Source organism: Flavobacterium agri (assembly GCF_013401995.1).
In the GTDB taxonomy this organism is placed as follows: domain Bacteria; phylum Bacteroidota; class Bacteroidia; order Flavobacteriales; family Flavobacteriaceae; genus Flavobacterium; species Flavobacterium agri.
The window spans coordinates 843-58513 of the sequence record NZ_JACBJI010000005.1 but is presented as its reverse complement, the minus strand read 5'-3'; the positions used below and the strand labels follow the sequence as shown (position 1 = coordinate 58513).

54 protein-coding genes and 2 tRNA genes (1 of these 56 only partly in view) are annotated in these 57671 nt (G+C 46.5%); 32 read left to right on the top strand and 24 right to left on the bottom strand.

Features of this window, described 5'->3' with window-relative positions; all coding sequences use genetic code 11:
• The 4 genes from HZF10_RS12300 to HZF10_RS12285 form a co-directional block, all read left to right on the top strand.
• Nucleotides 1–1033: the 3' portion of a type IX secretion system plug protein gene (locus HZF10_RS12300; protein WP_176006519.1), read on the top strand. The gene continues 218 nt to the left of window position 1, outside the view; the window shows 1033 of its 1251 coding nt (coding positions 219–1251); the start codon falls outside the window, past its left edge; it ends in the stop codon at nucleotides 1031–1033.
• Nucleotides 1034–1105: 72 nt separating this feature from the next.
• On the top strand, nucleotides 1106–1492 hold the full coding sequence (apaG, locus tag HZF10_RS12295; protein WP_176006518.1) for a Co2+/Mg2+ efflux facilitator ApaG/CorD: 387 nt from the start codon (nucleotides 1106–1108) through the stop codon (nucleotides 1490–1492).
• Between the two features lie 236 nt (nucleotides 1493–1728).
• A complete protein-coding gene (gene pruA, locus HZF10_RS12290; protein WP_176006517.1) occupies nucleotides 1729–3357 on the top strand; it encodes an L-glutamate gamma-semialdehyde dehydrogenase in 1629 nt (542 codons plus the stop codon).
• Between the two features lie 77 nt (nucleotides 3358–3434).
• Nucleotides 3435–4415, top strand: a complete 981-nt coding sequence (locus tag HZF10_RS12285) for a T9SS type A sorting domain-containing protein (protein ID WP_176006516.1) — start codon at nucleotides 3435–3437, stop codon at nucleotides 4413–4415.
• Nucleotides 4416–4447: 32 nt separating this feature from the next.
• Here the strand turns inward: HZF10_RS12285 and rsmG are convergent, their stop codons facing one another.
• Entirely contained in the window at nucleotides 4448–5077 is a 630-nt protein-coding gene (gene rsmG / locus HZF10_RS12280; RefSeq protein ID WP_176006515.1) for a 16S rRNA (guanine(527)-N(7))-methyltransferase RsmG, read from the bottom strand.
• A gap of 99 nt (nucleotides 5078–5176) precedes the next feature.
• Between rsmG and HZF10_RS12275 the strand changes: the two genes are divergently transcribed.
• The 8 genes from HZF10_RS12275 to fabD all read left to right on the top strand — a co-directional run bounded on the left by HZF10_RS12275 (nucleotide 5177) and on the right by fabD (nucleotide 13862).
• On the top strand, nucleotides 5177–6271 hold the full coding sequence (locus tag HZF10_RS12275) for a fatty acid desaturase family protein (RefSeq protein ID WP_176006514.1): 1095 nt from the start codon (nucleotides 5177–5179) through the stop codon (nucleotides 6269–6271).
• A gap of 29 nt (nucleotides 6272–6300) precedes the next feature.
• On the top strand, nucleotides 6301–7488 hold the full coding sequence (locus HZF10_RS12270) for a pyridoxal phosphate-dependent aminotransferase (RefSeq protein ID WP_176006513.1): 1188 nt from the start codon (nucleotides 6301–6303) through the stop codon (nucleotides 7486–7488).
• 120 nt (nucleotides 7489–7608) lie between these two features.
• The gene (purT, locus tag HZF10_RS12265; RefSeq protein WP_176006512.1) at nucleotides 7609–8775 is read left to right on the top strand and encodes a formate-dependent phosphoribosylglycinamide formyltransferase; all 1167 of its coding nucleotides are present in this window, start codon (nucleotides 7609–7611) and stop codon (nucleotides 8773–8775) included.
• A 166-nt stretch (nucleotides 8776–8941) separates the two neighbouring features.
• Nucleotides 8942–9616: a response regulator transcription factor gene (locus tag HZF10_RS12260; protein WP_176006511.1), complete on the top strand. Its 675-nt coding sequence runs from the start codon at nucleotides 8942–8944 to the stop codon at nucleotides 9614–9616.
• A gap of 1 nt (nucleotide 9617) precedes the next feature.
• Nucleotides 9618–10994: a HAMP domain-containing sensor histidine kinase gene (locus tag HZF10_RS12255; protein ID WP_176006510.1), complete on the top strand. Its 1377-nt coding sequence runs from the start codon at nucleotides 9618–9620 to the stop codon at nucleotides 10992–10994.
• Nucleotides 10995–11171: 177 nt separating this feature from the next.
• Nucleotides 11172–11888: a hypothetical protein gene (locus HZF10_RS12250; protein ID WP_176006509.1), complete on the top strand. Its 717-nt coding sequence runs from the start codon at nucleotides 11172–11174 to the stop codon at nucleotides 11886–11888.
• A gap of 42 nt (nucleotides 11889–11930) precedes the next feature.
• The gene (locus tag HZF10_RS12245) at nucleotides 11931–12857 is read left to right on the top strand and encodes a bestrophin family protein (RefSeq protein WP_246282589.1); all 927 of its coding nucleotides are present in this window, start codon (nucleotides 11931–11933) and stop codon (nucleotides 12855–12857) included.
• A gap of 129 nt (nucleotides 12858–12986) precedes the next feature.
• On the top strand, nucleotides 12987–13862 hold the full coding sequence (gene fabD, locus HZF10_RS12240) for an ACP S-malonyltransferase (protein WP_176006507.1): 876 nt from the start codon (nucleotides 12987–12989) through the stop codon (nucleotides 13860–13862).
• A gap of 114 nt (nucleotides 13863–13976) precedes the next feature.
• On the opposite strand, the gene galE is transcribed toward fabD, so the two are convergent.
• The 3 genes from galE to HZF10_RS12225 are packed head-to-tail and all read right to left on the bottom strand — an operon-like array spanning nucleotide 13977 to nucleotide 16281.
• Nucleotides 13977–14990, bottom strand: coding sequence for a UDP-glucose 4-epimerase GalE (gene galE / locus HZF10_RS12235; protein WP_176006506.1), 1014 nt, complete (start codon nucleotides 14988–14990; stop codon nucleotides 13977–13979).
• 11 nt (nucleotides 14991–15001) lie between these two features.
• Entirely contained in the window at nucleotides 15002–15151 is a 150-nt protein-coding gene (locus HZF10_RS12230; protein ID WP_176006505.1) for a hypothetical protein, read from the bottom strand.
• A complete protein-coding gene (locus HZF10_RS12225; RefSeq protein ID WP_176006504.1) occupies nucleotides 15151–16281 on the bottom strand; it encodes a DegT/DnrJ/EryC1/StrS family aminotransferase in 1131 nt (376 codons plus the stop codon). Before HZF10_RS12225 ends, HZF10_RS12230 begins: the two co-directional genes overlap by 1 nt.
• An 81-nt stretch (nucleotides 16282–16362) precedes the next feature.
• On the opposite strand from HZF10_RS12225, the gene HZF10_RS12220 reads away from it, so the two are divergent.
• From HZF10_RS12220 to HZF10_RS12205, 4 genes are all read left to right on the top strand, one after another.
• Entirely contained in the window at nucleotides 16363–17607 is a 1245-nt protein-coding gene (locus HZF10_RS12220) for a 3-deoxy-D-manno-octulosonic acid transferase (protein WP_176006503.1), read from the top strand.
• Nucleotides 17594–18055: a GNAT family N-acetyltransferase gene (locus HZF10_RS12215; RefSeq protein WP_246282588.1), complete on the top strand. Its 462-nt coding sequence runs from the start codon at nucleotides 17594–17596 to the stop codon at nucleotides 18053–18055. The genes HZF10_RS12220 and HZF10_RS12215 overlap by 14 nt, the downstream gene beginning before the upstream one ends.
• A 3-nt stretch (nucleotides 18056–18058) precedes the next feature.
• Complete coding sequence (locus HZF10_RS12210; RefSeq protein WP_176006502.1) at nucleotides 18059–20203, top strand: S46 family peptidase; 2145 nt, start codon at nucleotides 18059–18061, stop codon at nucleotides 20201–20203.
• A gap of 207 nt (nucleotides 20204–20410) precedes the next feature.
• Nucleotides 20411–20623, top strand: coding sequence for a hypothetical protein (locus HZF10_RS12205; RefSeq protein WP_176006501.1), 213 nt, complete (start codon nucleotides 20411–20413; stop codon nucleotides 20621–20623).
• Between the two features lie 216 nt (nucleotides 20624–20839).
• On the opposite strand, the gene HZF10_RS12200 is transcribed toward HZF10_RS12205, so the two are convergent.
• From HZF10_RS12200 to HZF10_RS12175, 6 genes are all read right to left on the bottom strand, one after another.
• Nucleotides 20840–21559: an SDR family NAD(P)-dependent oxidoreductase gene (locus tag HZF10_RS12200; protein WP_176006500.1), complete on the bottom strand. Its 720-nt coding sequence runs from the start codon at nucleotides 21557–21559 to the stop codon at nucleotides 20840–20842.
• Between the two features lie 135 nt (nucleotides 21560–21694).
• On the bottom strand, nucleotides 21695–22504 hold the full coding sequence (locus HZF10_RS12195; protein WP_176006499.1) for a DJ-1/PfpI/YhbO family deglycase/protease: 810 nt from the start codon (nucleotides 22502–22504) through the stop codon (nucleotides 21695–21697).
• Nucleotides 22505–22536: 32 nt separating this feature from the next.
• On the bottom strand, nucleotides 22537–23946 hold the full coding sequence (locus HZF10_RS12190) for an antibiotic biosynthesis monooxygenase (protein ID WP_176006498.1): 1410 nt from the start codon (nucleotides 23944–23946) through the stop codon (nucleotides 22537–22539).
• 249 nt (nucleotides 23947–24195) lie between these two features.
• Complete coding sequence (locus HZF10_RS12185; protein WP_176006497.1) at nucleotides 24196–24774, bottom strand: Crp/Fnr family transcriptional regulator; 579 nt, start codon at nucleotides 24772–24774, stop codon at nucleotides 24196–24198.
• Nucleotides 24775–24922: 148 nt separating this feature from the next.
• Nucleotides 24923–25489 carry a cupin domain-containing protein gene (locus HZF10_RS12180; protein WP_176006496.1) on the bottom strand — a complete coding sequence of 189 codons (567 nt, stop codon included), beginning with the start codon at nucleotides 25487–25489 and terminating at the stop codon, nucleotides 24923–24925.
• The gene (locus HZF10_RS12175) at nucleotides 25476–25718 is read right to left on the bottom strand and encodes a 2TM domain-containing protein (protein WP_176006495.1); all 243 of its coding nucleotides are present in this window, start codon (nucleotides 25716–25718) and stop codon (nucleotides 25476–25478) included. The genes HZF10_RS12180 and HZF10_RS12175 overlap by 14 nt, the downstream gene beginning before the upstream one ends.
• A 163-nt stretch (nucleotides 25719–25881) precedes the next feature.
• Between HZF10_RS12175 and HZF10_RS12170 the strand changes: the two genes are divergently transcribed.
• Nucleotides 25882–26457, top strand: coding sequence for a Crp/Fnr family transcriptional regulator (locus HZF10_RS12170; protein WP_176006494.1), 576 nt, complete (start codon nucleotides 25882–25884; stop codon nucleotides 26455–26457).
• 65 nt (nucleotides 26458–26522) lie between these two features.
• Here the strand turns inward: HZF10_RS12170 and HZF10_RS12165 are convergent.
• From HZF10_RS12165 to mutS, 3 genes are all read right to left on the bottom strand, one after another.
• Nucleotides 26523–26608 (bottom strand) — tRNA-Leu (locus tag HZF10_RS12165).
• 11 nt (nucleotides 26609–26619) lie between these two features.
• A tRNA-Gly gene (locus HZF10_RS12160) sits at nucleotides 26620–26695 on the bottom strand.
• Nucleotides 26696–26834: 139 nt separating this feature from the next.
• Nucleotides 26835–29441, bottom strand: coding sequence for a DNA mismatch repair protein MutS (gene mutS, locus HZF10_RS12155; RefSeq protein ID WP_176006493.1), 2607 nt, complete (start codon nucleotides 29439–29441; stop codon nucleotides 26835–26837).
• A gap of 156 nt (nucleotides 29442–29597) precedes the next feature.
• On the opposite strand from mutS, the gene HZF10_RS12150 reads away from it, so the two are divergent.
• Nucleotides 29598–30047: a DUF1573 domain-containing protein gene (locus HZF10_RS12150; RefSeq protein ID WP_176006492.1), complete on the top strand. Its 450-nt coding sequence runs from the start codon at nucleotides 29598–29600 to the stop codon at nucleotides 30045–30047.
• 256 nt (nucleotides 30048–30303) lie between these two features.
• Nucleotides 30304–30840: an RNA methyltransferase gene (locus HZF10_RS12145; protein WP_176006491.1), complete on the top strand. Its 537-nt coding sequence runs from the start codon at nucleotides 30304–30306 to the stop codon at nucleotides 30838–30840.
• 5 nt (nucleotides 30841–30845) lie between these two features.
• On the opposite strand, the gene folK is transcribed toward HZF10_RS12145, so the two are convergent.
• Complete coding sequence (gene folK, locus HZF10_RS12140) at nucleotides 30846–31982, bottom strand: 2-amino-4-hydroxy-6-hydroxymethyldihydropteridine diphosphokinase (protein WP_176006490.1); 1137 nt, start codon at nucleotides 31980–31982, stop codon at nucleotides 30846–30848.
• Between the two features lie 135 nt (nucleotides 31983–32117).
• Here folK and sppA point away from each other — a divergent pair, with 135 nt between their 5' ends.
• Together sppA and HZF10_RS12130 are read left to right on the top strand one after the other, a co-directional pair.
• Nucleotides 32118–33875 carry a signal peptide peptidase SppA gene (sppA, locus tag HZF10_RS12135; protein ID WP_176006489.1) on the top strand — a complete coding sequence of 586 codons (1758 nt, stop codon included), beginning with the start codon at nucleotides 32118–32120 and terminating at the stop codon, nucleotides 33873–33875.
• A 109-nt stretch (nucleotides 33876–33984) separates the two neighbouring features.
• Nucleotides 33985–36606 (top strand): AsmA-like C-terminal region-containing protein, encoded by a 2622-nt coding sequence (locus tag HZF10_RS12130; protein WP_176006488.1) that lies wholly within the window; start codon nucleotides 33985–33987, stop codon nucleotides 36604–36606.
• Nucleotides 36607–36764: 158 nt separating this feature from the next.
• Here the strand turns inward: HZF10_RS12130 and HZF10_RS12125 are convergent, their stop codons facing one another.
• The gene (locus HZF10_RS12125; RefSeq protein ID WP_176006487.1) at nucleotides 36765–37559 is read right to left on the bottom strand and encodes a DUF2797 domain-containing protein; all 795 of its coding nucleotides are present in this window, start codon (nucleotides 37557–37559) and stop codon (nucleotides 36765–36767) included.
• A 36-nt stretch (nucleotides 37560–37595) separates the two neighbouring features.
• Between HZF10_RS12125 and HZF10_RS12120 the strand changes: the two genes are divergently transcribed.
• Nucleotides 37596–39122, top strand: a complete 1527-nt coding sequence (locus HZF10_RS12120; protein ID WP_176006486.1) for a GH3 auxin-responsive promoter family protein — start codon at nucleotides 37596–37598, stop codon at nucleotides 39120–39122.
• 186 nt (nucleotides 39123–39308) lie between these two features.
• Here the strand turns inward: HZF10_RS12120 and clpX are convergent, their stop codons facing one another.
• The 5 genes from clpX to HZF10_RS12095 all read right to left on the bottom strand — a co-directional run bounded on the left by clpX (nucleotide 39309) and on the right by HZF10_RS12095 (nucleotide 43515).
• The gene (clpX, locus tag HZF10_RS12115; RefSeq protein WP_176006485.1) at nucleotides 39309–40541 is read right to left on the bottom strand and encodes an ATP-dependent Clp protease ATP-binding subunit ClpX; all 1233 of its coding nucleotides are present in this window, start codon (nucleotides 40539–40541) and stop codon (nucleotides 39309–39311) included.
• A gap of 68 nt (nucleotides 40542–40609) precedes the next feature.
• On the bottom strand, nucleotides 40610–41281 hold the full coding sequence (gene clpP, locus HZF10_RS12110; RefSeq protein ID WP_176006484.1) for an ATP-dependent Clp endopeptidase proteolytic subunit ClpP: 672 nt from the start codon (nucleotides 41279–41281) through the stop codon (nucleotides 40610–40612).
• 90 nt (nucleotides 41282–41371) lie between these two features.
• Complete coding sequence (gene tig, locus HZF10_RS12105) at nucleotides 41372–42697, bottom strand: trigger factor (RefSeq protein ID WP_176006483.1); 1326 nt, start codon at nucleotides 42695–42697, stop codon at nucleotides 41372–41374.
• Nucleotides 42698–42769: 72 nt separating this feature from the next.
• Nucleotides 42770–43114 carry a phage holin family protein gene (locus tag HZF10_RS12100; RefSeq protein ID WP_176006482.1) on the bottom strand — a complete coding sequence of 115 codons (345 nt, stop codon included), beginning with the start codon at nucleotides 43112–43114 and terminating at the stop codon, nucleotides 42770–42772.
• Nucleotides 43115–43329: 215 nt separating this feature from the next.
• Nucleotides 43330–43515 carry a hypothetical protein gene (locus HZF10_RS12095; protein WP_176006481.1) on the bottom strand — a complete coding sequence of 62 codons (186 nt, stop codon included), beginning with the start codon at nucleotides 43513–43515 and terminating at the stop codon, nucleotides 43330–43332.
• A 235-nt stretch (nucleotides 43516–43750) separates the two neighbouring features.
• Between HZF10_RS12095 and HZF10_RS12090 the strand changes: the two genes are divergently transcribed.
• Together HZF10_RS12090 and HZF10_RS12085 are read left to right on the top strand one after the other, a co-directional pair.
• Nucleotides 43751–44704, top strand: coding sequence for a T9SS-dependent choice-of-anchor J family protein (locus HZF10_RS12090; RefSeq protein ID WP_176006480.1), 954 nt, complete (start codon nucleotides 43751–43753; stop codon nucleotides 44702–44704).
• A gap of 103 nt (nucleotides 44705–44807) precedes the next feature.
• Nucleotides 44808–46112 (top strand): T9SS type A sorting domain-containing protein, encoded by a 1305-nt coding sequence (locus HZF10_RS12085; protein WP_176006479.1) that lies wholly within the window; start codon nucleotides 44808–44810, stop codon nucleotides 46110–46112.
• 46 nt (nucleotides 46113–46158) lie between these two features.
• On the opposite strand, the gene HZF10_RS12080 is transcribed toward HZF10_RS12085, so the two are convergent.
• Both HZF10_RS12080 and HZF10_RS12075 read right to left on the bottom strand, forming a co-directional pair.
• Nucleotides 46159–46926 carry an alpha/beta fold hydrolase gene (locus HZF10_RS12080; protein WP_176006710.1) on the bottom strand — a complete coding sequence of 256 codons (768 nt, stop codon included), beginning with the start codon at nucleotides 46924–46926 and terminating at the stop codon, nucleotides 46159–46161.
• A 105-nt stretch (nucleotides 46927–47031) separates the two neighbouring features.
• On the bottom strand, nucleotides 47032–47745 hold the full coding sequence (locus HZF10_RS12075; RefSeq protein ID WP_176006478.1) for a pyridoxine 5'-phosphate synthase: 714 nt from the start codon (nucleotides 47743–47745) through the stop codon (nucleotides 47032–47034).
• 99 nt (nucleotides 47746–47844) lie between these two features.
• Between HZF10_RS12075 and HZF10_RS12070 the strand changes: the two genes are divergently transcribed.
• From HZF10_RS12070 to murI, 8 genes are all read left to right on the top strand, one after another.
• Nucleotides 47845–48504, top strand: a complete 660-nt coding sequence (locus HZF10_RS12070) for a CBS domain-containing protein (RefSeq protein ID WP_176006477.1) — start codon at nucleotides 47845–47847, stop codon at nucleotides 48502–48504.
• Entirely contained in the window at nucleotides 48504–49388 is an 885-nt protein-coding gene (locus HZF10_RS12065; protein WP_176006476.1) for an NAD kinase, read from the top strand. The genes HZF10_RS12070 and HZF10_RS12065 overlap by 1 nt, the downstream gene beginning before the upstream one ends.
• A gap of 164 nt (nucleotides 49389–49552) precedes the next feature.
• Nucleotides 49553–50233 (top strand): type IX secretion system protein PorG, encoded by a 681-nt coding sequence (porG, locus tag HZF10_RS12060; protein ID WP_176006475.1) that lies wholly within the window; start codon nucleotides 49553–49555, stop codon nucleotides 50231–50233.
• On the top strand, nucleotides 50234–50974 hold the full coding sequence (uppS, locus tag HZF10_RS12055) for an undecaprenyl pyrophosphate synthase (RefSeq protein WP_176006474.1): 741 nt from the start codon (nucleotides 50234–50236) through the stop codon (nucleotides 50972–50974).
• 7 nt (nucleotides 50975–50981) lie between these two features.
• Nucleotides 50982–53618 carry a BamA/OMP85 family outer membrane protein gene (locus HZF10_RS12050; protein ID WP_317171624.1) on the top strand — a complete coding sequence of 879 codons (2637 nt, stop codon included), beginning with the start codon at nucleotides 50982–50984 and terminating at the stop codon, nucleotides 53616–53618.
• Nucleotides 53619–53653: 35 nt separating this feature from the next.
• Complete coding sequence (locus HZF10_RS12045; protein WP_176006472.1) at nucleotides 53654–54721, top strand: OmpH/Skp family outer membrane protein; 1068 nt, start codon at nucleotides 53654–53656, stop codon at nucleotides 54719–54721.
• Nucleotides 54722–54749: 28 nt separating this feature from the next.
• Nucleotides 54750–55253, top strand: a complete 504-nt coding sequence (locus HZF10_RS12040) for an OmpH/Skp family outer membrane protein (protein WP_176006471.1) — start codon at nucleotides 54750–54752, stop codon at nucleotides 55251–55253.
• 61 nt (nucleotides 55254–55314) lie between these two features.
• Nucleotides 55315–56091, top strand: coding sequence for a glutamate racemase (murI, locus tag HZF10_RS12035; RefSeq protein ID WP_176006470.1), 777 nt, complete (start codon nucleotides 55315–55317; stop codon nucleotides 56089–56091).
• Here murI and HZF10_RS12030 read toward each other — a convergent pair.
• Together HZF10_RS12030 and HZF10_RS12025 are read right to left on the bottom strand one after the other, a co-directional pair.
• Nucleotides 56088–56606, bottom strand: a complete 519-nt coding sequence (locus HZF10_RS12030) for a gamma carbonic anhydrase family protein (RefSeq protein ID WP_176006469.1) — start codon at nucleotides 56604–56606, stop codon at nucleotides 56088–56090. The genes murI and HZF10_RS12030 overlap by 4 nt on opposite strands.
• A gap of 37 nt (nucleotides 56607–56643) precedes the next feature.
• Nucleotides 56644–57642 carry a PorP/SprF family type IX secretion system membrane protein gene (locus tag HZF10_RS12025; protein WP_176006468.1) on the bottom strand — a complete coding sequence of 333 codons (999 nt, stop codon included), beginning with the start codon at nucleotides 57640–57642 and terminating at the stop codon, nucleotides 56644–56646.
• Between the last annotated feature and the right edge of the window lie 29 nt (nucleotides 57643–57671).

Here is a 57671-nt window from a genome sequence, read left to right as displayed (position 1 = left end):
TTGCGATTACGATTGGCAACCGTCGAACCTTGTGAAGAGCGAGTATTTGTCTGGGTTTGACGATTTGAGGATTCAGACGTATACGAACTCGTTCAACACGCTCCAGATTTATTCGCACTACATGGTTTCTTTCCCTAATCGGCAGACGCAATTGCGACTCAGCGGTAATTACATGCTCAAAATCCTTAACGAAGATCGCGATGTCGTCTTTTCGAGAAAATTCATCCTATACGAAGACTTGGTTTCGGTGCCTTTGCAAGTAAAGCGCGCGCGTACTATCGATATGATGCCTCACATGCACAACATGGATTTTTCGATAAAGTCGCAGGCGATCGTTTTCCAGAATCCGCTAAAGAACGTCAAGGTCATGCTGATGCAGAACGGGCGTTTCGACAACGCGATCATCAACGTAAAGCCGCAATATACCATCGGCAACGATTTGATTTACAAATACGACAAGGAAACGCAATTTTACGGCGGCAACGAGTTTCTGTATTTCGAGAACAAGGATGTGCGTGCGGCGGCGTATAACGTAGCGAAAATCGACTCGAACGGTTCGCTTTACAATGCGTATCTGTTTCCGAGTGAAGCGCGTACCGATAAAGCCTACACGTATTATCCGGACCAGAACGGGAACTTCATCCCGATGGTCGTCAATCGCGACAATCCGGCCGTCGAAGCCGATTACGTTTGGGTGTATTTCAGTTTGTCAGCGCCTTCTTATTTCGGTAAAAACGACATTTACGTGAACGGGATGTTCAACAATTTCCAGCATACGCCAGAGTTTAAGCTCGAGTACGACGAGGCATCGAAATTGTATAAAAAAGCGATCTTGATCAAACAAGGTTTTACGAATTTCCAATACGAGATCGCCGACAAGAACGGCAAGATCGACAGCGCAAATGCCATCGATGGGAATTTCTGGCAAACCGAATCGAATTATTTCGTGATGGTATATTATCGAGAGAACAATTCGCGTTATGATCGTGTAATCGGCAAAGGCGCTGCTAGCTCAACCGACATCACCAACTAAAAATTAACCTTGAGTATCACGCATCTACGCATATTTTTGTAAATTTGCGCTACACTTTTCCCAAGTACATTAATGGTTTCACAAATTACAAGAGGCATAAAAATTTCGGTCGGGACGACTTTTGAAGGCACGTACTTCAAGAATCACCGCATCCATTATGCATTCAGTTACCACGTGACCATAGAAAACCACGGTAAGGATTCCGTTCAACTCACATCGCGCCATTGGGACATACTCGACTCGTTGAACGATCCCGAAACCGTCGACGGTGAAGGTGTGATCGGGAAAAAACCGGTGTTGAAACCAGGCGAAACCCATACGTATAGCTCGGGCTGCCTTCTCGCGTCTCCTTTCGGTGCGATGCGTGGGTACTTCAATATGATCAACTTCACCTCTACACGCAGTTTTCGTGTGATCGTGCCTACTTTTAAATTGAGCGCGCCATTTGCGTTGAATTGAGTTTTCCAAGATTTTCAGATTATCAGATTTTTGGATTATCAGATATTGACCCAATGAAAATCTAACGTTATTCTTGTGAATTCTTCCTGATCTGACTTTTTCCGATTCTGACAATCCGAAAATCTGTGAATCTGACAATCTAAAACCCAAATCACATCGATTCGTTACGGAATTCACAATTCGGATATTTTTAAAATCCCGATTCGTTATCTTTGTGCCACCAAAAAAGAAACGATATGCCAAAAGGTTTTTTTAACGTACCGAAAGCCGTCAACGAGCCGGTAAAATCATACGCTCCCAATTCGCCCGAAAAGGCCGCAGTTCTTGCCGCTTACCGCGAATTGTGGAACGCGAACATCGAAGTGCCGCTTTACATCGGAAGCGAGCAGATCAAAACGGGCAACACCCGTAACATGACGCCGCCTCACGATCACAAACACATCGTAGGAAAATATCACCTGGCCGAAAAATCTCATGTAGAGAAAGCCATCTCGACTGCGCTCGATGCCCGCAAAAACTGGGCTTCCTTACCATGGGAACAACGCGCCGCGATTTTCCTGAAAGCAGCCGAACTTATCGCTGGACCGTATCGTGCGAAAATCAACGCCGCAACGATGATCGCCCAATCCAAAACGATTTTCCAGGCCGAGATCGACGCCGCTTGCGAACTCATCGACTTTTTGCGTTTCAACGTAGAATTCATGACGCAGATTTACGCCGACCAGCCAAAATCGACTTCGGATATGTGGAACCGCGTCGAATATCGTCCACTTGAAGGTTTCATTTATGCCGTGACGCCGTTCAACTTTACCGCGATTGCAGCCAATTTGCCTGCAAGTGCCGCTTTGATGGGCAACGTCGTGGTTTGGAAACCGAGCGATTCGCAGGTTTTCTCGGCAAAAATCATCATCGACGTATTCCGCGAAGCTGGTGTTCCCGATGGCGTAATCAACGTCGTTTTTGGAGACGCCCAAATGATTTCGGAAACCGTTTATGCAAGCCCTGACTTCGCCGGAATCCACTTTACGGGCTCGACGCATGTGTTCAAGGACATTTTCAAGCACATCGGAAACAACATCGAAATCTATAAAACCTACCCGAGAATTGTCGGAGAAACAGGCGGAAAAGACTTCATCGTCGCACATCCGAGCGCCAACGTACGTCAGGTCGTGACCGGAATCGTGCGCGGCGCATTCGAGTTCCAGGGACAGAAATGTTCGGCGGCTTCACGCGCTTACATTCCGCAAAGTTTGTGGCCGGCCGTGAAATCGGAGCTCGAAAAAGACATGAAATCGATGAAAATGGGTACGCCCGAAGATTTCTCGAACTTCATCACAGCCGTGATCCACGAAGGTTCTTTCGACAAATTGGCCAAATATATCGATGGCGCCAAAGCGGATACGGATGCCGAAATCCTCGTCGGCGGAAACTACGACAAATCTGTCGGATATTTTATCGAACCGACCGTTATCGTAACCACGAATCCGAAATACGTGACCATGGAAACCGAATTGTTCGGACCTGTGATCACGATTTATGTGTATGAAGACGCCAAATGGGCCGAAACATTGAAACTCGTAGACGAAACTTCGCCTTATGCGTTGACCGGAGCGATTTTCAGCAAGGACCGTTACGCGATCAACGAAGCCACGAAAGCGTTGGAAAATTGCGCAGGAAACTTCTACATCAATGACAAACCGACGGGAGCCGTCGTGGGCATGCAGCCATTCGGCGGTGCGCGCGCTTCGGGAACGAACGACAAAGCGGGTTCTGCACAGAACTTGTTGCGTTGGGTTTCGCCTCGCACGATAAAGGAAACTTTCGTGACACCGGTCGATTACCGTTACCCGTTCCTAGGCGAATAATTAACTCGCAAATAACTGAAGCCCCGATATTTGTCGGGGCTTTTTTGTTACTTTTGATACAAATCAAAGCACTACCTATGAAAAAAACAATACTCTCTTTATTTATGTTGACCTGTGTTGCGGCATCGGCCCAAGTTGCCGTCAACCGCATTTTTCCCGACGATGATACGGTTTGGACGGTCGTGACTTCGGGAACGGCTCTTAACGAAACCGCAGGCGCGAACCAAACCTGGGTTTTCGACCAACTCGTCTCCCTTGGCGATACGTCCTACCAACAGGAAACCCCTACACCTGCCGACATCTCGACCTATCCGAATACGACAGGAGTTTTACAGTCCGCCGATACGGGAAGTATTTATTATGCGCTGAATCTTGCCGGAAATTTGACGGTTACGGGTATCGCATCGACCGAATTCAACATCAACTATTCGACGAACAATGCCAATGTGGGCCAATTTCCGATGTCATTCGGATATACGAATTCCGATACGACGGCCGGAACCTATTCGGGAATGGGTTATTCGGGAACTTTTAGCGGAACGGTCGCGACTTCGGTCGACGCTTACGGATCGTTGACCCGAAATATCGGTTTCGGCCTTCCGACATACGATGTGACACGCGTAAAAGTCGTACAGACCTTGTCGTTGAACTATCTTATCTTCAATAATATCGGAACGGCGACACAAACCACTTATACGTATTTCAACGAAAACGTCGGCCCGATTTTCAGGACGACGACGCTTACGATCAACGTTCCACAACTCAACCTCGACGAAACGTCGACAACGATAGAAACGCTTATCGCGGGATTGTTGTCTACGCCTGCGAATGAGGCCAATAACGTCGTGTTGTATCCGAATCCCACAAAAAATACGCTGAACATCGAATCGGAAAATCAGGTAAAAGCGATATCTATTGCGGATATGACGGGCAAAACCGTGTTGCATCTCGAAAATCCTGCGTCACAAATCGATATTTCGGGCTTGGCTACGGGAATTTATTCGGTGACCGTTTCATCCGATACGGGAACGAAGACGCAAAAGCTCATCAAAAACTAAATAAAAATCCCGGCCGTGAAGACCGGGATTTTTTATCCTTTGTATTTGACGGGAAGATAGACGACTTTCTTGGTTTCGAAAAATTCATTGTCGAAGAAATCGGGTATCTCGAACAATTGGATTTTTTGGTAATCCTTGAGTTCTTCGGAAAGATCGCCACCTTTGAGATATAAAATCCCATTCGCCAAATCGTGTTTTTGCGGTTTGGCGATTTTGTTTTTGACCCAGGAAACGAAATCGGGCATGTTCGTAACGGCACGGCTTACGATGAAATCGAACTGTTTGTCTACGGTTTCGGCTCGTTTTTGTTCGGCTTTCACGTTTTTGAGTCCGAGCGCATCGGCCACGGCCTGCACCACTTTAATTTTCTTTCCTATGACATCTATCAGGTAAAAATCTGTTTCTGGGAACAAAATTGCAAGCGGAATTCCGGGGAAGCCGCCGCCTGTACCTACGTCCATGACCGAAGAACCCGGCTCGAACGGCTGTACTTTGGCGATCGCGAGCGAATGCAACACGTGACGCGTGTAGAGCTCGTCTATGTCTTTTCGCGAAATGACGTTGATCTTGGCGTTCCAATCCTCGTAAAGCCCGCGCAATTGGGCGAATTGTTCCTTTTGTATATCAGTGAGATGCGGAAAATAACGCAGGATTTCTTCCATCGTGAATTTTTTGCAAAAGTAACCAATCGCGACGGAAATTTTTTGTTTTTGTAAACGTTTGAACCTGTTTTAATAACTACCTTTGGCATCATTTTTATCATGAATTACACCCTACCTACATTTTCGACCCAAGATTCCATGAAATTCTTCAGGACAATCAATTCGCGGGTCAACGCCTACTTCAAGGAAAACAACATCAAAAAGACCGGAAACTGGCAGATTTATCTCAAAACCGCGATACTTTTCGCCGTTTTCCTCACACCCTATTTCCTGATTCTCGCGATCGATCTGCCGTTTTGGGCGCACCTGCTCTTGAGCGTAGCCATGGGCGTCGGAATGGCCGGAATCGGCATGAACGTGATGCACGACGGCAACCACGGCTCGTATTCGTCTAAAGGTTGGCTCAACAAATTTATGGGCGGCACGATTTACGTGTTGGCCGGAAACGTGTACAACTGGCAAGTTCAGCACAATGTTTTGCATCATACGTATACCAATATCCACGGGCACGATGAAGATCTCGAAGCCGGAAAAATCATCCGTTTTACACAGGAGGCCAAGTGGAGACGCTTCCACAAATTCCAACATTACTATTCGATTTTCCTTTACGGATTATTGACGTTCAACTGGGCGCTCACGACCGATTTCAAACAGATGCACCGTTATCTCAAACGCAAATTGTCTTACGGGAAATTCAAAAGCCCTGCAATTCAATGGACGACTTTGGTCATCACCAAAGCGATTTATTTCTCGATTTGGATCGTAATCCCGATGATCGCCGGAATCGTTTGGTGGAAAGTACTCATCGGATTTTTCGTGATGCACTACGTCGCCGGACTTATCCTGAGCGTGGTTTTCCAGCTTGCACATGTCGTGGAAGCCACCGACAACCCGATTCCGGATGAAAACGGCACGATGGAAAACACCTGGGCGATCCATCAGTTGTATACGACAGCTAATTTCGCACCGAAGAACAAGATCGTGAATTGGTTTACGGGCGGTTTGAACCATCAGATCGAACACCACATTTTCCCGAACATCAGCCATGTGCATTACGGAAAAATATCCGAAATCATCAAACAGACGGCAGCCGAATGCAATTTGCCGTATCACGAATTCAAGACGATGCGATCGGCCGTTGCCGCGCATTTCAGGCATTTGAAACAACTTGGAACCAAACCCGAGATCGCTTAAAAACCTCTATCAAACATACACAACAAGACATGAACCATTTACTTTCCGACAGGGTCAACCAAATGGCCACTTCCCAAACGCTGGCTATGGCCGCTTTGGCTCGTGAACTTAAGGCTCAGGGCAAAGACGTGATCAGCCTTTCTTTGGGCGAACCCGATTTCAACACTCCCGATTTCATCAAGGAAGCCGCGAAGAAAGCGATAGACGAGAATTACAGCACGTATTCGCCCGTCGACGGTTACGTAGAACTCAAGGAAGCGATTTGCCGCAAATTCAAACGCGACAACGATCTTGATTACAAACCGGCGAACATCGTCGTTTCTACGGGAGCGAAACAGTCGCTGTACAATATCGCCCAAGTGATGCTCAACGAAGGTGACGAAGTGATTTTGCCTGCACCGTATTGGGTTTCTTATTTCGAAATCGTGAAAATGGCTGGCGGAATTCCTGTCGAAGTGCCGACTTCGGTAGAATCCGATTTCAAGATCACGCCCGAACAACTCGAGAAAGCCATCACGCCGAAAACCAAGATGGTGTGGTATTCGTCTCCTTGTAACCCAAGCGGTTCGGTGTATACGCGTGAGGAATTGACCGCACTTTCTAAAGTATTGGAAAAACACCCGAACATATTCGTGGTTTCGGACGAAATCTACGAACACATCAATTTCGCCGGGAATTTCTGCTCGATCGCATCGATTCCGGGCATGTTCGAAAGAACGATTACCGTAAACGGAGTCGCCAAAGCGTTCGCAATGACGGGTTGGAGAATCGGATATATAGGTGCGCCGGAATTCATCGCCAAAGCGTGTACAAAAATGCAAGGGCAGGTGACTTCGGGAGCGAATTCGATCGCACAACGCGCTACGATTACGGCTGTAGATGCCGATCCGTCGGTATTGAACGACATGGTCAACGCGTTCAAGAACCGCCGCGATTTGGTGATCGGATTGATCAAGGAAATCCCGGGCTTGAAAGTCAACGTGCCAGATGGTGCTTTCTACGCTTTCCCCGACGTTTCTTCTTTCTTCGGAAAAACCCTTCGCGGAAAACTCATCAACAATGCCGACGACCTCGCTATGTATCTTTTGGCCGAAGCCAACGTTGCTGCGGTAACCGGTGACGCTTTCGGAAACCCGAACTGCATCCGACTTTCGTACGCGACCAGCGAAGACCAGCTCAAGAAAGCATTTGCACAAATCAAAGAGGCACTGGCCTAAAACATAAGCCTCGGAAATTCTGGGGCTTTTTTAATTTTGGGCTGTCAGCACTACCAAACCTCAAAGGTTTTGAAAACCTTTGAGGTTTCTACAAAGCCCTCCAACATCAACACATCCACCATGCAAAAGAAAATACTACTTCTCGGATCAGGCGAACTCGGAAAGGAATTCGTCATCGCGGCCCAAAGAATCGGCCAAAAAGTGATTGCCGTCGACAGTTACGAAAACGCTCCGGCCATGCAGGTCGCGCACGGTTTTGAAGTCATCAACATGCTCGACGGAGCCGAACTCGACCGCATCGTAGCCAAACACAATCCCGATTTCATCGTTCCCGAAATCGAAGCGATCCGCACCGAGCGTTTTTACGATTACGAAAAGCAAGGCATTACGGTCGTTCCTTCAGCAAAAGCGGCGAACTTCACGATGAACAGGAAGGCGATACGCGATTTGGCCGCAAAAGAACTCGGCCTCAAAACCGCAAATTATCGTTATGCGACCTCAGCCGACGAATTGAAATCGGCGGTAGAAGAAGTCGGCATTCCGTGTGTCGTGAAACCGTTGATGTCGTCTTCGGGCAAAGGCCAATCGACGATCAAATCGCACGACGATATCGCAAAGGCGTGGAAATATGCGGTCGAAGGTTCTCGCGGCGATGTCGTAGAAGTCATCGTCGAAGCGTTCGTGAAATTCAATTCCGAAATCACATTGCTTACCGTCACCCAAAACATGGGCCCGACGTTGTTCTGCTCACCGATCGGTCACAGACAGGAAAGAGGCGATTACCAGGAAAGCTGGCAACCGGCACAGGTTTCGGAGAAAGACCTTTACGAAGCTCAGGATATGGCCGAAAAAATCACCGAAGCGCTTGGTGGAGCCGGCATTTTTGGCGTGGAATTCTTTTTGGCCGACGACGGTGTATATTTTTCGGAACTTTCGCCTCGTCCGCACGATACGGGCATGGTCACATTGGCCGGAACACAAAACTTCAACGAATTCGAATTGCATTTGCGCGCCATTTTGAGCCTTCCGATTTTCGAAATCCGACTCGAAAAAGCCGGAGCGAGCGCGGTCATACTGGCTTCCGAAAACTCAGAGCACCCGACTTTTACGGGAATCGAGGAAATCTCGGGTCTTGCGAAAACCGACTTCCGTCTTTTCGGAAAACCGACATCGCGTCCGTACCGCAGAATGGGTGTGGCTTTGGTTAGCGATGCGGTAGAAACACCGATCGAAGAAATCGTCGACAAAGCGAAAGCCGCGGCCGCGTTGGTAAACGTACGCGCCTAAAAACCGATTTCACAGCAATACATCCGCTTTTTTTCGAATGATTCGGAAAGAAGCGGATTCTTTTTTGGGATTCCCAATAATGCCCGCAAAGCTTGACTTTTAGCGTTTATTTCACACTTCAATACTTATTTTTGGCAAATCTGAAATCCGAAGTAAAACGCCAAAGATGAAATTGCTGATTGTCGAAGACGAACCGAATTTGCTTTCCGTGATCCGAAAAGGATTCGCCGAAAAAGGCCACGACTTAAGTGCAGCCCTCGACGGCAATACGGCGATGCTCATGCTCGAGGAACACACGTTCGACGCGGTAATTTTAGATGTGATGCTTCCCGACGTGAACGGCATCGAAATCTGCAGACGATTGAGAGCCGCCGGGAATTTCGTACCGATTTTGTTTTTGACCGCGCTCGGAAGTACCGAAAACATCATCACCGGATTACAGGCCGGAGCCGACGATTACGTGAGCAAACCGTTCAAATTCTCGGAACTCGAAGCCCGTATCCACGCGCTTGTTCGGCGCTCGACTCAAGAACACAAACCTTTGGAGACGATCGTGATCGGCGATCTGCAACTCGACAACCGCACCAAGACCGTGAAACGCGGAGAAGACGAAATCTCGTTGACCGCAAAGGAATACCGACTGTTGCATTACCTGGCCAAGAATTCCGAAACCATCTTGACACGCGAACAGATTCTCGACAACGTGTGGGACATCAATTTCGAGATGAACACCAACGTGGTCGATGTGTACATCAATTACCTGCGCAAGAAAATCGATAAGCCGTACAAAGAAAAACTGATCCAAACCATGAAAGGTGTGGGTTACACTTTAAAAGCCTAAAATGCAGATACGCAAAAAAGTCGCCGTCACTTATGTCGCGCTCTCGGGTTTGAGCACGTTGTTGTTGTGCGCGGTGATGGTTTTTTTATTCAAGAACAACAACCAATACTACTTTTTGAAGCGGTTGCAGGATCGCGCGAAAATCGTCTCATCGATACATTACCAGAACGATCCCGAAAAAGCCGAATATTACCGTCAGCTCAAGAGCAACGGGCTCGAGGAACTCATAGATGAGAATGACTTCGTACTTCCCGTGAACGGAAAAAACTCGTTCGAATACAATACCGAACTCAACCTTTCGCCCGAATTCTTCAAGGAAGCCCTGGCAAATGGTTCATCTTGGGTAGAAGACGACAGCCGTTACCATTATGCCCAATTGTTCGAGGAGAACGGCAAAAAGTACATCGTAGTGATCACAGCCCGCGACAGACGCGGCAATACAAGTACGATGTACATCATCCGGATCATGGCCATAGGCGGCATCGCGTTTTTGGTGCTCGCTTATTTCCTGGGACGTTTTCTGGCCAATACCGTATTGAATCCGATTTCGAGAATCAATGGCGAAGTGAAACGCATCAGTGCTTCCAATCTTCACAAACGCCTCGAACAGCCCGAAAACACAGACGAAATCGCCGTGTTGACCGATACGTTCAACGACATGCTCGACCGTTTGGAAACCTCTTTCGAGATTCAGGCGAACTTCATCAACAACGCTTCTCACGAACTCAAGACGCCGATCACGACGATCATGGCCGAGACCGAAATCATCCTGCAAAGCAAGCGTTCGCCCGAAGAATACCAGGAAGCCCTTTCGCATATCAACGCCCAGGCGACCAAACTCGGCAACCTTACCGAAAGCCTTCTGAAACTTACGCGCACGGGTTACGACGGCAACAAACAGGTGCTCGATGTGGCGCGTATGGACGAGCTGCTCATGGACGTCAAATCGGATCTCGATAAATTGTTTCCCGATAACAACATCAGCCTGCGTCTCGACGAAATGCCCGACAACGACGAGTATCTTTTATTGCCGTGCAACAGGCCGTTGCTCGAATTGGCCTTGTCCAACGTGATTTCGAATGCCGTCAAATATTCTGACAACAGCGTGGTTTTCGTCGCGCTGATGGCCGACAGCAAACAGCTTTCGATCCGCATCACCGATATCGGAATCGGCATTCCCAAAGAAGACCTTCCGTTCCTATACGAACCGTTTTTCAGAGGCAAAAAGGCTTCGAGGTATACGGGTTACGGACTCGGGCTTCCGCTCGCGTTCAAAATCATCCGCATGCACAACGGCACACTCGACATCCAATCGGAACAGGAAAAAGGCACGATGGCGACAATTACCTTTAAAAGGAGCGGTTCGGATTCTTTGTAGTTTTTTGGGGATTCCGACGAAGGAGGAATCTCATCCGAAGCCAATTGGTCGAGATTCCTCCTTCGTCGGAATCCCAACATTAAAATCTCTAATGCGAAATCTTAGGAAATTCTAAGATAGGATTAAGGCCATGCTAATCTCGTGGTCGTTGTTTTGTATCCAGAAAAAACAACGACCATGAAAAATATCCTTATCCCGACCGTTTTAGAAAAAGACACTTTAGCTTCTGTCGAAAGCGCGATCTCTTATGCCAACGGCCAAAATTTCGACCTTGTACTGCTACTTTTGAATGAAACCGACAACGCTTATTCCGCGTCGGCCTACTTACGGAATTCGAAACCCGCTTTTTCGGCTTCCCAACAAAAGACACTTGAAGATTGCCAGCGGCTTGCTTTGAAATTCGACAACATCAAGCTTCATGTGCAACGCCAATCCTCGATTTCGGCTCCGTTACTTCGTAATTTATTGTCGGTGTTGGAAATCGGATTCGTGATCGTTCCGAAATCGTTCCGCGAATCCTCGAAAAAAATCAACCGTCATTGCCTCGGATTGCTCGCCAACAGCCATTGTCCGATCCTCAATTTGTGTGATGCGCCGACTTCGGAAATGCAAAAAGCGCTGTATCTGGAATATGCCGAAAGCAAACTCCAGGTTTCGGACCTGCAGCAACGTCTCGACGGGAAATTCGCGTTCCGAATCGTGAGCCAGGCACGCATCAACAAACAAGAAGAGCGGTCGCTTGACCAATTGCTGCTCGAAACCATCACGCGAAACGACATCGACTTGCTAGTGGAAACCCGCAAACCGACAAAAGTGAAACTCGGCAAAAAATTTCCCTCATTCCACGACGATCTGAAACTGCCCGTGCTTTCTGTTTTTGAAGAAATCCGTTAAACGTCAAAATCCGATTTTATGCTTTTAAAAAAGAAAATTCCAATGAAATACGTGCTCGGCAAAATTAAGATCGAGCTCTCGCTTGTGTTGATTTACTCGGTCTCGTTCTGGCTGATCCATTATTTTTACGAAGCCGTCCCGTTGACGATCCCGGTCGCGATTCCGGCCATCATCGGCACGATCATTTCGCTTTTGCTCGCGTTCAAATCGAACCAAGCGTACGACCGTTGGTGGGAAGCGCGTATCGTTTGGGGCGCCATCGTCAACGATTCGCGATCGCTTTTGCGTCAGGTGGTCGCGTTTTACAAAGATCCCGATTTCTCGGACGAAGCCAACCGTTTCAAGGAACAATTCGCCAAAAGACAGGCCGCCTGGTGTTTCAGCCTTGCGAACCGATTAAGGGGAAAAGATTCGCTCAAACCCGTAAAGGAATTTTTGGACGAAGACGAATTCCACATCGTAAAACGCCACAAGCACATTCCGAACGCTTTGCTTTTGATGCATTCCAAAGAACTTACGAAAGCCACCGAAAAAGGACGTTTGAACACATTCCAACAAGTGGAAATCGACAACACGTTGACGCGATTGTGCGATTCCATGGGAAAAGCCGAACGCATCAAAAACACGATTTTCCCGACCACTTACAGCATGTACATCCGGTTCACGCTTTGTCTTTTCGTGATGCTGTTGCCGTTCGGGATGGTCGAGGATTTGGGCTGGCTCATGATTCCCGTCGTGACGACGATGGGCGCGGCTTTTTTCCTTATCGAAAAAATGGCGATCCATTTGCAGGATCCGTTCGAGAACCGTCCGACCGATACGCCGATGACCGTCATTTCGAACAACATCCACAAAGATTTGCTTGAGATGGTCAACGAATTCCGCGAAGAATACGAGCACGAACTGCAACGCAAAATGCCGCATCCGACGCCCGCGATGAAGGTCAAGCAGCCTTATTTCGTGTTGTAAAACAATCGTACGTTCTTTATTCTATATATTACATTTGTGGAAAAAGCCTGGATCCGTCCGGGCTTTTTTATTGCGGTTGAGGCGTGAAAAAGTAGTATTTTTGTTTTCCTAAATATCGAAAACAGTTATATGAAAGCATACGTTTTTCCGGGCCAAGGCGCCCAATTCACGGGAATGGGAAAGGAATTGTACGAACAATCCGATTTGGCGAAAGAACTTTTTGAACGCGCCAACGAAATCCTGGGCTTCCGAATCACGGACATCATGTTTGAAGGCACGGCCGAAGAACTCAAGGAAACGAAAGTCACGCAACCCGCGGTTTTCCTGCATTCTGTGATTTTGGCCAAGACGATGAACGAATCGTTCAAACCCGAAATGGTCGCCGGACACTCGTTGGGCGAATTTTCGGCTTTGGTCGCCAACGGCACTCTTTCTTTCGAAGACGGACTCAAATTGGTTTCCCAACGCGCTATGGCGATGCAGAAAGCCTGCGAAATCACGCCTTCTACGATGGCCGCGGTTCTCGGTCTCGAAGATGAAAAAGTAGAAGAAGTTTGTGCCTCGATCGACGGTGTCGTCGTACCCGCGAATTACAACTGTCCGGGACAACTCGTGATTTCGGGGGAGACATCGGCTGTAGAAAGAGCGTGTGAAGCCATGAAAGCCGCCGGAGCGAAACGCGCTTTGATTTTGCCTGTCGGCGGAGCATTCCACTCGCCAATGATGGAACCGGCTCGTGAGGAATTGGCCGCCGCTATCGAAGCGACTTCGTTCTCGACCCCGATTTGTCCGGTTTACCAAAACGTGACGGCAAATGCCGTTTCCGATCCTGCGGAAATCAAGAAAAACCTGATCATCCAATTGACGGCACCGGTAAAATGGACGCAATCGGTTCGCCAGATGATCGCCGACGGAGCGACTTTGTTCACCGAAGTCGGACCTGGAAACGTGCTTCAGGGATTGATTAAGAAAATCGATAAGGATGCTGAAGTTGCGGGAGCGTGATTCTTATTTTCATTTTTTATTGTTTATTCTCCGACCTTAATAAAGCAGAAAGCCCGATTTACAAATCGGGCTTTCTTATTGGACTAAAAAATAAATAATAGTAATAGGAAATAATCAGGAACGAATCTTCAACTCCCACTTCCAGGCGCTCTCCAAACTGTCTTCCAAACTCGATTCGGCTTTCCAGCCCAAAACGTTGTTGGCCTTGTCTGTGTTGGCGTAAGCTTCGGTGATGTCGCCTTCACGCCTTCCGACGATCTGGTACGCCAATTTCTTTCCGCTGATTTTCTCGAACGCATTGATGACCTCGAGTACCGAACTTCCGGTTCCTGTCCCGACGTTGAACGTTTCGACCTTCTCTACATTCTTCTTGTTTATCAAACGTTGCAATGCGACCACGTGCGCTTTTGCCAAATCGACGACGTGGATGTAATCGCGTATGCAAGTGCCGTCCGGAGTCGGGTAATCGTCACCGAAAACCGAGAGCTTTTCACGCAATCCGATTCCCGTTTGGGTGATGAACGGCATCAGGTTCTGTGGCACGCCGATAGGCAATTCCCCGATTTCGGCCGACGGATGCGCGCCTACCGGATTGAAGTAACGCAGCAAAATCGCGTTGATGTTCGTGACTTTGGTCGTATCGGTAATGATTTCCTCACCTATTTGCTTGGTGTTCCCGTAAGGCGACATGGCCGGTTGAACCGATGCGTCTTCGGTAATCGGCATCTTTTCGGCTTGACCGTAAACCGTGCAAGATGAACTGAAAATAAAGTTCGCCTCGGGTTTTTTGGCCAATTCCTGCAACAGGTAAACCAACGTATTGATGTTGTTCTCGTAGTACAACAACGGATTCTCGACGCTTTCGCCAACCGCTTTCGAAGCCGCGAAATGGATCACACCCGAAACATCCTGATGACGTGCGAAGAAATCCTGCACCGCCGACTTTTCGCGCAAGTCCAATTTCTCGAAAATCGGTGTTTTGCCTGTTATGGCCACGATTCCGTCCATCACTTTTTCGGTCGTGTTCGAAAGGTTGTCGATGATGACCACGTCGAACCCTACGTTCTGCAATTCGACTACGGTGTGCGAGCCTATGAATCCGAGACCGCCTGTAACGAGAATTTTCATGTCTTTGTGTTTTATTCGGCGCTTTCTACGGCAGCCGGATGAGTATAGATTGGTTTCACGAATTTTTTCATGACGAAACGCGTCCCGAAAAATGCAGCCGCAAAAATCAACACGAACAAGATGATTTGTTTGGTCAATTTCGATTTGGGTTGATTTTCCATCACTTGAGGAATTCCAAAACGCTAGACGTGATGAAATCGATCTGCTCGTCGTCGAGTTCGGTATGCATCGGCAACGAAAGCACTTCTTTGCACAATTGGTTCGTCACCGTGAAATCTTCTTCTCTATAACGGGTATCGAGATATGCTTTTTGCGCATGAAGCGGAATCGGATAATAAATTGCGCACGGAATGCCTTTGTCGAGCAAATGTTGCATCAATCCGTCGCGGTCGCCATCGATAATCCGAAGCGTATACTGATGGAAGACATGACTGTCTTTTTCACCTGTAATCACCGGAGTCACGATTTTCGGATTGTTCGCGAAAGCCGCAGAATATTTGGCGGCTGCCGACTGACGTGCGTGATTATACGTATCGAGGTTCGGCAATTTCGCATTCAGGACCGCAGCCTGAACCGAATCCAAACGCGAATTCACACCTACCACATCGTGATGGTAACGCACGTACATGCCGTGGTTGACGATGCCGCGAAGAATGTGGGCCAAATTGTCGTCGTTCGTAAAAATCGCACCGCCGTCTCCGTAACAGCCGAGGTTTTTCGACGGAAAGAACGAAGTCGAGGACACATGTCCGATCGTTCCGACTTTCTTTTTCGACCCATCCGAGTATTTGTAATCCGCGCCGATCGCCTGGGCGTTGTCTTCGATCACATACAAATTGTGCTCGGCCGCGATTTTCATGATTTCTTCCATGTTGGCGGCCTGTCCGAACAAATGCACGGGAACGATGGCTTTGGTTTTCGGGGTGATCGCTTTTTTGATCGCATCGATCGAAATGTTGAACGTATCGGGCTCGACATCGACCAAAACCGGCGTCAGTTTCAAAAGCGCGATGACTTCTACGGTAGCGGCAAACGTGAAATCTGCGGTGATGACTTCGTCTCCTTGTTGCAACCCGAGTCCCATCATCGCGATTTGCAGCGCATCGGTTCCGTTGGCGCACGGAATCACGTGCCTGACATCCAGATAATCCTCAAGATTCTTCTGGAAAGCGTGCACGGCAGGTCCGTTTATATAAGAAGTCGTGTCTAAAACCTCTTGAATCGAGGCATCTACGGTAGCTTTTATTTTTTCGTACTGACCTTTGAGGTCAACCATTTGTATTTTTTTCATGCCTGAAATTTAGCGACACAAAACTACTAAATAACTGACTGTCGGCAATGAAATTTCTGTAAAGTCCGTATTTTAGCGGCCATGTTTGCAATCTACGGCTTACTGGTTTCGATCGCCGGGTTTTTTCTTCGGATAGTCGCTCTTTTCAATCCGAAAATGAAGTTGTTCGTCGACGGAAGGAAAACGGTTTTCAACACGTTATCGTCAAAGATTTCGCCATCGGAAAAAACCATCTGGTTTCATGCCGCGTCTTTGGGCGAATACGAGCAAGGTTTGCCCGTGATGGAAGCGATGCGTTCAAAATTTCCGAACCATAAAATCGTACTCACGTTTTTTTCGCCTTCGGGTTACGAAATCCGAAAGAACAATGCGATTGCCGATGTGACGGTTTATCTTCCGATGGACACCACGCCCAACGTAAAGCGATTCCTCAATTACGTCCATCCCGATTTGGTTTTCATGATCAAATACGAATATTGGCCCAATTATTTGAACGAACTCAAAAAACGCAACATCCGCACGTTTTTGATTTCGGGGATTTTTCGCGAAAACCAGGTTTTTTTCAAATGGTATGGCGGATTTTACAGAAAAGCGCTGGACACGTTCGAACATTTTTTCGTCCAGAATTCACGCTCGAAAGATTTATTGGCGAAACTCGGAAAACACAATGCGACGGTTTCTGGCGATACGCGATTCGACCGAGTCGCGGCGATTCTCGAAAAAGACAATACGCTCGATTTCATTTCGGAATTCAAAAACGATACGATTACGATCGTCGTCGGAAGTTCTTGGCCAAAAGACGAAACCTTGCTCGTCGATTTCATCAACAAAACGACCCAAAACGTCAAGTTCATCATCGCGCCCCATAATATCAAGGAAGCGCAGATATCGGAACTCAGGAATTCGATTTCGAAAAAAGTCGTTTTGTTTTCGGAAAAAGAACGCAAAAATTTATCGGAATTCGATGTTTTTGTGATCGACACGATCGGAATCCTGACCAAAATCTACAGTTATGCCGATATCGCGTACGTTGGTGGCGGTTTCGGAAATCCGGGCGTGCACAATATTTTGGAACCCGCGACTTTTGGAGTCCCGATCGTCATCGGCTCGAATTATTCGCATTTTGCCGAAGCGACGGCTTTGGTCGATATGGGCGGATGCGTTTCGATCGACAACCAATCCGAGCTCGATGAAACATTCGATCTTTTGATTTCGAACGAAGACGAACGATACGAAAAAGGCCATATCTGTTCGACTTTCGTGCAGATGAACAAAAATGCGACGTCTACCATCATGAAACATTTTGCATCCGATGACGACGTATAGGCCGATATCCGAAAGAGACATTGAAATCCTCGTTGCGATGATGCGGGATTTTTATGCGATCGACGGCTATCCGATCGATGTCGAAGTTTCGAAAGTATTGTTCTCCCAATTCATTTCAGACGAAAAGCTAGGCCGTGCTTGGCTTATCGAACAAGACGGAAACGTTCTCGGATACATCATCCTCACGTTCATTTTCAGTTTCGAATTCGCAGGGAAAATCGCTTTCGTCGACGAACTTTACATCAAACAAGAAGCGCGTGGCAAAGGCCTTGGCAAGTCCAGCATCGATTTCATCAAGCTCGAAGCCGAGAAATTAGGGTTGAAATTGTTGTATCTTGAAGTGGAACATCACAATTCGAACGCGAAAAAACTGTATTTGGGCAAAGGCTTTTCCGAACACAAACGCCAACTGCTGATACACAAAATAAACAATAACAATAATCAATAAATAATGACCAGATTACTCAAAATCCTGATTCTTTTCGTCTGTGTCCAAATGTCGGCCCAACAAGGCGGCATGTGGATTCCGTCGCTTCTCGAAGGCATGAACGAAAAGGAAATGAAAAGCCTCGGCATGAAAATGACGGCCAAGGACATTTACGACGTGAACAATTCGAGCCTTAAGGACGCCGTACCTCAATTCAACGGCGGTTGTACAGCCGAAGTGATTTCCCCGAAAGGGCTTCTATTGACGAATCACCATTGTGGTTTCGACGCGATCCAAAATCATTCGACGGTCGAACACGATTACCTCCAGGACGGTTTTTGGGCATACAACATGCAGGATGAACTGCCGAATCCGGACATGGTCGTGATGTTCATCGTGCGCATCGAAGACGTGACGACGAAAGTGCTCGAAGGCACGCAGGCGTTGACTTCGGAAGCCGACAAACAGAAAAAAATCCAGGAAAACATTACATCTTTGTCGAATTCTTTGCCTAAAGAAAGCTGGCAGGAAAACAAGATCCGCACGTTTTACGAAGGCAACCAATATATGTTGTTCGTGACCGAAACGTATAAGGACATCCGTTTGGTGGGTGCGCCTCCGTCGTCTATCGGAAAATTCGGATCGGATACCGACAACTGGGTTTGGCCGCGTCATACGGGCGATTTTTCGCTTTTCAGGATTTATGCCGACAAGAACAACAAACCGGCCGCGTACTCGAAAGACAACGTTCCGTATACGCCGAAACACTTCCTCCCTATTTCTTTGGATGGAATTAAAGAAGATGATTTCACGTTGGTTTTCGGGTATCCGGGAAGAACGACCGAATATTTGCCAGCGGTTGCGGTCGAGCAGATCGTGAACGAACTCAATCCGGCGAAAATCGAAGTGCGCGATGCGGCTTTGAAAGTCGAGGATGGATTCATGAGAAAAGACCAGTCGATCAAAATCCAATACGCTTCTAAATATGCGGGCATCGCCAATTATTGGAAAAAGTGGATCGGTGAAACGCAAGGCCTCAAAAAATCGAATGCGGTCGCGCTCAAGAAAAAAGACGAAGCCGAATTTACCAAACGCGTCGAAAAAGCCGCAAAGAAAGCCGAATACGGAAACCTCTTGACCGAATTCGAAACCAATTACAAAGAAATCGCGCCTTATGGTTTGGCCCGCGATTACTTTCAGGAAATCGCGCTCCGCAACACCGAATTGACGAGTGTGGCCTTCCGCATGTACCAACTCGAGCAGGTTTACACCACCAAAGGCGAACAGGCGTTCAACGCGCGCAAGCAGAATATGATCGACCAACTTGTGGATTTCTACAAAGATTTCAACAAAACTGTAGACGAGAAAGTGTTCGAACAATTGATCGCGATTTATTCGAAGAAGTATCCGGCGCAATTTTTACCTGCGAGTTTAAAGAACGTGAATGCAACGGCTTTGGCTTCGGAAGTCTATTCGCAAACCAAGCTCACTTCTCTTGACGGATTGAAATCGCTTTTGAACGGCGATGCGAAAACCGTTATCACGAACCTCAACAACGACAAGGCTTTCAAGGTTACGAAAGAAATGGCCGAGTCGTATTTCAATTCGGTAGCTCCTAAATACGATGAGATCAATTTGAAGATTTCGGCTTTACAACGTACCTACGTGAAAGCACAATTGGAGCTTTTCAAAGACAAACGCCTTTTCCCGGATGCGAACAGCACGCTGCGCGTGACCTACGGAAAAGTCAAGGGATACGACCCGAAAGATGCTACGATCTATACGCCAGTTACGTATTTGGACGGCGTCATGGAAAAATACGTGCCTGGCGATTATGAGTTCGACGTGCCTCAAAAGCTGATCGACCTTTACAATGAGAAAGATTATGGCCAATACGGGGAAAACGGAAAAATGCCCGTGTGCTTTATCGGTACGAACCACACGACCGGCGGAAACTCGGGAAGCCCGGCTATTGACGCGAAAGGCAACCTGATCGGCTTGAACTTCGACCGTGTTTGGGAAGGAACGATGAGCGACATCCATTATGATCCATCGATTTGCCGAAACATTATGGTAGATGCTCGTTATGTTCTTTTCATCATCGATAAGTTCGCGAATGCCCAAAATTTGATGGGAGAATTGAAACTCGTGCACCCGAAAAGGAAGTAATATCCTAATTTTCAAAATGTTACATTTATTTTGAAAATTTTATAACTTTTTTGCTGTTGCGCTGTTTTTTGGCACGGCAATTGCTAAAAAACGACCAAGGCAAATGTTAAGGTTTTTTCAGAAAAAAGATTTGAAAAAATTTTTCGATAATAAAAAATTTATATCTTTGCCTCGAATTAATAATTAACCTTTTTATAATTAAGTAAGATGAAAAAAGTATTTTTGAGCTTGGCTATGATCGCTGCTTTGACAGTTGTATCTTGCAAAAACAACGAAGAAAAACCAGCTGAAGAAGTTGCTCCAGTTGAAGAAGTTGCTCCAGTTGAAGAGGCTGCTCCAGCTGCTGACACTACTGCTGCTGCTGCTGACACTACTGCTGCTGCTCCTGCAGAAGCTGCTCCAGCTGCTCCAGCTAAGTAATTTAAGCTTAGAGAACAAAATAAAGCTCCGCATCGCGGGGCTTTTTTTATGTCCGTTCATCACTAAATCCTTCTTTACGGTAAGTCGCAACTGCTTCATAATTTGGAAAAAGCAGAAAGGCCACAAAAATTCGCAGCCTTTCCAATCATCAATAAAACAAAAAATCATTTACTATAAAGACGGCGAGCTATTGCTATAGCGGTGATTAGCTTTTAATTATTGGGCGGTGTAACCTCCGTCGATCACGAGCTCGGAACCGGTCACGTAACTCGCTTCGTCACTCGCCAGGAACAAAACGCCATTGGCGATTTCCTCTGGCTTACCCGCGCGTTTCATAGGCGTCGAATCGATAACCCATTGGTTGAGTTGCGCATCCTGGCTATCGGTTAAAGGTGTCGTGATAAAACCCGGATGTACAGAGTTGACGCGGATTCCCTTAGTCGCATACGTAAGCGCCGCATTTTTAGTCAGGACGGCGACCGCTCCTTTGGCTGCGTTATAGGCTGCAACATCCGCGGCACCGACGGTTCCCCAAATCGAAGAAACATTGATAATCGAGCCATAAGCCTGGTTGAGCATTTGCGGAATGCTGTGCTTCATCCCCAAGAATACGCCGGTTTGGTCGATGGCAATCAATCTGTTCCAGCGTTCCAGTTCAAGTTCGTGGATTGGCGTATAATCGATAACTCCGGCGTTGTTGACCAAAATATCGAGACGCCCTTTCTCTTCCAACACTTGTTTTACGGCCGCTTTCCAGTCATCTTCTTTAGAAACATCGGCTTTAATGAAAGACACGTTTTGTCCGTAAGCCGCATCATCTTTGATATCAAGCGCATAGACGAAAGCGCCTTGTTCTACGAATTTATTGACGATAGCCAAACCGATTCCTTGATTAGCTCCCGTTACGATTGCGATTTTGTTTTTTAAAAGTTCCATTTTTTTGAATTCAAATTACTTATTGTTTTACCTAGTACTTGTTATTGCTTACCAATAAATTTCGGCAATAAAAAAGCCCGCCTAGTACTAGGTCCAATTAAGACGGGCTTTGTATTTTTTATTTATTCGATACGATTATTTCTTCGCTAGCCAATTTTCTACGGCTCGCGAGAAATCGGCCACATCGATCGGGTGGCGGCTAGTGATGATATTTGCATCGACTACGACAGGTTCGTCCGAAACGATTCCGCCCGCATTTTTAAGATCGGATTGAATGTTCCAGTAACCCGTCAGTTTTTTGCCTTTAAGAATGTCGGCCGAAGCCAAAACAACCGGAGCGTGACAAATCGCCGCAATCAATTTCCCCGACTTGTTGAAATCTTGCACAAATTTGATCACGTCTTTATCGTAGCGAAGGTTATCCGGATTCCATGCGCCTCCGGGAATGAATACCGCGTCGTAATCGCTCACTTTGATCTGGTCGGCAGTGCGGTCGAATTTGACCCATCCGACCGGTTGCAGGTATTGGATCGCCATGATATGCGTTTTCGCCATTTCGGGCGTACTCAATCCGTAACGTGCCGGAGCCGGATTGAATTTAGGCGCGACGATGTCGACTTGGGCGCCGAGTTCACGGAAATACCAAACCGGCCCAAGCAATTCGATTTCCTCAAAACCATCAGCGGCGAGCACCGCGATTCTCTTGCCTTTGAGTGCCGTCTTATTTTTTACCGGAGTAAAGAAAAACGATTTCAAGGCTTCGTTTCCGGGCGCATTGAGCAATTGGGAAACCGGCATGACCGAAACGTGTGAAGGCGACGCCAGCTGGTTCATGACATTCAATTCGTGCACGCTGCTTTCTTGTGCTTTCTGCGCATCGGCATTTGTGGTTGCGGCGAACAAAATGATGACGCCGGCTGCAATGTTTTGGATTTTTGTCTTCATGTCTAAAGATTTAATTAATGATATGATTGTGATTATTCTCTTGTAAGTGGTGCAAATTCGATCAACGTGTGCAGGCCGTTTTGGAATGGCGGTTTTTTGATGCTCGTCTCCAAATATTCGATGACGGGTTTGATCGGAGGGAAATCCAGATGGTATTGAAAAGCGGCCTGGCTCCTGAATTTCTCGAAAGTCACGAACAACGTACCATCGCCTTCCACTTGCGAAAGCTGATACGTCACCACGCCGGGTTCGCTGCGGAATTGCGGCATCGCTATATGGTAAGTGTCTTTGAATTTTTGCTCTGTCCCTTTTTTGGCGTCGACAAAAAGCATGATCGTGAGCTGTTCGTCGGTTTTGGTTGTGGTTTTTCTCCATTGGGATTTTGAAAGCGGTTCGAGATCACTCAAATTGTAGTTTTTCGAGAACGCATTTTTTTGTAATGATTTCAATGCTTTCGCTTCGGTAGTTTTAACGAAATCTGCATACTCGCTTTTATTTTTCCATCGTTCGATAAGCCACAATACAGACGGTTTATCTTTTTCATAATAAGCTTCAGCCATGACGTTGCCTTCTCTGGACAATGCCGATTGCACATATTCGCTTATGACTTTTCGAAACTTTTGATCATCTGTGGTTTTTACCTCGAATTGACTCATTTTCGCAACCATGTCGAGGTTTTCCAACTGCTGCAAAACACTTTCGCCAATCATTTTGGCCGATTGCGGATTCTGTCCCGTCACCACACGTTTATCAGCAACGACATGTGCTTGCCAAAGACCAGATTTCTCGAAGATCGCGCCTCTTTCAATGAGTTTGGACTCCAACAAAAAAGGAACAACCTTGTCGAGTTTGACCGCGACCTCTTCTTCATTCGTAAACGCATTGATCTTTTTGCCGTCGACAAGGTATTTGCCATTCGAAAGTTTGATGTTCACAAGTCCCGCCGGACCGTGACATACCGCGCTTACGATTCCGCCGTTTTCATAAATTTTGGCCGCGATATTTGCCAGTTGCTTATTGTCCGCAAAATCCCACATCGCGCCGTGGCCGCCGGCATAATGGATCGCGATATAATCGTTCGGATTTATCTGCGAAGGCTTGAGCGTGTTCTCGATTTTGCTTTTGTAACGCGCATCTTCCCAAAATTTCCTGTTCGTCTCATCCGAAAGATTGAAACCGTCAACCGGCGCTTTGCCTCCTTTCGGGCTTACAAAATCGATTTCATACCCGGCATTGGCCAATATTTCCCACGGATGCGAAACTTCAGACAGGTAAAAACCAGTCGGTTCGCCCGTCTCTCCTTTTTTGTCGTGGCTCGTCACCACAAATAGAATCTTCTTTTTCATGTTGTCCTGATGTTGTGCTTTTCCTTGGTTTTCCATGAATAGGAACACGGCAAAAAACAGTACCGCTTTTTTTAAGACTGAAGTCGTTGCTTTCATAATCGTTGATTTTGATTGTCTTTTTTGCAGAAGCACCTAACCGATTGAAAATGTGCTTCGTTTACAGGACAAAGTTGCGGCAAGCGTGCGTGATAAAAGTTGAGCGAACGCACTAAGAATGTGTGACTTGAATCACACTTTCGACAGGAATATATCGGCAATGCCTAAATCCAAAGGAATTTTCAAGAATGACGCATCCGCATCGGGATAACCCGATAAAAAAATTTGTAATAAAAAATGATTGAAAACCTACGTCTGAAGATTACCGCCCGAATAAAGACGGCTTAGTGTTTCGCGGCTCACGCCCAGATATTCGGCTATGTACTTTTTCGGGACTTTGCTCACGATTCCCGGATACATTTTCGCGAATTCCTCATACCGTTGTTTCGGACTTCCCGAAAGCAACGAACAAATCCTGCGTTGCTGGGCCGAGTAGCCTTTGGTGAGTTTCATCCGGAAAAAATGCTCCATCTTGTGCATTTCCGAAGCCAGTTTCTCGCGTGACAAAAGCGTCAAACAATACACTTCGGCCTCTTCCATACAAACAATGTTCATGTTCGACGGCACTTGCCCGAAGAAAGCGTTGTAATCGGAAAGCCACCAATTCTCTAAAGCGAACTGAACGATATACTCCTTGCCTTCCTTATCGAGATAAAACGCCCTGAAAATACCTTTGGCAATCCAATACTCGCAGGTAACCATATCGCCATCCTGCAAAAGATATTGGTGCTTCCTCACCTTCTTTTCGCTGAAAAAGGTTTTGATGTACTCAAATTCCTGGTCGCTTACGGGCGTGATTTCCTCTATGTGTTTTCTGAGCTTATCCATGTTCAGGCGAGCTGTCGGGTGAATTTGTCATAATAAAAATAGCGATTTTTTGTGATGGATTCGCTATTGGATTTACAGACGTAAATCGGATTTCGGCATACATACTTTCTGAAGGCACGAGAAAACTCTCATCGTTTTCAAATTGGATTCAACGTAAGCTTTGTTCGAATTCTCCGTCTATCAAAATGAAGGCGACGCGGCAGTTTTTATTCGTGCGGTTGGCCCAGGCATGGTTCGTACCGCGTTGGATGACGATATCTCCAGCATGGATCACGGTTTCTCCTTTGTCGACGATCAGTGTCAACTCACCTTCGAGTACGATGCCGTAATCGATGGTTTGGGTGCGGTGCATCAACGGATGAGGCGCATCGTTTGCCGCTTTCGAAGAATATTCGCCAGACATGGTTTTAAAATGTCCGCGTGCTTCTTCTTCTGTAAGATTGCGGATTTCGTCTCCTTCTGGCGGAAAGTCGATGACCCGGATGCGCGTTCCCGATTTGGGCGGAGCCAGCACCAAACCTGCTTCTTCCGGTTCGCCCGACTGGCTGTCAATCAAAGCGGGCGTTTGTCTCGTGTTCCAGATTTCGTGGAATTTGGCTCCGTTTGGTCCGCCGACCATAAACGTGCGATCGGGTGCGGCATCAGACAAAATGATGGCTTTGCGGTCTGTATCGTGGCCGGTGACGATGCGCCTGAAGGTGTTATTCGTTTCCATAGCCCAAATATTTAGTCTTTTTGCCGAATACGAATACGCCCAAATAATGGAAGATTACGCCTACTGCCCAAGCCGGTGTAGACCAAAGCGGCCAAGGATAAGTCGTGTCGGTCAAGTACCACACGATGAAGACCACGGGAGTCAGGACCAAAAATGTTAGGAAATGGATGTTGAATCCGAGTGCTGTTTTTCTTTTTGCCGCCTTAGCGACTTTGACATTCGTTCTCATGATAATTCGATTTTAGTTATTAATGACTTGTGACTTCCAACCTGGAAAGGCTGATTATTAAATTATTATGAGACAAAGTTAAAATCAGCCAAAAAGAAAAACCATTGACTTAGGTTAAGAATCCGAAACAGATTATCTATTTTTAATTTCTATCTGAGTAGTTATGGACCAACTCAAGCAAGTCGTCACTTCTTTCGTTTCAATGTCGGATGTCGAGTACGATCTGGCGCTTCCGATCATCGAGCGCATCGAAGTAAAAAAAGACACGAATTTGCTTGAGCAAGGCCAGGTTTGTCGTCACGTTTACTTTATCGAAAGCGGTTTTTTCAGGATGTTTTATGTAGACTACAAGGGAAACGAAGTCAACAGCAGATTTGCCAAACCCAATGATTTCATGGTCGATTTCGCGAGTTTCATCACCCAAAAAGGATCGTTGTATTATTGGAAGGCGATGGAAGACTCCAAAATTCTCGCGTTGGATCGCGAAGAAATCGAAAAGATTTACGACAAATCGCCGGCTTGGTCAAAATTCGGAAGACTGATCGCGGAATCGAGCTACCTGCAAATCAATGCGCGCGAAGAAATGCTGCATTTCCAAACGCCCGAACAGCGATATGCGACCATTTTGAAGAAAGAACCTCATCTGTTCCAAATGATTTCGCAAAACCAGCTTTCGTCCTATATCGGCATCAAGCCCGAATCGTTAAGCAGACTACGAAAAAGAATGTTGGGAAAATAAACAGAATTTGTACCAAATAAAAAACCCGCAAAGAATTAATAATCATTCGTTGCGGGTTTATTTTGTACTCGGAGCGGGACTTGAACCCGCACAGGCATTACTGCCCACTGGATTTTAAGTCCAGCGTGTCTACCGATTTCACCATCCGAGCGGTAGTCACCTTGGAGCGAAAAACGGGATTCGAACCCGCGACCTCCACCTTGGCAAGGTGGCGCTCTACCAACTGAGCTATTTTCGCGTATTATCAGTATTTCAAAGCGCTACATTGCTGTATTGCGGAGGCAAATTTAAGACAATAAACCAAAAACGCAAGTCTTTTTCGAGAAAAAATTACCGATATTTTCTAATCGGTTGATATCGGCAATATTAAGCCTTAATTATTTTTTGACGAGCATGCGTTTGATCTCATTGAGCTTCATCAAAGCCTCTACCGGCGTGAGATTGTCGATGTTCGTACTCAGGATTTCTTCTTTGATTTCTTCGAGAAGCGGATCGTCGAGGTTGAAAAAACTCAACTGCAATTCCTCTTCCTTTACGACATTTCCGTTCAACGCCTCGCTCGAATGATCCTTTTCGAGCTTCTTAAGCAGTTTTTGCGCCTTATTGATTACCATTTGCGGCATTCCGGCCATTTTCGCTACGTGGATCCCGAAACTGTGCGCGCTTCCGCCTTCGACGAGCTTCCTGATGAAAAGCACGTTGTCTTTCAATTCCTTTACCGAAACGTTGAAATTCTTGATGCGCGGCAAAATATCGGTCATTTCGTTGAGCTCGTGATAATGCGTCGCGAACAATGTCTTCGGGCGTCCCGGATGTTCGTGCAGATATTCCGCAATCGCCCAAGCGATCGAAATCCCGTCATAAGTACTTGTCCCGCGACCGATTTCGTCAAGCAACACCAAACTTCTGTCCGACAAATTGTTCAGGATAGACGCGGTTTCGTTCATCTCGACCATAAACGTCGATTCGCCCATAGAAATGTTATCCGAAGCGCCGACACGCGTAAAAATCTTGTCGACGATTCCCATTCGCACGCTTTGTGCCGGAACGAAACTTCCCATCTGCGCAAGCAAAACGATCAAAGCGGTCTGACGCAAAATCGCCGATTTACCCGACATGTTCGGCCCGGTAATCATGATAATCTGCTGTTTTTCGTGGTCGAGATAAACGTCGTTCGCGATGTATGGCGTTCCGACGGGCAATTGTTTTTCGATGACCGGATGGCGTCCGTCCTTGATTTCGAGTTCGAACGAATCGTCGATTAGAGGCTGCACGTATTTGTTTTCGATGGCGAGTTGCGCGAACGAACAAAGGCAGTCGAGTTGCGCGACCAAGTTCGCGTTCATCTGCACGGGCTTGATGTAACCCGCGATCCACGACACCAATTGCTCGAAAAGTTCCGATTCGAGTTTTTGGATCTTTTCTTCGGCACCCAAAATCTTCGACTCGTATTCCTTGAGTTCTTCGGTGATGTAACGCTCGGCGTTTACAAGCGTTTGCTTGCGGATCCATTCGGCGGGAACTTTGTCTTTATGCGTATTTCTGACTTCAATATAATATCCGAAAACATTATTGAAAGATATCTTAAGTGAGGAAATTCCCGTACGCTCCGATTCTTCTTTCTCGATGCGCTCCAAAAATTCCTTTCCCGAAGTCGAGATCGCACGCAATTCGTCAAGTTCCGCATTGATGCCTTTGGCGATCGCGTTTCCTTTTGCAATCGCAACCGGCGCTTCGGGATTGAGCATTTGGGCAATTTTCTCACGCAAAACGTCGCAACTGTCAAGGTTTTCACCCATTTGCTTTACAGAAGAATTGTCGCTTTGCGAAGCCAGTTTCTTGATCGGGACGATCGCGTTCAACGAATCTTTCAAATACACGACTTCTCTCGGAGACACTTTTCCCGTCGCGATTTTCGAAATCAGGCGCTCCAGATCGCTCATTTGCTTGATCTGGAATTGGATTTTCTCGAGCACGTCTTTTTTCGATTTCAGATAACCGACGATTTCATGACGGTTGCGGATCCTGTCTGCGTCTTTCAACGGAAGTGCGAGCCAGCGTTTGAGCAAACGTCCGCCCATTGGCGAAAGCGTGCGGTCGATCACATCGAGAAGCGTGACCGCATTCGGATTGTAGCTGTGATACAACTCGAGGTTGCGGATCGTGAATCGGTCCATCCAAACATAAGCGTCTTCGGCAATGCGTTGGATCGATGTGATGTGCTGTAATTTATTGTGTTGGGTTTCCGACAGGTAATACAGGATTGCGCCCGAAGCGATGATTCCGTCGGGCAACTCATCGATTCCGAAACCTTTTAAAGAGGTCGTCTTGAAATGATTGTTGAGCGATTCGAACGCATAATCCGATTTATACACCCAATCCTCGAGGTAAAACGTATGGAAACGGTCGCCGAAAAGCGCCTGAAAATCCTGTTTGTACGCCTTCGGAACCAAAATCTCGGACGGGCTAAAATTCTGCAAAAGCTTATCGACGTATTCCGAATTGCCTTGGGACGTCAAAAATTCGCCCGTAGAAACGTCCAAAAATGACACGCCCAAAAGCTTTTTCCCGAAATGCACCGACGCCAAAAAGTTGTTCGATTTGGATTGCAGAACCTCGTCGTTCATCGAAACGCCTGGAGTCACCAACTCGGTAACGCCACGTTTTACGATGGTTTTGGTCATTTTCGGATCTTCGAGCTGATCGCAAACGGCCACACGCAATCCGGCTTTGACGAGTTTTGGCAAATAGGTGTTCAACGAATGGTGCGGAAATCCGGCGAGTGCGGTTTCGGTTTCGGAACCCGCACCCCTTTTGGTAAGTACGATTCCGAGGATTCTCGACGCGCGGATCGCATCTTCACCAAACGTCTCGTAAAAGTCGCCAACGCGGAACAAAAGACAAGCATCGGGATATTTCCGCTTGATTTCATTATACTGTTTCATCAAAGGGGTTTCCTTCGCTTCTTTCTGTTTGGCTGCCAAAATTGAGGGGATTTAGTCGATAAATTCGAAGGGCGAATTTACTTATTTTTGACCCGATTTCCCGACCTCAAAAAAATTAAATTAATTTTAAGACTATAATTCAGACACGTTTTCATTTTTTCAATAGATTTGTCGGTCACTTTTAATTAAAAACACATGAAAAAATACCTTTTGTTAGCGATGCTAACTATCGGCGGGCTTACAGTTTCACAGGCCCAAGCGAAAAAAACGACGGCTAAGAAAGCTACTCCGGCCGCTGCTGCAACTCCAAAAGTTGAAGGCGCTGGAATGGTTTTCGAAAACGAGACCATCGATTACGGAACAATCAACAAAAACGCAGACGGTAAGCGCGAGTTCGTTTTCGTGAACAACGGAAACAAACCGACTATCATCACAAACGCAACAGGTTCTTGCGGATGCACGGTTCCAACAAAACCGACTGAACCGATCCAACCAGGCGCAAAAGGAGTTATCGGCGTGAAATACGCTACAGATCGCGTAGGTCAGTTCACTAAAACCGTGACGGTTACTTCTAACGCTTCTGAAACTCCAAAAGTATTGACCATCAAAGGAAATGTACTTCCTGAAGAAGCTCCGAAAGGCTAATCAATCTTACTTATAATTTGAAAAGGCTTCCTTTGAACGGGGAGCTTTTTTATTTAGAAGATGATAGACGGATAGATAATAGACATTCCGGTCTAAATGACAATTTAGTCTCCAATCATCTTCGACTCTATTATCACTCGAAAAACAACTTTTATTAGATTGAAAACCGATATTTGCCCTCTCAAATAGGTCTATCATCTATTATCTATTCGTCTATCATCTATTCGTCTATTATCTATCATCTATCATCTCAAAAATGCGAAAACTCGCCAACAGTGAACTCGACAGACTTTCGGTCGATGATTTTAAAGCCGCCGCGAAAACACCTTTGATTTTGGTGCTCGACGACATCCGCAGTTTGCACAACATCGGATCGGTTTTCCGGACGGCCGACGCTTTTCTCGTTGAAAAAATCGTGCTTTGCGGTATTACGGCAACACCTCCGAACAAGGAAATCCACAAAACAGCTTTAGGTGCAACCGAAACTGTAGCTTGGGAACACGAAAAAGATGTCGTATCGGCCATAGAAAATCTAAAAAACAGCGGTACGAAGGTTTACGCATTGGAACAAGTCGAAAATTCGATTTCACTAGAGGATTTTTCGCCCGAAAAAGGGACGACCTACGCGTTGGTTTTCGGAAACGAGGTTTTCGGCGTCAACCAAAAAGCGGTCGAGGCTTGCGATGGTGTAATCGAAATTCCGCAATTGGGGACGAAGCACTCGCTCAATATTTCGGTTTCGGCAGGAATCGTGGTTTGGGATATTTTCTGTAAGCTCAGAGCGACAACTTAACGGTTTTAACTCGGGATTTTCGACCTGATTTCGTCAAGGATAAAAACGTAATCTTCCTGATTCTTTACGAAATCCCTATCCGAAACATCGATGACCAAAACGTTGAGATCGGTTTGCGACTTGATGTAATCGAGATAGCCGCGATTGATGCTGTCGAGATATTCCGACGGGATTTCCTGCTCATAACTGCGTCCGCGCTTGCGGATATTTTCGAGCAGGCGATCGGTATTCTGATACAAATACACATACAGATCGGGCTTGGGCATTTCTTTATAAATGATTTCAAAAAGCTTGCGATACAGACGGTATTCGTCGTCGGCAAGCGTGACTTTTGCAAAAATCAACGATTTGAAAATGTGATAATCCGCTATGATGAAATCGCGGAACAGGTCGAATTGCGCCAAATCATCTGAAATCTGCTGATAACGGTCGGCCAAAAACGACATTTCGAGCGGAAACGCGAACCGGCTTTGGTCTTCGTAAAATTTCGGCAAAAACGGATTGTCCGCAAAACGCTCCAAAACGGTTTTCGCATTGAAATCGGATGCAATCTTACACGTCAAAGTCGTTTTCCCGGCTCCGATATTACCTTCGATAGCAATGTATCGAAACGTGTCCAAAGCGATTTTTTTCAAAGGCGATTCGAGCTCTCCGACCACTTTGCAAACGCTTTTGTCTTCGGATAATTTGAGCAGTTCGTGCAGATATTTCTGAAACACCGGATGGCGCCAGTCGAGTTGCAGATCGCGCATCGGAAGCAGCACGAACAAACGGTCCTGCATCAACGGATGCGGCACCTGGAGTTTGTCGGAAGTGATGATGTCTTCATTAAAAGTGATTACGTCGATGTCTATCGTACGAGATTGGTAACCGCCACCGGAATTCCGCACGCGCCCCAATGCATTTTCGGCTTCCAAAACCAAATCGAGTACTTCATGGGCTGGCTTCGACGTTTGCATGAGCAGCGCACAATTGTAAAACGGCTCGCCTTCGAAACCCCAGGCCGGCGTCTCGTAAAGTTTAGATACGTTCATGACCGTGCCGATATGCCGATGTATATGTTCGATGGCCGCCTTGACAAGCTCCAAACGGTTTCCCTGATTGCTGCCGATGGCCAAAACTACCTGATGTTGCTCACTCATATTGGCCACAAATTAACTAAAACAATTTTATAATAAACTTATCTTTGGGCACGCTGTTGATAATTTTAACCGATAAGGGAGCGTGCATTTTTGTAACTAAATTCCGCTTCTTTTCACTAACAGAAAAAACACGATATGAAATTCTTCGGTAACGTTTTGGCCACGGTTGTCGGCCTGTTCCTTTTCTTCATGATTTCCTTTTTTATGCTGATCCTTTTCAGTGCGCTTTTCGGAGGCGATCCCGATGCGGTAAACGTCCAGGACAATTCCGTACTGGTTTTCGACATGGAAAACGTGAGCAACGATTATGGCGGAAAGTACAGCGATCCGCTCGTGACGATGTTTTCGGAAGGTAAAAGCATTGGCGTTTCCGATATTTTGAACGCGATTTCCGAAGCTAAAAACGACGACAAGATCAAAGGGATTTCGATCCTGAACGACAATTCGCTTACCGGAATCGCCCAAACCAAAGCATTGCGCGATGCGTTGCTCGATTTCAAGAAGTCGGGAAAATTCGTCGTCGCATATTCGAACGCTTATTCCCAAAAAGAATATTACCTGAATTCGGTTGCCGATGAAATCTACTTGAATCCGGGTGGCGAAGTCGACTTCAAAGGCTTGTCTACCGAAGTGATGTTCTTCAAGGATTTCCAGGAAAAATCGGGCATTACGATGGAAGTCATCCGCCACGGCAAATACAAAAGCGCCGTCGAACCTTTCCTCGATAACAAAATGAGCGAAGCCAACCGCGAACAATTGACCGCGTTGCTCAACTCGATCTGGAATTCGATTGCGACCGAGGTTTCCCAAAGCCGTAAAATCCCGATCGAAAAACTCAACGAACTCGCCAATACGCTTGGCGCACGCACGCCCGAAATGGCAAAAGCCAACAAACTCATCGACAAGATCACGTATGAGGACGAATACCACAACGACATCCGCAAACGCCTCAAAGTCGACCAAGACGAAAAATACAACAAGGTCGAATTGCTCGATTACGCGAGAAACGTGGCCACGACACCTTCGAATTTCGCCTCAGACAAAATTGCGATCGTGTATGCCCAAGGCGAAATTTTAAGTGGTGAAGGCGATGTCGGCTATATTGGCGAAGGGTCGATCCGCCGTTCGCTTCAGGAAGCGCGCAAAGACGAAAACGTGAAAGCCGTCGTGCTTCGAGTCGACAGTCCCGGCGGAAGCGCATTGACTTCAGATTTGATCTGGCGCGAAATCGAACTCACGAAAAAGAAAAAACCGGTCGTGGTTTCAATGGGTAATTACGCGGCTTCGGGCGGTTATTACATCTCGTGCAACGCGAACAAGATTTTTGCCGAAAGCGGCACGATCACCGGATCCATCGGCGTTTTCGGGACTTTGCCGAACGTCACGAAACTTTCAAATAAGATCGGGATCAATTCGGTTCAGGTCAAAACGCATGCGAACGCTTCGGGTTACAGCCCTTTCGTGCCGCTCGACGACAATTTCAGGAACCAGATCCAAGGCGAGATCGAACGCATCTACACGACATTCACGACCAAAGTGGCCCAAGGCCGAAAAATGACTGTCGCCCAAGTCGATTCGATTGCGCAAGGCCGCGTTTGGACGGGCGCCGAAGCGATAAAAATCGGGCTTGTCGACAAAATCGGAGGCATGGACGATGCGATCAAAGAAGCCGCGAAACTGGCCAAGACCACCGATTACAGAACACAGGACTTCCCGGAATACGATAAAAAATTCGCCGATTTGCTCGCGGGTTTCCCATTCGCCCAATCGAAAGACGAAATACTCAAGGAAGAACTCGGAGCCGAGAATTTCGAAATCCTGCAGCAAGCTAAACGCATGACGCAACGAAAAGGCGTTCAGGCACTGCTTCCGGTTAAAATCGACATCCATTAAATTACTCTTAAAAATACGCCGACTAGTCGGAAAACGTTAAAAAATCAGCTAAGTTTACTCCCGATGCCCGACGTATCGGGAGTTTTTTATTACCCCAAACACATTTGCCATGGTAAAGAAAATCCTCAAATGGACCGGAATCACGCTTTTGGTTCTCCTCATCGTCCTATTCGCAGCGCCGTTTTTGTTCAAGGACAAAATCAAGGAAATGCTCGTGGAAACCATCAACAAGAACGTAGACGCGACCGTCGCTTTCGAAGATGTCGATTTGAGCCTTTTCAAGAGTTTTCCGCGCGCGAACGTGACCGTCGACAAACTCAGCATCATCAACAAAGCGCCGTTTGCGGGCGATACGCTTGTATATTTGGGCGAACTCAACCTCAAGATGTCGGTCAAGGAATTGTTCAAGGACGCCAAGGAAGGCATGAACATCGAATCGATTTCTACCAAAAACGGCGTCGTCAATATCCTTTTCAACAAAGACGGATTGGGCAATTTCGACATCGCGATCAAAAACGCAGAAGAGAAAAACAAAGGAGACAAAAGCGATCCTCTGTCGCTTAAAGTCCAGGAATACAAAATCGAGAATTACCGCTTCCAATATTTCGACGAACGCTCGAAAGTGAGACTCGTACTCGATAGCTTAAACCATACAGGAACAGGCGATTTTACAGCCAAGAAACTCGATTTGGACACGAAATCGTCGACCGTGGTTTCGCTCGACATGGACAAAGTCAACTATTTGAACAAAGTCAATTTGAATTTGGATGCGGTCCTCGGAATCGACCTCGAAAACAGCAAATATTCGTTCAAGCAGAACAAGGCGCTCATCAACAAACTGCCGCTTGAATTTGACGGATTTATCCAGCTTTTGGAAAACGGACAGCAATACGACCTGACGTTCAAGACGCCGGTTTCGGGCTTCCAGAATTTCCTCGGATTGATTCCTTCGGCTTATTCGGGAAGTCTTGCTAACGTGCAGACGACAGGTGACTTCAAGGTAGAAGGTTTTGCGAAAGGCGTTTTATCGGACACGACGGTTCCTAAATTCAACATCGCGATCGCGTCGAACAACGCCTCGTTCAAATATCCGGATTTGCCGAAATCGGTACAAAATATCGTCATCGACACCAAAATCATCAACGAGACAGGCTTGATGAACGACACGTATGTGAACCTCGACAAGCTTTCTTTCCGGATCGACCAGGACGTTTTCAATGCGAAAGCGAATATCAAAAACCTGTCGGAAAATCCTTTGGTCGATGCGAAACTCGACGGACGGATCAACCTCGGAAACCTTACCAAAGCGTATCCCGTGAAGCTCGACAAACCGCTTTCGGGTATTTTGGACGCGAACGTCGAGACGAAATTCGACATGAAATCGGTGGAAACAAGCCAATACCAAAACATGCAGAATTCGGGCAACCTGGCGCTTACCGGATTCAAATATACAGACGAGAACAATAAGGCGATCAACGTGAACAAAGCCGTCGTGCAGTTCAATCCGTCGCGCATCAATCTTCAGGAACTCGACGCCACGACGGGCAAAACCGATATGAAACTTTCGGGAACGCTCGACAATTTTTACGGATTTTTGCTCAAGAACCAAACCCTTAAGGGTAATTTCAACCTGTCTTCGAACCAATTCGCGGTTGCTGATTTCATGACCGAAACCGATCCGAAGAAAGACGCGAAAACGCCTCAACCGAAAGAAGCCGTGAAAATTCCGGCGTTTCTGGATTGTACGTTGACCGCAAAAGCGAATACGGTGTTGTACGACAACCTGACCCTCAAGAACGTGTCGGGTAAAATCATCATCAAAGACCAGACGGCGAAACTTCAGGATCTGAAAACGAATATTTTCGGCGGATTGATCGCCGTGACGGGCGACGTTTCGACCAAAGAAGCGACGCCGACCTTTAATGTCGATCTGGGCTTGAATTCGGTCGACATCCAACAGACGTTTACGCAACTCGAAATGATGAAAAGCATCGCGCCGATCGCGGGTGTGATCAACGGAAAACTGAATTCGAAAATCAACGTTTCCGGAAAGCTTGACCCGAAAGAAATGTCGCCGATCCTCAATACGATCAACGGCGATCTGAACGGACAATTGCTTTCGACGACCATCAACGAAAAAACGTCGCCATTACTGAATAAGTTGGACGAAAGCGTGAGTTTCATCGACCTGCAAAAACTCAACCTCAACGATCTCAAAGCCGCGTTGACATTCACCAACGGACGCGTGAACCTTAAACCTTTTACGCTTAAATATCAGGACATCAAAGTGGATATAGTCGGTTCTCACGGATTCGATCAAACGATGGGTTACAATTTGAAGTTCGACGTTCCTGCGAAGTATTTCGGCACCGAAGTCAACAAATTGCTCGCGAAATTGTCTCCGGGAGAACAGAACAAGATCGAGAATATTCCGGTCACAGCGAACCTTACGGGTAATTTCAAGAATCCGAAAGTGTCTACCGACATGAAACAGGCGGCTTCGAACCTGACGGCGCAAATCGTGAAAGCGCAAAAGGAACAACTCGTGAACCAGGGCGCGTCGACTGTTACGAATTGGCTAAACAAGGATAAGGACAAGCCGAAAACCGGGTCCGATACGACCAAGACTAAGACAAATACGAAGAACGACGACATCAAGAATGCGGCCCAAGGTGTGCTTGACCTTTTTGGGAAAAAGAAGAAAAAGGAAGAACCGAAGAAGACGAATTGAAGTCTCGGATCAAAACAGAAAAGCCACTTTAACAGTGGCTTTTTTATGATTTTAGGCAGGGAATCTGTAATGTGATTTTAAAAGTTTGCGGTATTTTTCCAAACCTCAAAGGTTTTGAAAACCTTTGAGGTTTATAAAGTGAATCTCCAAAAAAAAAATCAAACCGAAATATTCACCACATAACCCTCAAACGCCCTCACGTTAAAAACCGTCCCGTCGTGGAAAATCAAATATTGGCCTTTAATTCCGATGAGTTTGCCTGAATATTGCGTCGTCTTATCCAAATTCAAACCCGTGACTTTCTTCGGATGTTCCAAAACCGGATAATTCAAAACCACATGTTCATTCAAATCGGTGTTGAAATGCGGTTTCACTTCATCGGGAAGGAAATCGTAAATACGGGTTTTCTCTTCCAATAAATCAAGAGTGAGCACTTCATTTTGCAGCATTTTTCGCCAGTTGGTCTTGTCGACATAGCGCTTTTTGAGTTCGACTTCGGTGATTCCGGCGAGATAGCGATTCGGCACTTCGAGAATAGAAACCGCTTCGCACGCACCTTGGTCGATCCAACGCGTCGGTACTTGGGTTTTGCGCGTCACGCCTACTTTCACTTCGCTGGACAGAGCCAAATACACGACATGCGGCTGTAATTGCACTTTCGACTCGTACTCGAGATCGCGGTCGGCTATTCCTAAATGAGCGGTACTCAATTCGGGGCGCATGATCCAATCGCCCACTTCGGCACTCGAATAAAAACAGTCGTAACAAAAACCTTGTCTGAAGATTTTCTTGCGCTTCGAACAATTGAGGCATTGATAGCCTTTAAACGTTATCGAAACGTCTCTTCCGAGCAATTGGTTCACGTTCAGGAAACTGTCTTCGAACACTAAATAATATTGGATGGGATCGCCGATTTCGGTCGGCATTTTCGAAAGCGCGCCTTCGTATTGCATGTAAAAAGTAGTATTTTAGTCGTAAAGATAAAATAAATGCCGTTACCGATCATCAATTCGATTGCGTCCTGGGTGCTCAAACAGCGCATCCACCAGATTGAGTTGTTCCTCAAATATCCGAACGAGGTGCAAGAGGAATTGCTTATGAATTTGATTCGTGCGGCCGAACTGACTTCGGTTGGAAAACAGTATGATTTTTCATCCATAAAGTCATACCAAACGTTCAATGAACGCGTTCCGGTTTCTTCGTACGAAGACTTGCAGCCGATGATCGAACGCACGCGAACCGGCGAACAATTCGTATTCTGGAACACGCCGATCAAATGGTTCGCCAAGTCGAGCGGCACGACGAACGCCAAAAGCAAGTTCATCCCGGTCTCGAACGAAGCGTTGGAAGACTGCCACTATAAAGGTAGCAAGGATTTGTTGTGCATGTACCTCAACAACAACGAGGATTCCCAATTGTTTATCGGAAAGAGTTTACGCCTCGGCGGAAGTTCGCAGATTTACGAGAACAACAATACATTCTTTGGGGATTTGTCTGCGATCCTGATCGAGAACATGCCGATTTGGGCCGAATTCAGCTCCACACCAAGCAACAAAACGTCTTTGATGAGCGAGTGGGAAAGCAAACTCGCCGCCATCGTCTCTGAAACCAGAAACGAGAACGTGACCAGCTTTGCGGGAGTTCCGTCGTGGATGCTGGTTTTGATGAACCGCGTGCTCGAGGAAAACGGCAAGACCAACCTTATGGAACTTTGGCCGAACCTCGAAGTATACTTTCACGGAGGCGTGAGTTTCGAGCCGTACCGCGACCAATACAAGAAATTACTTCCGAAATCGGATTTTAGATACTACGAGATTTACAACGCTTCCGAAGGATTTTTCGCGATCCAGGACAGAAACGGTTCAAGCGATTTGTTGCTGATGCTTGACTACGGGATTTTCTACGAATTCATCCCGATGGACACTTTCGGCACTCCGGATCAAAAAGTCATCCGTTTGTCCGATGTGGAGCTCGACAAAAATTACGCGATCGTGATTACGACGAATTCGGGCTTGTGGCGATATATGATTGGCGACACCGTGCGATTCACTTCATTAAGCCCGTATCGCATCAGGATTACGGGACGCACGAAACATCACATCAACGTTTTTGGGGAGGAACTCATGGTCGAAAATACCGATGCGGCGCTGGCCAAAGCGTGTGAAATGACCGGATTGGAAGTCATCGATTACACCGTCGCTCCTATTTTCATGGACGGGAAGCAAAAAGGCGCACACGAATGGATGGTTGAATTCCGCAATCCGCCAGTAGACGCGAACCATTTTGCACAAGCGCTTGACGAAGCACTGCAAACGCTGAATTCCGATTACGAGGCGAAACGATACAATAATATGACGCTTAACCCGTTAATCCTCAACACTGCACGTCCGAATCTTTTTTACGATTGGTTGCGCGAACAGGGAAAACTCGGCGGACAGCATAAAATTCCTCGGTTATCCAACCAACGCGACTATCTCGAAAAGCTCAAGTCGATGCAGTTTTCGAAGACGATCTAATATTTGCAGAATGAAGAAGATGATGATGATTGCCGCCGCTAGCTTGTTTTTGGCTTCGTGCGCGAGCGGATGGAAATGCACAAGTCGTTATTGTGATGCCCAAAAACAAAGCACGGAACAAAACAAAAACGCATAAAAAATCCTGCCGATCGGCAGGATTTTTTCATTTAATATAACCTGTTATAATTAAGATGCGATCTCAAGTCGTTTGAGCAAGTTACGCGACAAGCTGTCTTGGGCGTAAGCGCGGTCGATGCGAAGGATTTTTTCGTCGGAACTTGGCAAGTCGTACATGGCATCGGTAAGGATGGCCTCGCAAAGCGAACGCAATCCACGCGCGCCGAGCTTGTATTCCAAAGCCTTGTCTACGATGAAATCGAGCGCTTCTTCGGTAATGTTGAAGTCGACGTCGTCCATCGCGAACAACTTTTGATATTGTTTGATAAGCGCGTTTTTCGGCTCAGTCAAAATCGCACGAAGCGTTTCGCGGTCAAGCGGATCCATGTGAGTCAAAACCGGAAGACGACCGATGATTTCAGGAATCAAACCGAAATCCTTGATGTCTTTCGGGATGATGTACTGCAATAGGTTGTCTTTGTCGATCTGGTCGGCGTTTTTGGATGAGCTGTATCCGACTGCCTGGCGATTCAAACGTTTTCCGATGATTCTGTCAATCCCGTCGAATGCGCCTCCTGCTATAAACAGGATGTTTTGCGTATTGACTTCGACGAATTTCTGGTCCGGGTGTTTCCTTCCTCCTTTTGGCGGAACGTTCACAACCGTTCCTTCAAGGAGTTTCAAAAGCGCCTGTTGTACGCCTTCTCCCGAAACGTCGCGCGTGATCGACGGATTATCGCTTTTGCGCGCAATCTTGTCTATCTCGTCAATAAACACGATCCCTCTTTCGGCTTTGGCTACGTCGTAATCGGCGGCTTGCAGCAAACGGGTAAGGATGCTTTCGACATCTTCGCCAACATATCCGGCTTCGGTCAAAACGGTAGCGTCTACGATGGCCAAAGGCACGTCGAGCATCTTGGCGATGGTTTTGGCAACAAGCGTTTTCCCTGTTCCGGTCTGGCCGACCATGATGATGTTGCTCTTTTCGATTTCAACTTCATCGTCGTGGCCTTTCTGCATCAATCTTTTGTAGTGATTGTAAACCGCGACGGCCATCACTTTTTTGGTTTGTTCCTGTCCGATCACATAATTGTCGAGGAACGATCGGATTTCCTTGGGCTTTTTGAGCACAAGATCCGAAGAGAGTTTGGAATGTCCGCTCGATTTGAGTTCTTCGAGGACGATCCCGTGTGCCTGCTCGATGCATTTGTCACAGATGTGTGCATTGATCCCGGCGATGAGCAGATTGGTTTCGGGCTTCTTTCTTCCGCAAAACGAGCAATCCAATACTTCTTTTGCCATTTGTTTTAGTTTTCAGTTTACGATTTACAGTCGCAGTGGTAATCAACGCAACCGCAAGCCGAAACCTGTTATCGTCTTAAAACTTCGTCAATCATTCCGTATTCTTTCGCTTCATCCGCTTTCATCCAGTAGTCGCGCTCGCTGTCTTTGTGAACGCGGTCGTACGGCTGGCCTGAATGTTGGGAGATGATTTTATAGAGCTCTTCTTTCAATTTGAGCATTTCGCGCAAGTTGATCTCCATGTCGGTTGCAACGCCTTGAGCGCCTCCCGACGGTTGGTGGATCATCACGCGTGAATGTGGCAGGGCCGAACGCTTTCCTTCGGCTCCGGCGCAAAGCAATACCGCACCCATAGAAGCGGCCATTCCTGTACAGATTGTGGCTACGTCTGGTTTGATGTATTGCATAGTGTCGTAAATCCCGAGACCAGCGTAAACGCTACCGCCTGGGGAATTGATGTAGATTTGGATGTCCTTGGACGCATCGGCGCTTTCAAGGAACAAAAGCTGGGCTTGCACGATGTTCGCGATCTGGTCGTCGATACCCGTTCCGAGGAAGATGATGCGGTCCATCATCAAACGCGAAAACACGTCAAGTTGTGAAACGTTGAGCTGTCTTTCTTCGATGATGTATGGAGTCATGTTTGTCGGAGTCATTGCCCCGACGATTTTATCGTAGTACATGGAATTAACGCCATGATGTTTTGTGGCGAATTTCCTGAATTCTTTACCGTAGTTCATAGTTGTTTGAGCGTTAAATGCTTTAGGAAAAGTAAAAGCGCCGAAAACTACACGTAATCGGCGCTCAAAGATAATACTTTTTTTACAATGTTATTCGCCGTAGCTGGCTTTAACGAACTCTTCGTAAGAAACTTCCTTAGTTTTTGCTTTCACTTTTTCTTTGAAAAGATTGAGCATTTTCTCGCTCATGACCTGCTCGCTCAAACGCTTTACTTCTTCCTGGTTCGAAAGCACGCGCATCACGATTCCGTCTACATCGGCATCGGTCGGGTTCATTTGCCCGAATTGTGCCATTTGCTTGCGGATCAATCCGTTCGTGTAATCTTTCAAATCGTCGAACGTGATTTGCAATCCGTTCGAAGTGATGATTTTGCCTTCGATCAACTGGTAACGCAATCCGTTTTCAGATTTGTTGTATTCTTCTTCGGCTTGCTCGGCAGAAAGCGGGTTCTCACCGGTTTGCTGGATCCATTTCTTCAAAAACTCAGCCGGCAAATCGAATTTTGTAGACGTAAGAAGCGATTCTGTCACATCGTTAAGGAACTTTTGGTCGGCCTGAACCGCGAATTGCTTTTCGGCATCTTCCTTGATTTTATTCTTCAACGCGGCCAAATCGGCAACATCGCCTTCACCGAAAAGCTTCTTGAACAGTTCTTCGTTCAATTCTGCAGGCTCGGTAGTGGTGATTTCCTCGATTTTGAAATCGACGTTGATGTCAAGTCCGTGTACTTCATCGTGGCCCACTTTGAGGTAATCCATCAATTTGTGGTCGTCGTCGAAAAGGCCTTTTGTAGACAAAGTGACTACATCTCCGACTTTCTTGCCGTTGAATTTCGCCGCTTCCTTCTTGTTCTTGAAAACATCTGTAGAGAACGTAGCCGGGCTGTTGATGCCTTTTTCTTCGTTGATGAACGTTCCCGTAATATCAGAACCTTCTTCTACCTTCTCGGCTTGGATCATTTTACCGTATTGCTTGCGGATGCGCAACACCTGGTCGTCCAGCAATTTGTCGTCGGCAACAATCTTATATTGCGTAAGGTTCTTCACGCTTGCCAAATCGACATCGAAAGTCGGCGCAAGGCCAAGCTCGAATTCGAATTTGAAATCTTCGTTGTCCAAATTGAAATCTTCGTTGACTTTCGGCAACGGATTACCCAATATCTCGAGTTTCTCGTCCTGAAGGTATTGGTTGAGTTTTTCCTGCAACAGTTTGTTCACTTCTTCGAGCAAAACCGCTTTTCCGTATTGCTTCTGGATAAGGCTCATCGGGACTTGCCCTTTGCGAAAGCCTGGAACATTTGCGCTCTTGCGATAATTGGAAAGTACCTTATCTACCTCCGGTTGGTAGTCTGCTTTCGACATCTCTACCGTAACAACGGCGTTCAAAGTGTCGACGTTATTTCTCGTGATATTCATGTGTATACGTGCTAAAATTGGGTGCAAAAGTAGTGTTTTATTACAATTGCAACAAGTTAAAGCAGTGGTAATTTATGCGTCGCGCTTATCGGATGAAAAGATCAGCGACTGCACGATGGAAAGGATGAGACTGAAAAGCAGCGCCGTGAAAAACGACGTGACTTCGAAACCACCCACGATCACATCGCAAAGCATGATAACCAATGCATTGATCACGAGCAGGAACAATCCGAAAGTGACGATCGTGACGGGAAGCGTGAACAATATCAGTATCGGCTTTACGAAAATATTGAGAAGACCAAGTACTACGGCCACTATCAACGCTGTGCCGAAGCCTGCAACACGAACTCCGGGAAGAAAATAGGCGAGCAACATCACCAACATTGCAGTGACGATTAATCTAAGGATTATATTCATGATTTATCTAAACATAATATGAAGCCCCGTTTTAAAATTTATCAATTAGCCGAAACGGTAACTGTGCCGCCACTATCAGCCCAAGAACAGTTTATACTGCAAAACGAGGCCGAGGGATTGGTCGTGCCGCAACCGTTTCCGATGATTCGTTTTTGAGTGCTTCCCGAACAATTTACGGAGATTTGTGTTTTTATCCATACCGGCGATCCATAAGCCTAAGTACTGACGACATTCCCGTCTTCATCTCTCCACACGTCTGTTGTGAAATCCCATATCGTCGCGAGTGTAGTTGTAGGAACCGTGACATCGGTATGAATAAGTGACGTGCAGGTATTATAACCTGAATTCGTGCCGTACGCATAGACCTTAAAGCTCACGTTACCGGCAGTTGCGTTGGACAAAGAAATACTTTGGGCATTAATTCCCCAAAAGAACACACAGCAAATAAAAAGAAGAATTTTTTTCATGATCAAATGTTTATTTTGGATTTATAATAAACGGGGCAAAACCAAATTAGGCAAAAATCAGTGACTGTCAATAGACAAGACAGGTAAAAAATTTCCCAATTTTTTCTTATATTTCAAGACCATACAAATATTTTTCTACATTTGAGCTAATTAAATCCTATTAAAATTTATGAAAAAACTTTTACTTTCTATTTTCGCGGTTTCCTCTTTCAGCGCAGGCGCACAGGTAACCGTTTTTCAGGATAGCTTCGAAACGTACGACGACTTTCTCATCTCGGGATTCGGTGATTGGCTCACGCTCGATATCGATGGACTCGGAACATACGTTGGAGGTCTTCCTGACGAAGCTACACCTTGGCCTAATGCCTTTGACCCGCAAGCCTGGATGGTATTCAACCCTACCGCCGCAGGCGTAACCAACAGTACCGAATCATGTGCTACTTCCGAAAACCGCAATTTTGACCCACACACAGGTTCTAAATATGCAGGAAGCTGGGCAGGAAGCCCAGAGGGCACGGTTACTAGAAACGAAGACTGGCTCATAAGCCCGGTAATCAATCTTGGCGCATCGAACAACCAAGTGAAGTTTTGGGTGAAACAACTTTCGAGCTGCTACGGAATCGAAAGCTTTAAAGTAGGTGTCATCTCTGGCACAACGACAATAGATGAAAATACTACTAGCGCATCTTTCCAGGTCATTTCAGGAATTCCAGGAAACGTGAGCGCTACGGTAAACTGGGAAGAAAAAACATACAACATCCCTGCATCTTTTGCCAACTCTTCTGTTCGCGTTGCAATCTTGAACAGAAGCGCAGATGCTTACATGCTTATGGTTGACGACTTCTCTGTTTTGTCATCGAACATGTCTACAAACGATGTTTTGGCTTCTAAATTCTCGGTATATCCAAACCCTGCGAACAACGTAGTCAACATCAGCAGCTCTGATGCTATCGCCGTAAACCAAATCCAGATTACAGATTTGAACGGACGCGTCGTTAAACAAAACCAGTTTGATGGAGTAGCACAAGCTCAGATAAACGTAGCGGATCTCGCATCTGGCGTTTACATGATGAACATCACATCTGCAGAAGGTGTTGCTGTAAAGAAAATCGTTCGCAACTAAGCGAAAGACGATATTTTGTTAAAGTCCCGATTCTTGAAAAAGAATCGGGATTTTCTATTTTAAAAAGGTTATATTTGAGTAACAGCAACTTATAAACTCAGATATGAAAAAACTTCTACTCTCTTTAGTATTGGTCGGTTCTGTAGCCCAAGCACAATTCTGGACGCCAAAAGCGACGGGATTCGCAACCGCAAGCCGCGGGCTGGACTGCTTTGCCATAGTAGACCAAAATGTGATTTGGGCCAAAGCCTACGATGGATCCGGAGCGGCAAACCAAACCATCAAGGACATTACAAAAAGCATAGATGGCGGAAACACCTGGACACCTGGAGTCGTGAGCGCTTTTTCGATAAGCACGCTAGCTATGTCGTCGATTACCGCAGTTTCTGCAAATACGGCTTGGGTATCGATGTATCCGACCGGAGCAGCGACCGGAGGCATCTGGAAAACCACCAACGGCGGAACCAGCTGGACCAAGCAAACCACGGCACTTTTTACCGGAGGCACTTCATTTACGAACCTTGTATACTTTTGGGACGAAAACAACGGCGTCTGCCAAGGCGATCCTGAAGGCGGATATTTTGAGATTTACACCACTTCGAACGGAGGAACTACCTGGACGCGAGTCCCGTCAGCGAACATTCCCGCTCCTCTTACGGGCGAATACGGATATGTCCATAATTACGATGTCGTAGGGAACACGTTTTGGTTCGGCACCAACCTTGGCCGCATTTTCCGCTCAACGGACATGGGCCTGACCTGGCAAGTATTCCAATCGCCAGTGAGTGATTTCGGAGGCACGGGCGAAAGCGGACAGTACACCTTTTCCGATCAAAACAAAGGTCTTTTGAATTCAAGCTTCGGATTGCTTTGGAGCACAACCGACGGTGGAGCAACGTGGACACCAGTAGTACCGACGGGAACTTTCGGCAACAACTCTCTTGAATATGTTCCGGGAACTACCAACGTGATTTCTACTGGAGGTGCCACAGGTTACGGTTCTTACTACAGTCTCGACGATGGTTTGACCTGGCAGGTTGCCGAAGCCACGACCCAATTTACCGTTTTGGCTTTTAGAGACAACACTACCGGTTTTGCAGGCGGATTCAACACGAATGCCACGACTGGAGGCGTTTTCAAGTACACAGGCACACAATTGCGCACCATCGACCTGACGCGAGAACAGGTAAGCGTTTACCCGAATCCGACAAATGGCATCGTGAACATTACCGGAGCCGATGTAAAACAAGTAACCGTTTTTGACATTTCGGGCAAGAAGGTATATCAAAACGAATTCATGCCTGGCGATGCCAATGTAGACCTTTCGGTTCTTGAAATCGGAACGTATTTACTTCAGGCCACGGACGACAACGGATCGGTAAAAACAATAAAGGTCATAAAACAATAATGAGATTCCATGAAAACAGAAAGCCCTTCGTTTTGAAGGGCTTTCTTTATTGCTTGAAGAAAAACAAAGTGGCTTCGAGAAACTCCTGCGGCTTTTCGGCATGCAACCAATGTCCCGCATTTTTTATGGTCGCAAACACCGCTTTTGGAAAATGCTGGCGAATACCGTCGAAATCTTCGTCTTTGACGTAATTGGAATTGCCTCCGCGCAGGAAAAGGGTCGGCTTGTCGAAAATCGAACCCTGCGGCAAAGCTTGGCCGATGTTTTCTATTTCCTTTGTCAACACAGGCAGGTTAAAACGGAAGGCCAATTGCCCGGGTTCTACCCAATACAGGTTTTTCATCAGGAATTGAATCGTACCTATGTCGTCTCCCAAAAAGCGTTTCATGATTTCCTCGATATCGGAACGGCTCGGCTTTACGGTGAAGTCGACGGCATTGAGCGCCGCAAGGATGTCCTGGTGATGTTGCCTGTAATATCTTGGGCCGATATCGGCTACGACCATTTTTTCGATCATTTCGGGATACTTCATCGAAAAGAACATCGAAATCTTGCCGCCCATCGAATGGCCGATCAAATCGAAAGACGACAGATTTTGGGATTTGCAATATTCATACACGTCGTTCACCATGGCTTCATACGTGGAAACATCCGAATGGAAACTTCTTCCGTGGTTGCGCATATCGAGTGCGTGAACCTGATAGCCCTGAGCCGCGTATTGGCCGGAAAATGTTTTCCAATTGTCCGAAGTACCAAGAAAACCATGTATGATGAGAAGCGGCTTGCCTTCTCCTTCTATTCTTGAATGCAGGATTTCCATTTGATTTTGGTTTTAGCGGTTGGGATTTCGACGCAGGAGAAATCTCAGTCAGTACAAATCGACTGGCAGAGATTTCTCCTGCGTCGAAATCCAAAAAAATTACTTCAAACGCTGCAAATACATATTCACCACGTTCTCCAATCCGAGATACAAAGCCTCGGAAATCAACGCGTGCCCGATCGAAACCTCAAGCAGGTTCGGGATGTTCTGCTTGAAGAATTTGAGGTTGTCCAAACTTAAGTCGTGACCCGCATTGACGCCCAATCCGAGTTCACCTGCGCGTTTCGCGGCCGCAGCATAAACTTCCACACTTTGAAGATTGCCATTGCCGTATTCGGTGGCGAAACTTTCGGTGTAAAGCTCGATACGCTCGGTTCCGGTTTCGGCAGCACCTTCGACCATTTCGATGACAGGATCGACAAAAATCGACGTTCGGATGCCGTTGCGCTTGAATTCCGAAATGACCTCACGAAGAAAATCGCGATGTTTTTTGGTTTCCCAACCTGCATTCGACGTGATCGCATCGACCGCATCGGGCACGAGCGTCACCTGATCGGGTTTCACCTCGAGCACAAGATCGATGAAATTCTTTTCTGGATTGCCTTCTATATTATATTCGGTATGCACGATCGATTTCAAATCGCGTGCGTCCTGATAGCGGATGTGGCGTTCATCGGGCCGCGGATGTATCGTAATACCTTGCGCACCGAAGTTCTGGATGTCTTTGGCAGCCTTCAACAAGTCGGGCACATTTCCACCTCTTGCATTTCTCAAGGTGGCTATTTTATTGATATTCACACTAAGTTTCGTCATAAGGAAAGTGCTTGTTTGCCTTACAAAAATACAAACTTAAACAGGGGCGATTGTCCCAATTTTTGATTAATTTGCAGTCTCAAACCCAGCATTGGCGAGATGAGCGAGATTTCTGAATATATCAACAACGATTACAGGCCGATAGACGCACGCGAAACCGTGGCATCGATCAAGGATTTTTTTGCCGAGGAACATTTCACGCATTTCCCGATCGTAGAAGAATCGGTTTATGTAGGTTCTATCGGGGCCGACGATGTCGAGACTTTCGAGGACGACAAAGAAATTTCGCAGTATCGTTACGCTTTGGAAGGTTTTTTCGCACGCACGAACATGTTGTGGCTCGATGTACTTGAACTGTTCGCGAGATACGAAACTAACGTCGTTCCGGTTCTTGACGAAACCAATAAATATGTCGGTTATTACGAAAGCGCCGACATCATCAAGTTGTTCAACGAAACCCCGTTCCTCAAGGAGCAAGGCGGCATCATCATCGTCGAAAAGGGAATCGCCGATTATTCGATCGGACAGATAACCCAGATCGTCGAGAGCAACAACGGCAAGATATTGGGCATGTTCATTTCGGAAGCGACCGTAGAAAAAGTGCAGGTGACCGTAAAAATCGCGATCGGCGGCATGAACGATATTTTGCAGACGTTCCGCCGTTATAATTACGAAATCATTTCGGAACACCAGGAAGACAATTACCTGAACAGCCTGCGCGACCGCTCGGATTATCTCGACAAATACCTGAACATCTGATGAAAGTCGCGATTTACGGGCAATACTACCAAAACAGTACCGAGCCGATCATCAGGGATATTTTCGTGTTCTTCAACAACAACCACGCCGACCTTCATATCGAGGCCGAATTCCTCAAAATACTATACGACAAAGGCATCGTCAAAAAAGAATACAAGACGTTTTCCTCGTATTCCGACTTGTCTCCCGATTTCGACATCCTGATTAGCATCGGCGGCGACGGCACGATTTTACGCGCTGCGACATTGGTGCGCGATTTAGACATACCGATTTTGGGCATCAACGCCGGACGTCTCGGATTTTTGGCCAGCGTACAGAAAGACCACATAGACGAATTCATGCAATATGTGATCGATCGCAATTACAAGATTTCGGAACGCACGTTGTTAAGTTTGGAAGTGACGCCCGAAATCGAATCGGTCAAACAGATCAATTTCGCGATGAACGAAGTTTCGGTAAGCCGAAAGGACACTACTTCGATGATTACGATAGAAACCTGGCTCAACGGCGAATACCTGAATTCATATTGGGCGGACGGATTGATCATCTCTACTCCTACCGGATCGACCGGCTATTCGTTGAGTTGCGGCGGCCCGATCCTGACGCCGAACGTGCAAAGTCTGGTCATCACACCTATCGCGCCTCACAATTTGAACGCGCGCCCGCTCGTAATTCCGGACAATACCGAAATCAAACTCAAAGTCTCGGGACGAGAGGAACAATATTTGGTTTCGCTAGATTCGCGCATCGCTTCGGTCAAAAACGAGTCGGAACTCACCATCAGGAAAACGCCTTTCGCGATCAAGATGGTCGAAGTTCCCGGAGAGACTTTCCTCAACACCTTGCGAAACAAACTCTTGTGGGGCGAAGACAAGAGAAATTGACGCAAATTTCGCACGGCCGATACTATTAACGCTTTCGCTTCCGTTTCCTATTTGTCTTTTGCGCAAAAATATTCACTAACAGTGTGATATAATTTGAGAGAATTACCCCGAAAAGCCTTCGGGAGTGGTCTTAATTGTTATATTTGCACGCTATTTTCAAATCGATGAACAAGATTTTTGTTGTATTCATTTGCATTTTCGGCCTGTCGGTGTCGAATGCCCAGATCCACGAGATTGGCGTATTTGCGGGCGGCAGTAATTTTATTGGCGATGTAGGACGCACGAATTACATACGTCCTAACGAATTGGCCTACGGAATTCTTTACAAATGGAACCGCAGCCCTCGACATTCCTGGAGATTTTCGTATACCCAAAGCAAGCTGACGGCGAACGATCTGGATTCGGACATGCAGGCGCGCAAAACCCGCGGCTATAACTTCGAGAACCATGTTAAAGAGTTCTCGGCAGGACTTGAATTCAACTTTTTTGATTTTAATTTGCACGAAGGAAAAAAGCTCGTCACACCTTACGTTTTTTCAGGCCTTAACTATTTCATTTATGAGGAGTTATATCAGCTTGACGGATACAAGAAAGATTACCGGGCCGGCTCATTTGCGATTCCGATGGTAGTGGGCGTGAAATCGAATATAGCCGAAAATTGGGTGCTTGGGCTTGAAGTGGGCGCACGCTGGACGTTTACCGACAACCTCGACGGAAGCAACCCGAAAAACGAGAACCTCACCGAACTAAAATTCGGCAACATAAACAATAAGGACTGGTATATGTTTTCTGGCCTCACCCTAACTTATACCTTTGGAAACAAACCCTGCTATTGTGCAGATTAGATGGAACTTATAGACCGCATAAATAAAGACAATCTTCCTAAACACCTCGCCATCATCATGGACGGGAACGGCCGTTGGGCCAAACAAAAAGGCATGATGCGCGCCTTCGGGCACGAAAACGGTACCAAATCGGTGCGCATGGCGGTCGAAACCTGTGCCCGTCTCGGCATAGAAAACCTTACCCTTTACGCTTTTTCTACAGAAAACTGGAACCGCCCGAAACTCGAGGTGGAAATGCTCATGAAATTGCTCGTCAATTCGCTTAAGAACGAATTGAAGACGCTTCAAAAAAACGACATCAGGCTCAATTCGATCGGCAATTTGGACAAGCTTCCGAAAGGCATCCAAAAAGAGCTCAAGGATGTTATCGAAAAGACGAAAAACAACTCGAGGATGACGCTCACTTTGGCGCTGAGTTACGGCTCCAGGGAAGAGCTAACCTCCGCCATCAGGGAGATTGCGACTAAAGTTAAAAATAATATAATTGTAATTGACTCGGTTGACGAATCAATTATTAATCAGCATCTTTACACGCATAATTTACCCGATGTAGATTTGCTGATCCGCACCAGCGGAGAGCATCGAATCAGTAATTTCCTGCTTTGGCAAATCGCTTACGCCGAGTTGTATTTTACTGACGTACTGTGGCCTGATTTCAAGGAGGAAGATTTATATCAAGCCATCATCAGCTATCAGAAACGGGAGAGGAGATTTGGAAAAACCAGCGAACAAATTAAATAATTTCTTAGTGTTACAAAAGAACTTAGGGCTAGCTCTTATCGTATTGATTTTCGGAACATTTTCGCTCCGTGCACAAGACAGGCTTCAGGGTAGAAAATATATCCTTGCCGACGTGGCCGTTACCGGAAAAATCACGTTTAACCAGCAAACCGTCGTTACCTTTACAGGGCTTCAGAAAGGGCAGGAAATCCAGGTTCCTGGAGAACAGATCAGTAACGCTATCAAGAAATTGGGGAAACTCGGGCTTTTCAGCGACATTGACTTTTATGTAGATCACGTGAGAAACGACTCGATTTGGCTCGAACTCAATATCAACGAACTTCCTAAACTAAGCGACGTCAAGATTACAGGCGTCCGAAAAGGCAAAATCGACGATTTAATCAAGGAAACAGGTCTCACCAAAGGAAAAGTCGTCAATGAAAACTTGATTACGACCACGAAGAATTACGTCGAGAACAAGTATAAAAAGGACGGCTATTTCAGCGCCAAGGCCAACATCAATACGATTCCCGACACAACCGCCGGAAACCAGGTGAAAATGGTCGTAGCGATCGATCGCGGCAAGAAAATTAAGATCGACGACATTGAATTCGAGGGCAATCAGACGTTCACGGACGGGCGCTTGAGACGTTCGATGAAAGGCACCAAGCAGCGCAATTTCCTTCGCGTGTGGAAAGCCTCGAAATTCATCCCCGAAAAATACAAAGAAGACCTCACCGCAGTTACCGATCTTTATAAGGAGAACGGATACCGCGATGCACGTATCGTTTACGACTCGGTGAAATTCGACAAGAAAGACAACGACATCAACATCAAGATCAAACTTGAGGAAGGTCGTAAATATTACTTCGGAAACATCAAGTTCTTAGGAAACACGGTATATTCCGATCAGATGTTACAGCGTATGCTCGGCATCAAGAAAGGCGACACCTATAACGGGGTCATGCTAGAGAAAAGGATTTCAGACAAGACGTCTCCCGATTCGGACGACATCACGAACCTATACCAAAACAACGGTTATCTGTTTTCAAGCATCAATGCTGTCGAAACGCGTACTTATAACGATACGATCGATTTCGAGATCCGCGTGATTGAAGGTCCGATCGCCTATTTCAACAAAATCAGCGTAGTCGGAAACGACCGCACGAACGACGAGGTCATCTATCGCGAATTGCGTACAAAACCCGGCCAGAAATACAGTAAGGAAGAAATCGTACGTACTATCCGTGAATTGGGTGCGCTTGGGTTCTTCGACCCTGAAGCCATCCGTCCGGAACTCAAAAACGTCGACGCAGCCGCAGGAACGGTTGACGTAGAATGGGGACTTGTAGAAAAAGGATCGAGCCAGGTCGAATTGCAAGGTGGTTACGGCGGCGGCGGTTTCATCGGAACGCTCGGTTTGTCGTTCAACAACTTCTCGATGCGTAACATCTTTAAGAAGGAAGCATATCACCCTCTTCCTATGGGCGACGGGCAGAAAGTATCGTTGCGCCTTCAGGGAAGCTCGTATTTCCAAACGTACAGCGCTTCATTCTCGGAGCCTTGGTTCGGCGGTAAAAAGCCGATTCAGTTCAGCGCTTCGGTGTCGCACAGTAAACAATATTTGGCGAATTACAGCGGCGGTTCAGCGAACGTTGACCGCGACAAAAGCTTCAACATTACGTCGCTTTCGGTCGGTTTGGCCAAGCGTTTGACGATTCCCGATGACAGCTTCGTGATCTCACACAGCTTGAGTTTCCAATATTACGACCTGAACAATTACAACACCGGGCTTTTCACATTCGGTGATGGTTCTTCGCGAAACTTGGCTTATACTGTTGGGTTGTCACGCAACAACAAAGGAACGAACCCGATTTTCCCGATGTACGGTTCGGAGTTCTCGATCACGGCAAAACTCACGGCTCCATATTCGTTGTTCAACAAGATCGATTACGGCGACCTCAAAAACCAGTTGGAATACAAGCTTACCAACCAAACGGGCAGCGGGTATTTTGACAGTAACAACCATTGGGTAGCTCCTGGCGATTACATCAATTCGAACGGGAATTACGTGTCTCCGGCAAATGCTTTGGATGACGCAGCTGTCGACCAATCGAAAATTGACCAGAAGAAATTCAACTGGCTGGAATACTACAAAATAAAATTCAAAGCAGATTGGTATACCAAAATTTATGGTAAATTAGTGCTCCGTACTTTGGGCGAATTCGGCTTCCTTGGTGCCTATAACAACGAACGAGGGCTGGTTCCTTTCGAGCGTTTCTTCTTAGGTGGCGACGGATTGGCGAACTTCTCGATGGACGGACGCGAGGTGATTCAGTTGCGCGGTTATCCGAACTACTCACTCTCGTCTACAGACGGTGGTACTATTTACAATAAGTTCTCGATGGAATTGCGTTATCCGATCTCTTTAGCCCAGACAGCATCTATCTATATGCTTACGTTTGCCGAAGCCGGAGCTTCCTTTGACAATTTTAAAGAGTATAATCCGTTTGTATTGCAACGCTCTGCCGGTTTTGGTTTGCGTGTTTTCATGCCAGCGTTCGGATTGCTCGGTATCGATTTCGGACATGGCTTCGATGCCATTCCTGGTCAATCAGGAAGAAACGGATGGGAAACGCACTTCATTATCGGCCAGCAATTCTAATTGTGGCACGATATTTAGTAAAGCATTTTATAGTTATGAAAAGAATTCTTTTTTTACTGTTTCCCGCATTTCTGTTGACGTTTAATGCCAGTGCGCAAAGCCGTGGCATCCGTGTAGGTTACATCGACATGGAATACATCCTTAAAAATGTACCCGATTACGCCGAGGCCAAAAACCAGCTCGAGCAGAAAGCGCAAGGTTGGAAACAGGAGATTGCAGCCAAGCAAAACGACATCAACAAACTCAAGGAAACCTTAAAAACTGAGAGAGTTCTTCTTACCAAAGAATTGATTGAGGAACGCGAAGAAGAAATCGCTTTCCAGGAAAAAGAACTACTCGATTACCAACAAAAGCGTTTCGGCCCTACGGGCGATCTCATCACGCAGAAGGCCGTTTTGGTAAAACCGATCCAAGATCAGGTCTTCACGGCTGCACAGGACATAGCCGAAGCAAAAAAATACGATTTCATTTTCGACAAATCTTCCGATATGACCATGCTTTTCGCCGCGAAGAAATTCGACATCAGCGATCAGGTTATCCGGGTTCTGAACCGTGCCCAACGCCGCGAACAGATGAGTAAAAAAGAGCTCAAGGAAGAAATGAAGAAAGAGGCGCTTGAGGATATGGTCGATGAGAATCCGGCGATGGAGGAACGTCAGAAAAAACTCGACGAGAAAAAAGCAGCCCGCGAAAAATTGATCGAGGACAGAAAATTAGCCGCCGAAGCCAAAAAGAAAGAATGGGAAGAAAGCAGAGCCCGCGCGAAAGCCGAGCGTGAAGCCAAGAAAAATGGTACTGCAGTTCCGGCTACAAAAGAAGCTACCGACAAAACCGCTACCGATAAAACGACTTCCGACAAGACAGCAACCGATAAGGTAACGCCAAAAAGCGAAATGGAAGAAGCCAAAAAAGTATCGGATTCAACAAAAGCCGCTAAAACGCAATCTTCGGCAGAAGCACGCGCAAAAGCTCTTGAAGACCGCAAAAAAGCGGCCGACGAAAGACGCCAGAAAGCACTCGAAGCCCGTGAGGCCTTGAAGAAACAAAAAGAAGAAGAACGTCAAAAAGCGGCACAGCCCAAAGACTCAACGAAAACAAATTAAAAACAAATAATAATTAATACTAAAAATGATGAAACAATTGAAAACTTTGCTAATAGCCGCGGTAGCGTTTTTGGGGACAACCCAAGCTATGAATGCCCAAGCGAAAGTGGCACATGTGGATGTTAGCGAAATCATGCAGAAGATGCCGGCGATGCTCGATGCCCAAAAACAACTTGAAAAACTAAGCAGCACATACGATACAGAATACAAAACGATGGTCGATGAATTTCAGGCCAAAGTCAAAAAATATGAACAAGAATCTACAACCGTAACCGAACAGGTGAACGAAGAGCGCTCTAAAGAAGTTCAGGACATGCAGAAAAGAATCGTCGATTACCGCGACAATGCACAAAAGGAACTTCAGAAAAAAGAAGCTGATCTTGTAAAACCGATCATGGACAAAATCAAAGCTTCAATCCAGAAAGTAGGTAAAGCGAAAGGTTTCCAATACGTGCTTAACGCCGCAGACCTTTTGGTTGCAGATGGTCCGAACATCACTGCCGATGTGAAAAAAGATTTGGGTTTCCAATAAATCGAAATCCCCAACAATACAAACTGCCTTTAATCGGGCAGTTTTTTTTTACTTTTGTTTTATGCACAATAACCATCCGATTGGCGTATTCGACTCAGGAATTGGAGGCACTTCCATCTGGAAGGAAATCCATAGCCTTTTGCCTAACGAAGACACGATTTATTTAGCCGACAGCAAGAACGCTCCTTACGGTCAACGTCCCAAGGAAGAAATCGTCGCCCTTAGCGAAAAGAATGTTGAATTCCTATTGGAAAGAAACTGCAAACTCATCGTCGTAGCCTGCAATACGGCAACCACCAATGCAATAAAAGAATTAAGAGCGAAGTACAATGTGCCTTTCGTCGGGATAGAACCGGCCATCAAACCTGCCGCATTAGACTCCAAAACCAATGTAATAGGCGTTTTGGCTACAAAAGGTACGCTCAGCAGCGAACTATTCCACAAAGCCGTGGAAACGTACCAAAACACCAAAATAATCGAGCAGGTTGGCTATAACTTAGTTTCGCTTATAGAGAACGGACAAATGGAATCGGATGAGATGACGCGCTTGCTTCACGAATACCTGAATCCGATGATACAAGCCAATATCGATTACCTCGTTTTGGGATGTAGCCATTATCCGTATCTGATTCCTCAAATACGACAGATCGTACCCGACCACGTCCAAATTATCGATTCGGGAAGAGCCGTCGCACGTCAAACGCAGCATCTTTTGAAGGAAGTTGCGGGTATAGCTGAGCCGCGAATCGGAAAAACGGAGTTCTACACGAATTCCGATCCGGCCGTACTATCCCAAATCCTCGGAAACGAATATAAAGTCGCTGTATTGGACTTTTAATCCTCTTCCTTGAACCAGGAAGCATACATCACGTAATTGTTCGATATACGCCCAATTTCGCCCGAAAAAGCCGATTGGTCGATAGCCTTGACTTTCTTTGCCGGTACGCCTGCATAAATACTTCCGGATTCAACAACCGTATTTTGGGTAACCACGGCTCCGGCTGCAATGATCGAATTGCTTTCGACGACACAATTATCCATGACTATCGCGCCCATTCCAACCAACACATTGTCTTGGATCGTACAGCCGTGAACGATCGCATTGTGGCCAATCGAAACATTATTTCCAATAATCGTCGGATGCTTTTGATAGGTGCAATGGATGATCGCTCCATCCTGTATATTCACCTTGTTACCGATTTTTATGAAGTGGACGTCACCTCTCACGACGGCATTGAACCAAACGCTACAGGCATCGCCGAAAACGACATCCCCAACTATGGTCGCGTTATCGGCTACAAAACAATCTTCGGGTATGACGGGACTTTTCCCGTTAACGGATTTTATCAACATGGTATAAAAAATAAGTCCCGACGAATCGGGACTGTTATTAATTAACTGCAGGGCAGTTACAGTGGTATTTCTCGCGTTGGCAGAACACATTCAAACCGAGTGTGATCTGGTGGTAGCCTCCGTTGTCGAATTTGATCGCACCGGTAACCGCAGAATACGTATATGCAAACATGAAGTTGCCGTAGTTGATTCCGACAAGTGGCGTGATGTACTGCAAGTGTTGTTCTTCACGGCTGTTTCCGTCAAGGTATTCCGCACCGTCGAATTGTCTTCTGTACGAAAGACCACCCCAAAGCCTACCCCAATCGAATGGTTTGTATACTTTTAGGTTTACATCGATCGCTTTTTCGGCAGTCTCGTCGGTATACTGGAACAAAATCGATGGTTCCCAAAGCAAGCTATCTTCGTTTCCAAAAACATAACCTGCGCTCAAGAGGAACTTTCTCAGGTTGTCTGACTCATATCCTGAATAAATATCCCTTCTCGTTTCAATCGCATTCTTAACTGTAAAGTGGGCATAGAAATCAAGGAAGTTATACGAAGCCCCAATATCCACATTGAAATAAGAATCCTTTTGGACGATCGTTCCATCCACGTTCGGATCGTAATCCCCTGAATTCAGAAAGTCTGTTTCGTCGAGCCTGCTTTGGATCAATCCGGCACTAATACCGAATGAAAGCTGATTCAAATCCACTTCGTCCCTAGAGAACATAAGGTGGTGGGCATAGGTCAATTTGGCTCCTGTTTGGGAATGGTATCCGTTCCTGTCGTTGAACACGATGATACCTGCTCCCGAACGCTCACCTACCCGACCGTTGAAACTTACGGTTTGGAGTGCCGGAGCATCGTCTTGGCCGAACCATTGGTTACGTGCCGTCACCCTAAGCTTTGCGCAATTAGCCGCACCCGCCATGGATGGATGGATCAGATAATAGTTATCTGTCAAATAATCGGAATAAACTGCTATGCCTTCTTGTGATACCGCGAACTGTGTTATAAATAATAATGCAATTAAATACCTCTTTTTAAGATTCATGGGGTTTATCGTTTTAATGAAAAATGGGC

Bases quoted from the DNA above. Each gene is read 5' to 3' on its own strand.
- HZF10_RS12225 (WP_176006504.1), bottom strand. From the start codon at position 16,281: ATGAAAAAAATACAAATGGTTGACCTCAAAGGTCAGTACGAAAAAATA.
- HZF10_RS12260 (WP_176006511.1), top strand. From the start codon at position 8,942: ATGAAATTGCTGATTGTCGAAGACGAACCGAATTTGCTTTCCGTGATC.
- murI (WP_176006470.1), top strand. From the start codon at position 55,315: ATGCACAATAACCATCCGATTGGCGTATTCGACTCAGGAATTGGAGGC.
- HZF10_RS12255 (WP_176006510.1), top strand. From the start codon at position 9,618: ATGCAGATACGCAAAAAAGTCGCCGTCACTTATGTCGCGCTCTCGGGT.
- purT (WP_176006512.1), top strand. From the start codon at position 7,609: ATGCAAAAGAAAATACTACTTCTCGGATCAGGCGAACTCGGAAAGGAA.
- HZF10_RS12075 (WP_176006478.1), bottom strand. From the start codon at position 47,745: ATGACGAAACTTAGTGTGAATATCAATAAAATAGCCACCTTGAGAAAT.
- HZF10_RS12270 (WP_176006513.1), top strand. From the start codon at position 6,301: ATGAACCATTTACTTTCCGACAGGGTCAACCAAATGGCCACTTCCCAA.
- pruA (WP_176006517.1), top strand. From the start codon at position 1,729: ATGCCAAAAGGTTTTTTTAACGTACCGAAAGCCGTCAACGAGCCGGTA.
- porG (WP_176006475.1), top strand. From the start codon at position 49,553: ATGAACAAGATTTTTGTTGTATTCATTTGCATTTTCGGCCTGTCGGTG.
- folK (WP_176006490.1), bottom strand. From the start codon at position 31,982: ATGAGTGAGCAACATCAGGTAGTTTTGGCCATCGGCAGCAATCAGGGA.
- HZF10_RS12230 (WP_176006505.1), bottom strand. From the start codon at position 15,151: ATGGAAAATCAACCCAAATCGAAATTGACCAAACAAATCATCTTGTTC.
- HZF10_RS12170 (WP_176006494.1), top strand. From the start codon at position 25,882: ATGGACCAACTCAAGCAAGTCGTCACTTCTTTCGTTTCAATGTCGGAT.
- HZF10_RS12205 (WP_176006501.1), top strand. From the start codon at position 20,411: ATGAAAAAAGTATTTTTGAGCTTGGCTATGATCGCTGCTTTGACAGTT.
- HZF10_RS12215 (WP_246282588.1), top strand. From the start codon at position 17,594: ATGACGACGTATAGGCCGATATCCGAAAGAGACATTGAAATCCTCGTT.
- HZF10_RS12185 (WP_176006497.1), bottom strand. From the start codon at position 24,774: ATGGATAAGCTCAGAAAACACATAGAGGAAATCACGCCCGTAAGCGAC.
- HZF10_RS12190 (WP_176006498.1), bottom strand. From the start codon at position 23,946: ATGAAAGCAACGACTTCAGTCTTAAAAAAAGCGGTACTGTTTTTTGCC.
- HZF10_RS12285 (WP_176006516.1), top strand. From the start codon at position 3,435: ATGAAAAAAACAATACTCTCTTTATTTATGTTGACCTGTGTTGCGGCA.
- HZF10_RS12040 (WP_176006471.1), top strand. From the start codon at position 54,750: ATGAAACAATTGAAAACTTTGCTAATAGCCGCGGTAGCGTTTTTGGGG.
- galE (WP_176006506.1), bottom strand. From the start codon at position 14,990: ATGAAAATTCTCGTTACAGGCGGTCTCGGATTCATAGGCTCGCACACC.
- HZF10_RS12195 (WP_176006499.1), bottom strand. From the start codon at position 22,504: ATGAAGACAAAAATCCAAAACATTGCAGCCGGCGTCATCATTTTGTTC.
- uppS (WP_176006474.1), top strand. From the start codon at position 50,234: ATGGAACTTATAGACCGCATAAATAAAGACAATCTTCCTAAACACCTC.
- HZF10_RS12250 (WP_176006509.1), top strand. From the start codon at position 11,172: ATGAAAAATATCCTTATCCCGACCGTTTTAGAAAAAGACACTTTAGCT.
- HZF10_RS12090 (WP_176006480.1), top strand. From the start codon at position 43,751: ATGAAAAAACTTTTACTTTCTATTTTCGCGGTTTCCTCTTTCAGCGCA.
- HZF10_RS12100 (WP_176006482.1), bottom strand. From the start codon at position 43,114: ATGAATATAATCCTTAGATTAATCGTCACTGCAATGTTGGTGATGTTG.
- HZF10_RS12210 (WP_176006502.1), top strand. From the start codon at position 18,059: ATGACCAGATTACTCAAAATCCTGATTCTTTTCGTCTGTGTCCAAATG.
- HZF10_RS12045 (WP_176006472.1), top strand. From the start codon at position 53,654: ATGAAAAGAATTCTTTTTTTACTGTTTCCCGCATTTCTGTTGACGTTT.
- HZF10_RS12245 (WP_246282589.1), top strand. From the start codon at position 11,931: ATGAAATACGTGCTCGGCAAAATTAAGATCGAGCTCTCGCTTGTGTTG.
- HZF10_RS12220 (WP_176006503.1), top strand. From the start codon at position 16,363: ATGTTTGCAATCTACGGCTTACTGGTTTCGATCGCCGGGTTTTTTCTT.
- fabD (WP_176006507.1), top strand. From the start codon at position 12,987: ATGAAAGCATACGTTTTTCCGGGCCAAGGCGCCCAATTCACGGGAATG.
- HZF10_RS12150 (WP_176006492.1), top strand. From the start codon at position 29,598: ATGAAAAAATACCTTTTGTTAGCGATGCTAACTATCGGCGGGCTTACA.
- HZF10_RS12200 (WP_176006500.1), bottom strand. From the start codon at position 21,559: ATGGAACTTTTAAAAAACAAAATCGCAATCGTAACGGGAGCTAATCAA.
- HZF10_RS12120 (WP_176006486.1), top strand. From the start codon at position 37,596: ATGCCGTTACCGATCATCAATTCGATTGCGTCCTGGGTGCTCAAACAG.
- HZF10_RS12130 (WP_176006488.1), top strand. From the start codon at position 33,985: ATGGTAAAGAAAATCCTCAAATGGACCGGAATCACGCTTTTGGTTCTC.
- HZF10_RS12085 (WP_176006479.1), top strand. From the start codon at position 44,808: ATGAAAAAACTTCTACTCTCTTTAGTATTGGTCGGTTCTGTAGCCCAA.
- HZF10_RS12065 (WP_176006476.1), top strand. From the start codon at position 48,504: ATGAAAGTCGCGATTTACGGGCAATACTACCAAAACAGTACCGAGCCG.
- sppA (WP_176006489.1), top strand. From the start codon at position 32,118: ATGAAATTCTTCGGTAACGTTTTGGCCACGGTTGTCGGCCTGTTCCTT.
- clpP (WP_176006484.1), bottom strand. From the start codon at position 41,281: ATGAACTACGGTAAAGAATTCAGGAAATTCGCCACAAAACATCATGGC.
- HZF10_RS12030 (WP_176006469.1), bottom strand. From the start codon at position 56,606: ATGTTGATAAAATCCGTTAACGGGAAAAGTCCCGTCATACCCGAAGAT.
- HZF10_RS12125 (WP_176006487.1), bottom strand. From the start codon at position 37,559: ATGCAATACGAAGGCGCGCTTTCGAAAATGCCGACCGAAATCGGCGAT.
- tig (WP_176006483.1), bottom strand. From the start codon at position 42,697: ATGAATATCACGAGAAATAACGTCGACACTTTGAACGCCGTTGTTACG.
- HZF10_RS12175 (WP_176006495.1), bottom strand. From the start codon at position 25,718: ATGAGAACGAATGTCAAAGTCGCTAAGGCGGCAAAAAGAAAAACAGCA.
- rsmG (WP_176006515.1), bottom strand. From the start codon at position 5,077: ATGGAAGAAATCCTGCGTTATTTTCCGCATCTCACTGATATACAAAAG.
- apaG (WP_176006518.1), top strand. From the start codon at position 1,106: ATGGTTTCACAAATTACAAGAGGCATAAAAATTTCGGTCGGGACGACT.
- HZF10_RS12180 (WP_176006496.1), bottom strand. From the start codon at position 25,489: ATGGAAACGAATAACACCTTCAGGCGCATCGTCACCGGCCACGATACA.
- clpX (WP_176006485.1), bottom strand. From the start codon at position 40,541: ATGGCAAAAGAAGTATTGGATTGCTCGTTTTGCGGAAGAAAGAAGCCC.
- HZF10_RS12145 (WP_176006491.1), top strand. From the start codon at position 30,304: ATGCGAAAACTCGCCAACAGTGAACTCGACAGACTTTCGGTCGATGAT.
- HZF10_RS12275 (WP_176006514.1), top strand. From the start codon at position 5,177: ATGAATTACACCCTACCTACATTTTCGACCCAAGATTCCATGAAATTC.
- HZF10_RS12070 (WP_176006477.1), top strand. From the start codon at position 47,845: ATGAGCGAGATTTCTGAATATATCAACAACGATTACAGGCCGATAGAC.
- HZF10_RS12025 (WP_176006468.1), bottom strand. From the start codon at position 57,642: ATGAATCTTAAAAAGAGGTATTTAATTGCATTATTATTTATAACACAG.